The organism is Trebonia kvetii, from assembly GCF_007827045.1.
Lineage (GTDB): Bacteria > Actinomycetota > Actinomycetes > Streptosporangiales > Streptosporangiaceae > Trebonia > Trebonia kvetii.
This window is the reverse complement of sequence record NZ_RPFW01000001.1, coordinates 801533-855579: the sequence shown is the minus strand read 5'-3', so window position 1 is coordinate 855579 and position 54047 is coordinate 801533. Positions and strand designations below refer to the sequence as shown.

Genomic DNA, 54047 nt, shown 5'->3' with positions numbered 1-54047 from the left:
GCGGTCACCGGGCCGACCACCCCGTCGACCGTGAGTCCCTGGACTTCCTGGAATGCCCAGACTGCCTCTAGCGTGTACGCGCGGAACTTCCCGTCCGCCGCGCCCGGGTAGTACTTCAACGCGGCGAGCCGTTGCTGAAGCGCCTTGACGTCGCTGCCGCTCAAGCCGTATCTGAGGAGCCGCTTCGGTGCGGTGTAGGCGGGCGCGGCCGCCCGGGCTTGCCGGACAGCGCCTCCATGGCCGGCGGCTGTAACAGCGGCCACCGTGGTTGCGCTGGCCGGGGAGGCACCCGGCCCGGTCACCGCGACCACCCCGGCAAGCGTCAGGGCGGCTGCTACGGAACCAAGAACGGCCGAGATGATCTTTGGCTTCATGGGAAGACACCTTCTTCCTTCCTCTCACTCATAAGACGAGCCGGGAGAAGCCTCTGACCATGGACTTAAGGTCCTTAGCCGAGGAAATTGGTCGGGAAGTCAGTGCCCTCAGGGCCAGCCGGCGCCGGGCACGTCAACCGGTGTGCTGAGAACCTGCCCGCTGCCGGCGTGGACCATTTCTGGCTCGGTCATGCCCTGCCAGCGCGCGGCGGTGATGAACAGGGTCTGGTTCTGCGGGCCGCCGAGCGCGCAGGCGAAGCCCCCGCGGTCCAGCTCTACGGTCCGCAGCACCGGGCCGCCTTCGGCGACAAGCACGCAGCGCCGGTGGGGCACGTCGGCGTACCAGACGGCGTTCTCGGCGTCGGTGCAGATGCCGTCGGGAGTGCCTTCGCCGAGGTCGGCCCAGACGCGCCGGTCGGAGAGCCCGCCATCGGGGCCGATGGAGAAGGCCACCAGTTGGTGGCCGTAGGAGTCCGCGACGATCAGGGTGGAGTTGTCTGCGGTGACCGCCATCCCGTTGGGGAAGGCGATGTCACCGGCCACCTCCCGCACCGCACCGTCCGCGGCGACGTGGAACACGAACCCCGGTCGGAATGCCTCCCCGGCCACCGGATTGAAGCCGGCCCGGTTGACGTAGATGTTGCCGCGCCCGTCGGCGACGATGTCGTTCCAGCCCGGCTGCCCCAGATCGGCGTGGGTGACGAGGGATCCGTCGGGCTTGCGGCGCAGGAGCCGCCCTTCGGGCGAGGAGACGATTACCAGCTGCCCGCCGGGCAGGAAGGCGGTGCACAGCGGCAGCGAGTCCACCCGCGCGATGACCTCACTGCGGCCGGAAAGGTCGACGGCGATCACCTCGCCCGCTGACCAGTCGGAGAAATAGAGCCGCCCGTCGTGCCAGCGCGGCGACTCCACCAGGCCCCGCCCGGTGAGCAGCGTCCGCACGTCGTTCACTCGCTCACATCCTTTCCTGGTTGACGGGCATGTCTCACCCGGCGGTCAACGCCTCCATGCGCCGCTCCAGCTCGGCGCGCTCCACCGAGTTCGCCGACAGCGCGATCGCGCGCTCGTAAGCATTCCGGGCACCCGCCGGGTCGTCGGCACGCCTGAGCAACTCGGCGTGCGCGGCTTGCAGCGGCTGGTACCGGTCAAGCGCCGGGTCGCCAAGCAGCGGCTCAAGCAGTCTCAGCCCAGCGTCGGAGCCGAAGGCGAACCCGGCCGCGGCCGCGTGATTGACCGCGACCACTGGCGAAGGGCTGAGCGTGCCGAGCGCGTCATACAGGCGGGCGATCTGTGCCCACGTCGCCGTGTCGTCGGCATGCGCCTGCAGGTGCAAGGCAGTGATCGCCGCCTGGATCTGGTAGGGGCCCGGACTGCCGGAGCGTGCCGCGCGTTCCAGCGCGCCGGTCCCCTCACGGATTCGGTCCAGGTCCCACAAGGAACGGTCTTGTTCTTGCAGGGCCACGTAGCCGCCGCGGCCATCGACGCGTGCGGCGGCGCGGGCGTGGTGCAGCAACATCAGCGCCAGCAGCCCCCATGCCTCGGCGTCGCCGGGCAGCTGCTCACAGACCAGCCGTCCCAGGCGGATCGCCTCGGCGCACAGCTCATCCCGGACCAGGCGGTCGCCCTCGGTGGCCGCGTAGCCCTCGTTGAAGATCAGGTAGACGACGCGGAGCACCCCGGCCAGGCGCCCCGGGAGCTCGGCGCCGTCGGGCACCCGGTAGGGGATGTGCGCATCCGCGATCTTGCGCCTGGCGCGGACGATCCGCTTGCCCATCGTCGGCTCGGCGACCACGAACGCGCGCGCGATCTCGCCGGTGGTCAGGCCGCCGAGCGTGCGCAGCGTGAGCGCCACCCGGGCCGGCATATCCAGGGCCGGATGGCAGCAGGTAAAGATCAGCCGCAGCCGGTCATCGGCGATCACCGTGGGTTCGTTCATCAAGGGGTGCTCTTGTTCGTCCAGGCGCAGCAGCGCGGCCAGACGCGCGGCGCGATTGTTGACCGACCGGTCACGGCGCAGCAGGTCGATCGCCCGCCGCCGCGCCGCCACCGTGATCCACGCCCCCGGGTTGTCCGGGACGCCATCGCGGCGCCACGCCTGCAGCGCCGACGCGAACGCGTCTTGCACGGCGTCCTCCGCGAGCTGGAAATCGCCGGCATACCGGATCAAGGTCGCTAGCACGGCCGCCCGCTCGTCGCGGAACACCCGCGCCACCGCCGTAGCGGCCAGGTCAGCCATGCCAGGACCCGGGTCGGCGATGGTCCTGGTGGTCATGAGCCTGGGGGCGCCTGGCCGGGGACCGGGATCTCGGCCGCGTCCATGACCGGCCGCACCTCGACCGAGCCGTAGCGCGCCGTCGGCAGCCGCGCCGCATGCCGCAGCGCCTCATCGAGGTCTGCGCACCGCAGCACGTAATACCCGGCGAGAGTCTCTTTGGTCACCGCGAACGGCCCGTCGGTCAGGTCGGCTTCGCCGCGGCGCACCCGGACGGTGGTCGCGGCGGCGACCGAATGCAGCGGCGCGTTCGCCACGAGCAGCCCCGCCTTCCGCAGGCTTTCTGTCACCTCCAGCCACTCCGGCATCTCGGCCCACCTGGCCCTCTCCTGCTCTGCATCCTCGCTGGTGTCGGGCGCGTAGAGCAGCAACATGTACTCCGGCATCACTAACTCCCCTCTGTGTGTATGACGACGACCGCAACGGAAACTCGTCACCCCGCGGCCAGCCAATTTCCACGGCCAGGTCCAGGCGGCGGCCCGTGTGCGGCCGCTGCCTGGACCGGCTCGTGTCAGACAGGCTCGGCGATGCCGAGCCTGGGGCGTGCCCAGGCGGCGAAGCGGTTGATCGCGTCGTCTGCCTCGGGTGCGAGTCCCGCGGCCATCTGGAAGGAGTGCTGCTGGTCGGCGAACTCGTCGAGCTGGACGCCGACGCCGGCCTGCTTGGCGTGCTCGGCGAGCATGCGGCTGTCGTCGAGCAGCAGCTCGGCATCGCCGACCTGGATGTAGATGGGTCCGAAGCCGCTGAGATCGGCGTGCAGCGGCGCCGCATCGGGGGAGCGGGGATCGTGGCCGTTGAGGAACGCGGCGGCCATGTCGAGGATCCACTGCTTGTTGAAGATCGCGTCCTTGCCCGCGTTGTAGTCCAGTGACTCGCCGCTCCCCGCCATGTCGATCCAGGGCGAGATCAGCATCGTTGCCGCCGGCAGCGGCAGGTCCTCGCCGCGCGCCCGCAGCTGGACGGTCATCGCCAGGTGACCACCCGCTGAATCTCCCGCGATCGCGACCCGCCCGGCCGGGATGCCCTGGTCAAGCAGCCACCGGTAGGCGGTAACGCCCTCAGCGACCGGACGGGGAAAGACGCCGCCCTGGGGAAGCAGGGTGTAGTCGATGCTCAGCGCGCGAGCGCCGATCGCCTTCGCGAGGTGCGCGAACATCTTCCGGTGGGTGAACATCGACCCGCCGATGTACCCGCCACCGTGGAAGCAGAGCAGCACCGGGCCGTCCTTGGCAGTTCCGTGCGGCACCGCCCACAGCGCCGGAACCCCGTCAGCGTCAACTTCGACATAGTCGACCCCGCGTGGCTCGCCAGTGAGGACGTCCCACTGGGCGTTGGTCACCAGCTCGTCGGGCTGAGAAACTCCTGCAGACGACCGAACCGTCTCCCAGTAGCGGTTCACCCGCCGCGATTCCTTACTCGCCATCGTCGTATCTGCCCTTCCGTGGTCACGGTCGGCGACATGTGCCGCCAACGCCCTTTCACTCAGTCGTCGCAGCATGATCCGCGATTTGGACAGCGGTCACGGTCCAATTTCCGCCTGGCAGTTGCGTCGATCAGGCAGGAGCCAACCTTGACGGAGGGATGACATGAGTTCTGAGCTAGAGCACGCCGTGCTCGCCACCTTCACGACGATGTCCGACGCATGGGCGCGGATGGACGCTGTGCGATTCGCCGCCTGCTATGCCGATGACGCGACCGTGATCGGCCCCGGAATCTACCTGCGAGGTAAGGACGACATCGATCGGAGCATGGCTGCCGGCTTCGCCGGCCCGCTCAAGGGCTCCCTGCGGCCGCATTCCGCGCGGAGCGTGCGTTTCCTGTCCGCCGATACCGCGGTCGTCGTGACCGAGAGCGCCACCATATTTCCCGGCGAGGCCGAACCTTTGCCCGACCGGCAGCATCTGGTGACGTGGGTACTCACCCGCCACGACGACCGGTGGCTGGTCGAGGCCAACCACATGTGCCAGGCATGACCCGCGGACGACACCTGTTCGACGTCACATAGAAGTGCGGGTGGCCGCTAAAACGGCAGGTCATCAGCGATCCAGGTGGCACCGAGAGGTGGGAGCAGCGGGTCAATCCCAAGCGACCGGGTCTTCATGTTCTTGTCCGACCCGCGGATCGTGCTGGAGACGACACGGTGCATTCAGTGTGCGAGTCGACTTGCCTTCCGGCTAGGAGGCGGATGACCGAGATTCCTGTGTAGGACGCAGTGCGCCCGGCGCCCCGGGTGCCTGGCTCTGTGGTCGTCGTCTGCCAGCACGTCACGACCCGGTCGTCTTCGGCGATCTGGTCCATGATCTTGACGTAGAGGCCGGGATCGGCGCGGCGATGGTCGGACACGAGCCGGCTTACGCCTTCCGGTCCGGCCACTGCCGTTTCCGAGCATGGGAAGTGACCGATGTAGTCGGCGGCTACCAGCTCGTCTATGAGGTCCAGCCGTCCTTCGTTCCACACCGCCTCGACGAACAGCCGGACCTTCAGCTTGTTGAGCTCGCTGACGTTCTTCACCTGCGTCATACTCCGGGGGGCGCAGGCGCCGCAACAAGGGAGGATCCCCGAGTGTTTCCCCTCGGGTTTTTACCGCCGGCGCCCCGTGTATCGTCACATTCATGCCGTTCAATACGGCCAGAGTTCTACTTGAGCGCGAACGTGAGCTTGAGACGCTGCGTGAAGGGCTGGATGGCGCACGCGCCGGGGAAGGAACGCTGCTCCTTATCGAGGGGCCCGCCGGGATGGGCAAGACAGCGCTGGCCCGGGCGGGGCGTGCGGCGGCCGGGCAGGCGGGAATGATGCCGCTCGAGGCGAGGGCTTCAGAACTGGAGCAGCCGTTTGCCTTCGGCGTTGTGCGGCAGCTGCTGGAGCCGGTGGTCAACCAGGACTCTGGGCACGCCGACTTGTTCGCAGGCGCTGCCGGCCCCGCGACGCGGCTGTTCGAGCCCGATGAGCGGCGGCCGCTGGGCGCGAATGTCGGTTTTGAGGCTTTGCACAGCCTGTACTGGCTGGTGGTGAACATCACCGATCAGGCCCCGGTGCTCGTCCTGGTGGACGATTGCCAGTGGGTTGACCGGGAATCGCTGCGGTTCCTGGACTACCTGGCCCAGCGCATCGAGGGACTCCCGGTAGCGATGCTGCTCACCGGGCGGTCCCCGGATGCAGCCGCGGAGAAGACGGAGTCGCTGTGGGCGCACATGGCCTCGCGGCCTTCCGCGGTGGCGCTGTATCCGCGGCCGCTGAGCCAGTCGGCGGCGGTGGCTTTGGCCAGGGAGCGCATGGGCGCGGAGGCGGCCGAGGAGTTCTGCCGCGCGTGCCATACGGCCACCGGCGGTAACCCGCTGTTCCTGCGCGAGCTGCTGCGGGCTCTCGACGCCGCCGGGGTGGTGCCGTCGGCGGCCGCGGCGGACGAGGTGCAGGCGGTGGGACCGGCTGCAGTGAGCCGTTTTGTCTTGCACCGGCTGGCCACGCTCGGCCCCGCGGCGACCGAACTGGCCCGGGCGGTCGCCGTCATGGGCGACGACAGCGAGCTGCCGCTGGCCGGCCGCCTGGCGGGACTGAGCGAAGACGTAGCAGGGGAGGCGGCCGACGACCTCGTCCGGGCTGACATCTTCGTCCATGCCGAGCGTCTGGGGTTTGTCCATCCGATCGTGCGTGCGGCGTTGTATGAGGACCTGGCGCCGGGCGAACGGCAGGCGCGGCACGCCGCGGCTGCCGAAGCACTGGCGGCAGAGGGTGCTCCGGCCGAGCGTGTCACCGCGCACCTGCTGCTGACCACGCCAACCGGGGACCAGCGCCGGGTCGCCACGCTCAGGTCGGCCGCGGCCGACGCAGCGCACCGCGGCGGTATGCGGGCGGCCGCCGAGTACCTGCGGCGAGCGCTGGCCGAATCTCCCGCCGCGCAGGAGCGAGCGGAGACCCTGGCTGAACTGGGCCGCTGCGAGGTGGCCATAATGCAATTCGAGGCGGCCGAGGAGCACCTGCGCACGGCGCTGACGTTGGACGCCGCGCTGACAACCCGGGCCGTCGCGGCGTTCTGGCTGGGGCGGTGCGCCATCGTATCGGGCGGCCGCTCAGCGCGGGCTGCGGCCGACGCGCTGGCATCGCTGGCCGGGGAGTTGCAAACCGCCGATCCCGAGCGCTCGCTCGAGCTCGGCTCCGAGCTGCTGTCGGTCACAACGGCTTTCACGCAACTGCGTGGCGGCCTCGCCGTGCAGTTGCAGCGCTTTCGGGACCAAGCACGAGGCCACCCGGGGTTCGAGGCCGTGGCGAGAATCCATAGCGCCTACGAGCAGATTTTGCGGGGGGAGCCCGCTACGGCCGCGATGGAAGAAGTAGAGCAGGCGCTCGCGACTGGCCTGCCGCGCAGCGCGCAGTCCAACGCCGCGCTGCTGGCACTGCTGGCGCTACGGCTCGGCGAGCGTTATGAGCTGGCTGTCCAGCTGGTGGACGCCGCGCTGGTGCGTGCCCGCCAGGAAGGTCATGCGACCAGGCAGGGGATCCTGCACGCGCAACGTGCCGCGATCACCCTCGCCCAGGGTTCGCTTCACGATGCGCAGGCCGAGGCCGATACCGGGCTGCTGCTGGTGGAGGAGTCGCATTTCGTCGTGCCGCTGCTCGTCGCGGTGGCGATCACCGTGCAGGTCGAGCGCGGAGAGCTGGATGCCGCCGACCGGCTGGCACAAACCGGCGAGGCGTTTGGGATTGCCAATCGCGCCCACATCAGCGACTTCCTGACAGCCCGCGGAAGGTTGCGGATCGCCCAGGGCCGCCTCGAAGAAGGCGTTGCGGACCTGCTGTGGTGTGGCGAGCGGCGCGAGGCACGAGGGCAGTGCTGGCCAAGCGACTGGAGGGCGCACGCGGCCCCGGCGGTGGCTGCGCTGGGCGAGAGACAGCTGGCCGTCAAGCTCGCGCGCGAGCAACTGGCGGCGGCCCGGCGGGTCGGCGCACCCGGGGCGCTGGGAATGTCGCTGCGCACCGCTGCGCTGGCGATCGGCGAGGACGAGCGGCTAGCGCTGCTCCGCGAGGCGGTCTCAGTCCTGGAGCGCAGTTCGGCGCGGCTGGAGCTCGCTCACGCGCTCGCTGACCTAGCCGCGGAACTAAGCCGGGCCGGCGGGCGGCGGGAGGGCCGGGACGCCGCGCGGCGGGCGGCGAAGCTGGCCGGCCAGTGCGGTGCCACCGCGATGGCCGAAAGCGCGATGGCCGAACTGCACGCCGGGCCCGGGCGCCGCGCGCGGATGGAACTGACCGGGCCGGATGCGCTGACCGCGGCGGAGTGGCGGGTGTGCCGTCAAGCGGCCGAGGGGCGCACCAACCGTGAGGTCGCACAGGCGCTGTTCCTGACCGAGAAGACGATCGAGCGCCACCTCAGCAGCGCCTACACCAAGCTTGGCATCCGGTCCCGCTTCCAGCTGCCGGCGGCCATCGGCGAGTAGGGCTGCGGGTGCAGAGCCGCTCAGGCCGTCGGCGGCGGGTCCCGCTGCCCGCAAAACCGTAGGGATAACACACGGGGTCCCCCGCTTGTGACCGACCGTCGCTGTCCGGCACGTTGGCGTCAAGCCCACGCAAACGCGGTGGCAACGGCTGACGAACAGGAAAGAGCCGGTCATGACAGGTGCACTTTACGGGCTGGCGCGGTTTTGCGCCCGGCATCGCTTCTGGATCCTCACCGTCTGGCTGCTGGCGGCGGTGGCGCTGGTGGGGGTGTCTCACAGCCTCGGCGACAACACCAACGACAACCTGACGCTGCCCGGAACCGGCAGCCAGAACGCCACCGACGCGCTCAGCAAGTCATTTCCCGATCAGGCCAACGGGACCAGCCCGATCGTGCTGCACGTCAGCAACGGGAAGCTGACCGACTCCAAGTACGCCGGCGCCGTCAACCAGGCAGCCGCCGACGTAGCCAAGGCGCCGGACGTGGCCTCGGTGGTCAATCCGCTCACGTCGCAGGGTGCCTCCGCGCTGAGCAAGGACCAGGCCACCGGGTACCTGTCGGTGACCTTGACGGTCAGTCCGGGGCAGCTGTCGGTCGATGATGCCCAGACCATCATCAACGCCGCGGCCAAGCCAGCCCAGGCAGCCGGGATTCAGGTCGAAACCGGCGGCCAGCTCGGCCAGAAGGTCTCCACGCCGTCCACCGAGACCAGCGAGCTGATCGGGATCATCGCGGCGATGGTAATCCTCACGCTCACCTTCGGGACGGTGGTGGCGATGCTGCTGCCGATCGTGACCGCGATCCTTGCCCTGGCCTCCACGCTGTCGATTATCACCATCCTCAGCCACGCGATCACCGTGTCAACGGTGGCGCCGACGCTGGCTACCATGATCGGGCTCGGCGTCGGGATCGACTACGCGCTGTTCATCGTGACGCGGCACTTCCGCGGCCTCAAAGACGGCCTGGACATGCGCGAGTCGATCGCCCGAGCGGTGGCGACCTCCGGCGGAGCTGTGCTATTCGCCGGCAGTACAGTGACCATCGCGCTGGTGTCGCTGGCGGTGGCCAACATCCCGCTGGTGACCACCATGGGCCTGATGGCCGCGATCGCGGTCATCGTCGCGGTCCTGGCCGCGCTGACCCTGCTGCCCGCCATGCTGTCGCTCACCGGCCCGCACATCAACTCGCTCCGGGTCCGCGGCCGCCACCCCGACCGCCGTGACCCGGCGCATCCGCACAAGGGCCTATGGGCCCGGTGGGCCGAAGGAGTCGCCCGGCACCCAGTGATCGCGATGCTCGCAGCCCTGGCCATCTTGATCCCGCTGGCAGTCCCGCTGCTGTCGCTGAACCTGGGGCAAAAGGATGTCGCCGCGCTGTCCACCTCAACGACCGAACGCAGGGCGTATGACCTGATCTCGCAGAACTTCGGGCCAGGGGTGAACGGGCCGCTGATCGTATCGGTTTCGCTGGGCTCGCCCGCGCAAGCCTCCACCAGTAGCAGCTCGGGCAGTTCGTCGGGGTCGTCCAGTTCGGCCGGCAGCGACCCCAGGGCCACCGACCCGCGGCTGCAGACGCTGGAGAAAGACGTCTCGACCACCCACGGGGTCGCGGCGGTCACCCCGATCCAGATTGACAAGGCCGGTACCACCGCCTACTTCAACGCGATCGCCACCACCGGCCCGGCTGACCAGGCCACCGCCGACCTGGTCAGCACGCTGCGCTCGAGCGTGATACCGACTGCCGAGAAGGGCACGAACATGACCGCCTACGTCGGCGGCACCACCGCCGGGTACGTGGATCTGGCCTCGGTCATCGCCAGCAAGCTCCTACTGCAGATTCTGGTCGTGGTCGCCCTCAGCTTCGTGCTGCTGCTGCTCGCCTTCCGCACGGTGGTGGTTCCCGTCCAGGCGGCCGTGATGAACCTGTTGTCCATCGGCGCCGCCTACGGCGTGCTGACCGCCTTGTTCCAGTGGGGTTGGCTGCACAGCCTGATCGGCTTGGACGGCGCGGTGCCGGTCGTGTCCTACGTGCCGCTGTTCATGTTCGCGGTCTTGTTCGGGCTGTCGATGGACTATGAGGTGTTCCTCGTCAGCCAGATCAAAGAGCACGTCGACGAAGGCCAGGACTACAACCGGTCGGTCGTGTCCGGGCTGGTGACCAGTGCCGTGGTGATCACCGCCGCCGCTTCGATCATGGTGTTCGTGTTCGGCGGCTTCGTCCTCAACGGCGACCCGACCGTCAAGCAGTTCGGCATCGGCCTGGCCGTCGCCGTCATCCTGGACGCCACCGTCGTCCGCTGCCTGCTGGTGCCCGCACGGATGATCATGCTGGGCAAGTACACCTGGTACCTGCCCCGCTGGCTCGGCCGGATCCTTCCCCGCATCAGCATCGAAGGCGCCGACTACTTCGAGGCCCGCGACCAGATCCCGGCAGCGCCTGCCGTCACCACCATCCATCAGCGGTTAGAAAAAAGGCGGGTGACCTGTCACTTGGCCCGGTCCGGGGTCTGGTGGTTCGCCAGGGAAGATCCCCTCAAGCCTGGCCAGCGCCCAGTTGAAGTGCCATCAGCTCGACCAGCTTTTGCAGCCCGCGCAGCGGGCGCACCATGACCGTGAAGCTGACCAGCTGCCCCTCGGCATTCCAGCGCAAGATGTCCACGCCCTGGACGTAGACGCAGTCAAGGTCGGCCTCGAACTCCAGCACCGCGCTGGCATCGTCATGCCACTGGCTGACATAGCGCAAGGACGGGCCCAGAACCTTCAGCGCCGCGCTGAGGTAACTGGCCGTGAGCGCCTTGCCCTCCTGCGCGGCGAACACCGCCGGGGACCGGAATACCACGTCGTCAGCCAGCAGATCACCCAGGAGATCGGGATTCTTCGACGTGACCACGGCATGCCAGTGGCGCAGCGCTGCAGGCTGATCAGACATGGACGTACTCAAGCCCATCCCGGCCGGGGCCGTCAAGGCCAGGCTGGGGCTCCGGCTGGCACAATGACGACGCGCCCGGCAGGACAGCCGTCAACTGCATGCTCAAGACCGGCAGCGTGCCGGCCCCAGTCCCGGCTGGCGGGCGGGCACGACTCCTGCCGCCCGGGCGAAGTCACTTGCAGTGCCCCGGGGCGCTGACGGGAACCAGAGCCAGTCCCGCAGAATGCGGATCTGCGCCCACGAACCGCCGATATGGCGTCGTCCCAGTGCACCGGGGGTGGCCATTCCTGCAGCGCGGAATAGTTGTTCTGGCACGCTCCTCGTCCGTCGGCGGCCCACTTGACCTAGCCTTCCACGACACCGCCGTCATCCCGCCTGGCGGCCAGTAGCCCGCTGCAGACCTCAAGGCGGAGGTTCGCGTCAGTGCCGGGCACGATCACGCTCAGCTTCCGGCGCCTCGGCACGCCGACTGTGCGCAGAGTCTGTAACCTCCGCCATTAATTTAAAGATCGTTAAGCGCGGTTCACCGCATCCAGCCGGCCTCTTACTTGACGGCTAGAAGGTTGACGGGCTGGATGTCCGGTGCGCGGGCCAGCAGGTCGGCCGACGCTTCGGCTAGCGCGGCCGGTATCTGGCCGTTAATGTGCGCGGTGCGGGCGTCGGCGGTGGCGAAGGTGTCGAAGATGCCGTAGCTGGTGTCGCTGATCTTGAACGCGTACCAGGTAACGGTGCCTTCCTCGGCGACGGCCAGGTCCCGGCCGGCCTCGAGGAATGCCGCTAGCTCGTCGCCCTTACCGGCCTTGGCTTCCAGCAGCGCTAGTATGCCCAGCGTAACGATCATGGGAACGGTGTCCTTTCTGCGATACATCATTCGCGAGCCGTTCAGCCCGCTTACACGTTGTTAGCGTCGTCAGCGGCCAGGTTTCTTACCGCTGGCCCGCCGGCTTGGACCAGAGGGGCACGCGCTTCGTCCCCCCGGATTGAACGGTGAAGTGTCCGGCAGGCCGCCGTGAGCAGCTGCGGGGACGCGTTCTCGCTCCGCACGACGGCGGGCCCGGCCGGGCCCGCCGTCGTGCCTGGTGGCTGTGGTTAGCGTGGCGGGAACTGTGAGTTGGGAGCAGGGGGGGCGAGGTTGGCGGTCGGCGCGGTGGCGGTGTAGCCGATCACCGCGCAGTTGATGTCCACGCCGACCGAGCCGTAGGGGGCGGGCTGGCCGGTGGCCGGGTTGACGCCGGTCAGCAGGTCGGGCCGGGTGGCGGCCAGGTTGAAGACCTGGTTCTCGTCGATCTGGCGGGTGTTCAGCCCTGCCTTGACCGCCTTGGGGGTCCACAGTCCGAGCTGGGCGTCCCACAGCGGGCTGTAGGCATCGGCGTGCCTGGGGTCGGCCAGGGTGGGGAAGTCGCCGAACACGTTCAGCAGGTCCCCGCCGTTGCGCAGGGCATTGATCATCGCGGTGTTGCCGGCGGAGGCGTCCGATGAGGCGAATCCGTCCTTGACCAGGTGCACGAACCCCTGCGCGTTCGGGTTGGCGGCGCCGGTCTGGCCATTGATGAAGCCGAACAGCCGCTCGCGGGCCGAGCCGAGGAAGTCATCGCCGCCGTTGAACGAGGCGTTGTTCAGCGCGGGCACGTAGGTGGAGCGCTCCAGTACCGCGGTCAGCGGCTGGCCGGCGTCGGTGCTGAGGTACACGATCGGCTGGCCGGCGTCGAATCCCTTGACGAACAGCAGGTCGACCCACGACTCGGCGAACTGGCCGGGCTTGGACGGCCTCGCGATGTGGATGCCCAGTACGCGGTCCTCGGTGTTGGTGTGGTGCACCACGTCGAAGGGGCCGTCGCCGGTGGCCACGATCGGCGCGTTGTAGACCACGTCGGAGCCGGCGATCTTGATGAACGGGCTGTATCCCGGGCCGGCCACGGAACCGGGCTGGAACTTGGCCAGCGGGAATCCGTCCGGCCCGGGCGTCGCGATCCGGGTGGGGCTGAAGTCCGGCGCGCCGGCGAAGTGCACGGCCGCGGGCCCGAACGGGTTCTGCTGCGGCGTCGGCGAGCCGAGGGTCACCGTCTGCACCGCGGCCGGGTCGCTGATCGCGATGTTGGCGAGCTTGGGCGCGTAGTTCACGCCCAGGTCGTGCGCCAGGCCGGCGTCGGAGGCGTCCAGCAGGGTGTACCACACCTTCTTCCCGTTTGCGGTGCCCGGGTACAGCGGCAGCCGCACCGTCTCCTTGCTGAGGTCAACCTGGAGCGCGCTTTCTTCGGTCAGCTTGTTCCGGGGCAGCAGGCCCGTCAGCTGGCCCAGCCCCCCGGCCTTGGCCGCCGTGGCCCTGACTGGCACGGCGTTCGCCCCGCCGGACCCCATCGTGGTGAGCACCGCCGAGACGGCGACCAGCACGGCCGCGGCGGCCGCCAGCCACCATCTGCGATTCGAGATCTTCATTTGCTGTCCTTCTCCTCCGGCAGGGCCGGAAACCAAGGGCGGCGAACTGTCACCGCTGTCTGCCTTACCCCTGGTTGGTGTGCGCGACGGGCCGGGTTCTTACTGCCCGCTGGCGCGGAAAAGGATTACGGAAAAATGACGCGGCCTTTCGATGCGGCCGCCGGAAGCCACGTGCCGGTCAGTCCGTCTCGCCGCGCACCGCGGCCAGCAGTCCCTCGAAGTCCTCGCCGCACGGGCCGCATGCGCGCAGGTGCGCCGCGATGCCCGGGTACCGCTGCTCCGCCGGGGCGCCCGCCGCCACCAGCTCAACGTAGACGTGCAGCATCTCCATGGCACGGTCGCATCCCACGTCCTGCGGATCGGTCCGCAGGAAGTCATCCAGTGTCGGCCAGTCGTTCATGAGTCCCTCGGAGAGTCATCGCGTAGATACCCGTCAGCAACAAGAACAGACCGCAGCTTACGCCGGGCGTCGAACAACGCCTTGTAGATCGCGTTGCGGTTGGTGCCGAGCTCGAGGACCAGGGCATCCAGCGGGACACCGTTGAGCACGATCGCGACGAAGACATGCCGCTGCCGCGGGGTCAGCTTGTCATCCACGGCGCGGCGCAGCGCCGCGGCCAGGTCCCGCCACTCGGCCTCCTGCGCGGGGTCGAAACCGAACCGGTCCGGCAGCCGGTCCCAGTCCTCGGCGTCCAGCGGCACGGCCGGATGACGCCAGAAGTGCCGTCCGATCTTGGCCGACACCTCGAAGATGGCGAACTTGCACGCCCAGGTCGTGAACCGGCTCTCCCCGCGGAACTGCCCCAGCTTGCCGGTAACGGCCATCAGCGCGTCGGCCGCGGCCTGGCAGGCCACGTCGTCAAGCTCGGGCCCGGTGATCCGCACCCGGGGCCCGCGCCGGGCCACCTCCGCCCGCGCGACGCGCACCAGCAGCTCATGCAGCCGCCGCAGTGCCGCTTCCCGCTGCGGACCCGTCTCGGCAAGCACTCCAAGCCACCAGGCCGACTCAGCGTCGAGCCCGGGAGCGGTGACAGGAGTCTCATCCACCATGCGGTTAACCGGCATCATCGCCATGCTAAGCAAAGACACAGGCTACCTGATCCCTGGCCGGATCGCCCTCGGGCCGCATCACCACCGGCCGCAGCCGCGGTCCCGGCCCCCGCATACCGGCTGACCAGGCACCGTAAGCCAGGTGGACGCCGCAGACACTAACAGTGCATGACCCAGATGACAGTGCTGCAGCAGGGGACCGCCTGCCTGACGCCCTGGCGGCCGCTTCGGCGTCGTCCTGTACTACCGGGGATCGTGATGCCCCTACTGCAACGCCCAGCTCAGCGCGTTCCAGCGGTCGCTGGACAGGCCCGCCGCCGGCGATATCACCGTCGTCGCCCTGTCGGTGGACGACGAGGCCACCACGGTGGACCTGATCGCCAGGCACGGCCTGCGGTTCCCGGTCGGTCATAGCGCCGACGCCGCCGCCATCGCGCACGCGACCGGCGCCTTCGTCAGCCCCGGCCTGCCCGACCTGCAGTCCACCGGTTTCGTGCTCGACCCCGGCGGCCGGGGATCCGGCACCTCGTCCCCGCGGAGCACCTGCTCCGCCCGGCCGGCGGGGAGCGCAGTGGTGTCCGGACGGGCTGCGCGGGACCCTATCCCGGCGGGAATGACCAGCTCGGCTTTTTAGATTTGACATTCCACTTTCGGGTTGGAGACGCGACCTGAGCGATCCACGGCAGAAGAGACAGGGAAGCGCCCTCGGCACGACGCCGGGGTGTGTTCCCGGTTCAGAGCAAAGCCCTTTGGGCATTGGTGGACGCCGTCTCCCGCTGAACCACAGTGACACCAATGGCCCTTGCAGTGCCGGGGGTCGGCGCTGTTCAGTGCCCGTGGTGGTCGAGGGCGTCGATGACTTGCCGGGGTTCGGTGCGGGTGCTGTAGTCGGGGTGGACGTCGATCCACCGAACGGTGCGGCTGGCGTCGAGGATGACGGTGGCGGGCATCGGCAGAGTGTCGGTGCCGTCGGCGTTGACGCTGGTCAGGTCGAGTCCGTGGTGCAGTTGGGCGGCGCGGGCCTCCTGCGAGGGACGGGTGAGGATGCCGAGCCGCCCGGCGATGAGGTTGCCGGGGTCGGAGACAACGGTGAAGGTGAGGCTCTGTTTCTGCTGCATGGTCAGCGACCCGTCCGGTTTCTGCGGGCTGATCGCGACGAGACGGATGCCGCGCTCGGTCAGTTGCGGGAGAAGCTGCTCCTGGTATGCGGACAAGGCGATATTGCAGTAGGGGCACCAGGCACCCCGGTAGAAGACCAGGACCGACATGCCGTCACCAGCGGCGGCGGACAAGGTGGTGGCCGCGCCGTGCACGTCGAGCAGTTCCACGTCAGGAAGGACGGTCCCGGTCGGCGCGATGCCGGCCGGCTCGCTAGCCGCCAGCTCAGCCTGTTCGCGGGCGAAGGCGCCCGTACCCTCAGCGGGCGGTTCGGGAGCCCTCGCGGCGTGCATCACGGCGACGCGCTCGGCGATTGTGGACGGGCTGTTCATTCCTGGGTTCCTGCCACCAGCGGAGGTCGGGTCGTGAAGCGTCCTCGGGCTGACGCCTTTCAGTGCGTGAGCGTCAAGCCGGGGCGACGTCTTACCTGCCGGAGCCTGAACCTGATGGGGCACAGGCGCCGGCCGTTCCAGAGGACCAGGAGTCACGGGCGAAGGCGGACCGGCGGCTCCCCGGCCGGAGACAGGCCCTTTCGGTGTGCCGCGGCCGCCGGCGCGCAGTCGTAGTGCGAGGGCGGTGGCGGACAGCAGGAACAGGGCTCCGGTCACGCCGAGCCAGTGCCACAGGTAGGGGTTTAGCGACAGGGTTGTCGCGGCCTGGAAACCGGTGGGCAGCCGGAAGATCAGCGGGAACCAGATGAGGAGCAGGAGACCGGATAGCACCACCGGGACACGCAGGTAGTTGATCCACTGCACCGTGGGCAGTTTCGGCGGGACGTGCCTGAAGACCGCTGCCGCGGACCTGTCGGCGAGCGTGTACAGCGGCATTAGTAGCAGGTCGTGGCCGATGACCGCGCCGGCGAACCAGACGGCGATGCCGAAGACGTCCAGTGGCAGCAGCTGGGCGGCGGCGTAACCGGCGAGCGCGAAGCTGCCGAGCATGGTGACCAAGTGCAGCGGGTTGGCGCCGTACCAGCGCAGTAGCCGGCGCATGTCAGGCCTGGAAGGTCAGGCTGGCGACCCACTTGGTGTTGTGCACGCCCGGGATGGCGGGCACGATCACCCGGGCCGGGTATCCGTGGTCGGGCGTTAGATCCGCGCCGTTGACGCGCAGTGCAAGCAGCGAGTCCGGGTCCATGATCTGCCCGGCCGACAGCACCGTCTGGCCGAACGCACCGCCGTTCTGCAGGGATTGCACCAGGACGCTGGCCGGGCGGGTGACGCCTGCCATCAGGGCCAGGTCGCGCAGCCGGACCCCGGTCCAGGCCTGGTTTTCTGTGGACCAGCCTTCGACGCACGCGATAGGCAGGCTGGCGGTGTGCTGTTCCATGCGGAGCAGGTCGGCGCGGCTCAGCACAACCGGGGCGCGGGCGGCCTGGCCGGCCTTCCCGACCGTGAGCCGCCAGCTGGCGCCGGTCTGCGACGTGGTGATTCCGACCTCGGCCGCGGTCTTGTTGACCTGGAAATCGCGACGTCCGCCAGTGACGTCCTGTCCGTGCGGCGCCAGCAGCGCGGTGCGTCGCAGCGGCCCGCCAGCGGACTGGCCCACGGTCAGCAGCCCGATGAGCAAAGAGCCCGCACCGGCGAACGCCAGCACACCGCGCCGGGAGATCGTCGGGGCGGCGGGCGCGGGGCTGGCCAGGTACCCGGCGTCGGGCGGCTCCGGGCGTGTCCGGGCGAGGCCGGTCCGCAGCTCCCCGATCAGGCTGCGGCTGCGCAGCGCCCTGATCATGGTCGGCAGCTTGAGGCTCACGTGGACGACGAAGCCAGCGGTGAACACCCAGGCTCCGTAGAAATGCAGCGGGTAAAAAGAGCCGGGGAACTTGTACCACGTCTGGATGTTCAAGATCCCGGTTACGAACTCGAACCCCGCGCCGCCGACAAGCAGGAACAGCGATACCCGCTCCAGCATGTGGGCGGGTGAGCGCAGCGGCGGCCATTCGAATAGCTTCGGCAGCACCGACCAGAGCTTGAACAGCAGGATCGGCACCAGCATCAGCCCTAGGGTGACGTGGACGCCCTGGTTGAGCCGGTAGAGCCAGACCGGATGGGTGGGCCAGGAGAAGAGGTAGAACCCGAGCAGCCCCTTGCCGGGAGTCGTGTCATTGACCGGGCTGAGATCGGGATTGTAGGCGGCATAGGACAGCAAGCCGGTCACGAACATCACCGGGATGGCTGCCAGCAGCATCAGGCCGAACACTGACGTCAGCCACGGGCCGCGGATCGGGCTGCGCCAGAATGACCGGCGGAAGGGGCCTGGGGGAGGGCCTGCCATGCGCGATTTCGACATCAGGGCAGACACCGAAGCTAGCCGCGGGCCGCGGATCAGGCCATGCGAGAACGGCCAGCGCAACGGCCAGGGAAGAGCGGGCCTACGCCATCTCACTACGGAGCCTCCTTACCGGATCCGTCGAGGATCTTTACAGTGGCCGGGCAGGAGCCCCGCCCCTTGGGCAGCCATACCGAGAATGGGCGGGACGTGATGACGCCCGCGAGCGGACGGAACTCGGCGGCCGGGACGCCGGCGAGCAGCGGCTGCGGGCACTCGCGGTAGTACAGGGACAGCCAGGGCTCGTACCCCTGCGGCGGGGTCTGGCTGTCGAGGATGATCGCGCTGTACTGGTAGGTGGCGATCGCGTGCTCGGCGCTGCGCGTGAAACCCGTGATCGCGCTCAGTCCCGACCCCCGCAGTACGTCGTACGCCGCGTCCTCGTGCGCGGCGGCCGGGGCCATCCCCGCCAGCAGGCTCAGTCCTGGGTCACCAGGAATCGCGACGGTACCGCCGAGTGCGCGCAGGCCTGCCGTGAACCGCTCGCCGGCCGCGCGGTCAGCACCGGTGGGGATCGCCTGGGCAGGATGAAAGCCGCTCAGCAGCCACGCCGACTGGGCGAGTACCAGCAGGCCGGACACCGCGGCCACCCACCAGGTCCGCTGGTCACCCATCGCCAAGCCCGCGAGCAGCGCCGCGGCGAGGTACGCGGGCAGCAGGTCGTTGACGTCCCCGCCGCTGTGCACCAAGGTGGCATAGCTCCCGATCGCCAGTGCGCCGCACCCGGCGAGCAGCACGAGCGGCGCCCGGCGCGCGCCGATCAGGGCAGCGCATGCGGCAATGCCCATCGCGGCCAGGATGTGCGTCCAGAACCCGCCGAAGCCACTGTGGTTCAGCGGGTGCTGGCTCATCAGCTCGAAGACGTAGTAGACGTACCAGCCGCCGCTGGAGAGCCCGAGAACGAGCGTGCTGATGCCGAGGACCGTGACTGCGGTCAGCGCGGCGACGCCGGTAAGCCTGCGCCGCGGGCCGGCCGCCAGCGCGGCGAGCACCAGCACTCCCTCGGCGATCCCGGTCTGCTTGGTGAGAGCCGCGGCAGCCAGCAGCGCCCCGGCCGCGATGGCGCCACTGGTGCGGCGCATCCACCGGGCGGCGTACAGGCCGCCAATGCTGAGCGTCAGGAACAGCGAGTCGACCCGGCCGACGTCGAACCAGGTGTAGGTGGCGAAGTAGAGCGCGGCGAACACGCCGGCGGCGGCGGTCCCGGCCGCTGCGCTGCCCGTCTCGCGCTGGACCAGCCGGCCAAGCAGCGCGAAACAGGCAAGCGACGACAGCAGGGACACCAGCCGCAGCGGCAGGTAGGAGACGCCGAGCACGCTAGCCGCCGCGGCCGACATGGCAAAGTAGAGCGGCGGGTAGCCGTCCGGGACGTACCCGGCGGTTGGCGCCGGGTACAGCGGCTGGCCGCTCAGGATGCGGTGTACTTCGACGAGAGAGTTGCTCTCCAGCCATTCGACGGTGAACGGATAGGTGAGCCGGCTGAGCGCGATGACCAGGTAGGTAATGATCACCGCGAGGCCGGCCAGCGCCGCTGCCAGGCGTACCGCGTGCTGCACGCTCCAGTACCAGGGATGCCGAATATGCGGGACCGGGCCCGGTTCACTGGCGTCCCATGAATTCAGCTGAGTGGCCGGCCTACTGCGAATGCTCACGCCGTGTATTACACGCATACGCACCGTGACACAGCAATGAGTTGCCCCCTTACAAACTGATGAGAGCGGGCGGAACGGCGAGACCCGGGGCGTAACTGCGCATAGCTTCAGACCATGCGAGTACTGGTGACCGGCGGCGCCGGCTTTATCGGGTCCCATGTCGTCCGAGTGCTCGTGAACGCTGGTCACGAGGTGAGAGTGCTTGACGCACTGCTGTCGTGCGCCCACCCCGGCGGCGTCCCGCCGTTCTCCCCCGATCCCGGCTTCGAGTTTGTGCATGGTGACGTCCGGGACGCGCAGACGGTGGACGGGGTGCTGCACGGCGTAGGCGCGGTCTGCCATCTCGCGGCCATGGTCGGGCTAGGCGTCGACTTCGACGACGCCCCGCTCTACGCCGGATGCAACGACCTGGGGACCGCGGTCCTGCTGGCAGCGATGGCCCGCGCGGGGGTTGCCCGACTGGTGCTCGCCTCGTCGATGGTCGTCTACGGCGAGGGCGCCTACTCGTGCGCCGAGCACGGGCCCGCCGCGACGCCGCCGCCGCGCCACGCCTCCGACCTCGACGCGGGCAGGTTCGAGCCGCGCTGCAGTCGCTGCGGCAAGCCGCTGGCAGCGGGGCTGGTGCTGGAGGAAGCCGCGCTTGGGCCGCGCAATGTCTACGCCGACTCCAAGGTCGCCCAGGAGCACCTGGCCGGATCGTGGGCAAGGGCGACCGAGGGGCTGGCGGTGGCGCTGCGCTATCACAACGTGTACGGCCCTGGAATGCCCCGCGACACGCCGTACGCCGGGGTGGCATCGTTTTTCCGCTCTGCCCTGGCGGCCGGCCGCGCGCCGCGGGTTTTCGAGGACGGTGCGCAGCGACGGGACTTCGTGCACGTCCGCGACGTCGCCGCCGCCACCTTCGCCGCAGTCGAGGCGCTCGCAGTGCCCGGTGCCCAGTCCGTGCTGGCCGAGCCAGGCACGCTGCGCGCCTACAACGTTGGCAGCGGCACGCCGCGCACCGTGGGCGAGCTGGCTTCGGCACTGGCCGACGCCTATGGCGGCCCCGGCCCCGACATCACCGGGGAGTACCGGCTCGGCGACGTCCGGCACATCACCGCATCCAGCGAGAGGATCCAGCGAGAGCTTGGGTGGAGGGCGACGGTCCCGTTTGCCGAGGGAGTCGCGGAGTTCGCCGCGGCACCGGCCGGCCGGGCACTGGCCAGCCGGGCGACGGCCTGACGGCAGGCGATTCAGGAACAGGCGGGCAGCCTCATCTCGAAGCAGCAGCCTTCCCCGGCATTCACGACGCGCACGCTGCCTTGGTGAGCTTCCGCGACGCCGCGCACGATAGCGAGACCGAGGCCGGCACCGCTGTCGGGCGCGGGGCTGCGCGCGTCGGTGCCGCGCCAGGCCAGGTCGAATACGCGCGGAAGGTCAGCTTCCGGGATGCCGCCGCAGCCATCGGCGACCGCCAGCAGGGCGTCGCCGTTCTCATGTCGCGCCTCGACGTGCACGCAGCCGCCAGGCGGAGTGTGCCGGATTGCGTTGGCCAGCAGGTTGGTGAGCGCACGTGACAGCTCGCGCGGATCGGCGCGGACGGTCAGCTGGCCGGCCGCCCTGCCGTCCAGACTTACACCGCGTTCCAGCGCCAGTGCCTCCGTGCTCGCAAGCACGTCACTGACCAGGTCATCCAGCGCGATCTGTTCCGAGGACAGCTGCAAGGCGCCCGAATGGATGCGGGACAGCTCAAACAGGTCATCGACCATGGACGCCAGCCGCTCGGCCTCGGCCCGGATCTGCTTGTGATAACGAGGCGGATCTGCCGCCAGCCCGTCCTCCAGCGCCTCAGCCATCGCCCGCAGTCCGGCCAGCGGGGTGCGCAGGTCATGGGACACCCAGGCCACCAGCTGCCGCCGGGACTGCTCGAGCGCGCGCTCACGCGCACGGGACTTGGCAAGCTTCGCGCTGGTGTGCGTCAGCTCCTGGGACAGAGCCGTGAACTCCGCCGCCAGCGGCTGTGCCGGGGGCCGGAACTGGCCCGCCTCGTCGCCGAGCGACCGCGCGGCCTGACGCAGTGCCGCACTGCCCGACTCGACCTGCCGCCCGAGCAGCCAGCTGAAGCCGGACGCCACGATGCCTGCGATGATGCAGACCATCACCACGACACCGAAATCGTGCTGGGACAGGAACATCGCCTCGGCGGTCCCCAGCGTGGCGGCCACGATCGCGAGCACGGGCACGGCACCGCTGGCCTGGATGGACAGGCGGAGCGAGGCCCGGCGCAGCAGCCGGACGACGCCCATGCCCGCCAGGCCGACGGCGCTCGTGCAGCCCGCAGCAATCAGGACAATCTGGACCTGAGGGCTCATGAGGGGTTTGCCTCCCAGCGGTAGCCGACGCCCCAGACCGTCTGGAGCTGGACAGGCGAGCCGGGCTCCCGCTCGACCTTGTCTCGCAGCCGGCGGACGTACACGGTGATGGTCGACAAGTCGCCGAAGGACCAGCCCCATACCTGCTCAAGCAGCTCAGCGCGGGTGAACGCCCGGCCAGGATGGAAGACGAAGAAGGCGAGCAGGTCAAACTCGCGCACCGTCAGGTCCAGTTCCCGGCCGTCGCTGCGGGCGCGCCGTGCAGCCACGTCGACTTCCAGCCTCCCCGAGCGCACGGGCTGTGGCGTGACTTCAGCAGCGCTCGCCGCGCGGGCCCGGCGCAGCACGGCCTGCACACGCAGGGTAAGTTCCCGTGGGCTGAACGGCTTGGTCACGTAGTCATCGGCACCGCTCTCCAGCCCCAGCACGCGGTCGCTCTCCTCGCCGAGTGCGGTCAGCATGATCACCGGCAGCGACGCCCGCGCGTCCTCCTTCTCACGCAAGCGCCGGCACACCTCCAGACCGCCGACTCCCGGCAGCATCAGGTCGAGCACTACCAGATCCGGCAGCCATGTCTCGGCGATCTCCAAGGCTGTCCGCCCGTCCACCGCGTGCCGGGGCTCCAAGCCGGCGTGTCGCAGGTAGCCCACGACAACCTCCGCCACGGTCAAGTCATCTTCGACAACGAGAATGCGCGCGTCCACGACTTGAGTCTAAGAACATCTCACAGTCGTCGGGAACAGTCGGTCGCTCATTCTGTTATTACCGGGGATATTTTTCTTCAGATTGTCATAAATATCTCCACCGGCACATGATGAATCGCACGCGGCCTCCAAGAGCTTGAGTTCTCTGCTTTGTAAGGCTGAGCCCCCGAATGCCTGCCCGCTATTGGTAATACGGTCTCAACCATGATGGTGGACGTGATCTTGCCGTGCCTGAACGAGGCGCCGGCATTGCCCTGGATTCTCGACAGGATGCCCGCCGGCTTCCGGCCGATTGTCGTCGACAACTGCTCCACTGACGGATCCGGCGAAGTCGCGAGGTCACTCGGTGCGACGGTCGTCCCCGAGCCGGCCAGGGGCTTCGGGGCAGCCGCCCATGCCGGCTTGCTGGCGGCGACAACCGACCTCGTGTGCTTCTGCGACTGTGACGGGAGCCTCGACCCGCGGCAGTTCCCCCTCCTCACCCGTCCACTGCGCGCTGGCCGGGCCGATCTGGTCCTCGGCCGGCGCCGCACCCTGCAGCGAGACGCCTGGCCGGTGGCGGCGCGGCTGGCCAACTGGGAACTGGCACGGCGAGTCCGCCGCCGTACGGGCCTGGCGATCCGGGACCTGGGACCGATGCGCGCCGCTAGCCGCGAGGCGCTGCTCGGACTCAACCTCGCCGACCGGCGCTTCGGGTACCCGCTGGAGATGGTCATGAACGCGGCGGCCGCCGGCTGGCGGGTGTGCGAGGTAGACGTGAGCTACCTCCCGCGTATCGGAAAGTCCAAGGTGACGGGCACCCTGGGAGGCTGCGTGCGCACCGTGCGGGACATGAGCCAGATACTCGCCCGGTGACCAGCCAGGCACCGGAGTCCGCCACGACCCTGCTCGTCATCGCCAAGCAGCCCGTCCCGGGCCGGGTCAAGACCCGGCTGGTGCCGCCGTGTACGCACGAGCAGGCCGCCGCGCTAGCCGAGGCCGCGCTCGCCGACACACTGCACACCGTGCTGTCGGTGCCCGCCTGCCGGCGGGTCCTGGTGCTCGACGGCAGCCCAGGCCCATGGCTGCCCCCCGGTTTCGACATCCTGCCGCAGCGCGGCGGCCCTCTCGATGAACGCCTCGCCGACGCGTTCGCCGCTGCCGGCGGCCCGGCCTTGCTGATCGGCATGGACACGCCGCAGGTCACCCGCGGCCTGCTCACCGTGGACTGGAGTACCGCCGACGCCGTCTTCGGTCCGGCCGACGACGGCGGGTTCTGGGCGCTCGGCCTGCACGTGCCCGATCCCGCCCTGCTGCGCGGCGTCCCCATGTCGACCGCGGGCACCGGGGCCATCCAGCGGGGCCGGCTGCTCGCCGCCGGGCTGCGCATTGCCGACCTGCCGCGACTGCGGGACGTCGACACCGCAGCGGATGCCGTGGCGGTGGCTCGCCAGGTGCCGCGGAGCCGCTTCGCGGCGCGGGCACGAGAGCTCGCCGCGGTGCTCGGCGAGGGCGACAGCATCCTCCGGGAAACAGCATGATCACAGGAGCGATCGCCCTGTACGAAGAGGCGCTGCGCGAGCAGGCCCCGGCGCTGGTTCTGCGGACGGCTGACGGCCGCGCGCTGCCGCTGCAGATGTCCCGGTTCTGCGGGCCGCCCGACACCGCGGACGAGGAGCTGCTCAGGCACTGTCGCGGTCCCGTCCTTGACGTGGGCTGCGGGCCCGGGCGGCTGACTGTGGCGCTGGCAGAGCTGGGAATTCCAGCGCTGGGCGTGGACATCTCGCGGACCGCGGTGGCTCAGGTGCACCAGGCAGGGGCACCCGCCCTGCACCGCTCGGTATTCGACCGGCTGCCCGGACACGGCCGTTGGGCTACCGTACTGCTCGCGGACGGCAACATCGGCATCGGCGGCCTGCCCGCCCGCCTGCTGGAACGCTGCGCCCAGTTGCTGGCGCCGGACGGCCGGATTCTGATCGAAGCAGAGCCCGGCAACGTCGACGAACAGCTGACCGCCTGGCTAGAGCACCCCGACGGCCGACGTGGCCCGGTTTTCCCCTGGGCCCGCATGGGCACGGCTGCCTTGCTGCGCGCCGCCGCGGACGCCGGCCTGCATGTCATTGGGCAGTGGCGGCACGAGGACCGCGCGTTCGTCTGCGCAGCGATACAGCGGCGCCCCCTACCTGAGGGAGGTGGACTACCCGCAACGCATGAGCCCCGTCCGTTCGGGACAAAACACCAAAGTCCTCCCGAGGAGGCCGACGCCTGTGCGGCTGCCGGGGAAGTGCCCTCTCGGCCACCCGGGGCCTGCTGGCCACCAGGCCTTACCGCGTGAGGGTACCGCCCGTGGATAACGCGGGGCCGAGCTGGATGTCGAGCCATACGCGGTCCCGCAGGGGGATGCCGGCGACCTGGCTGCCGGGCGGGTAGCCGGATGACTCGGTGAAGGCGTCGCGCTCGATCGAGTGGATGCGGGAAGTTATCCGGAGCCAGGCCCGGGGCCCGCGCGTGGTCCAGCCGGCTCCGGCTAGCCTTCGTGGCGTGGACATCCGGCGCGTGGCGCGCGATGAGCGGGCCGACTTCGCGGCGTTCCTCGCGACGCTGCCGCCGCCGCAGTGGCAGGCGGCGACGCTGTGCGCGGGATGGCGCGTGCGGGACGTTGCCGCCCATGTCATCAGCTACGACGAACTCGGCCTGCGGGAACTGCTGGGCTACGCCGCCCGGGGCCGGTTCTGGTCCAGCCGGATCAACGCAATCGCCCTGGCCAGGTTCCAGGCACTGACCCCGGAGGAACTGCTGGCGCTGCTGATGGCCCGCCTGGAGCCGCGCGGGCTCCCCGCGGCACTGGGCTGCCGGGTTGCGCTGGTCGAGTGCGTCATCCACCACCAGGATGTCCGGCGCGCGCTCGGCCAGCCCAGGACCGTCCCGCCCGAGCGGCTGGTGACCGCGCTGCGCTGGGCCATGATCGGCCCGGATATCGGCGGGCTGTGGCGCACCCGCGGGGTACGGGTGGTCGCCACCGACGTCGGCTTCGCCGCCGGAGCAGGGCCGGTAGTCCACGGCCCGGCCGAGGCGCTGCTGATGACTATCGCCGGCCGGCGCGGCGTGGCCCGCGAGCTTTCCGGCCCAGGCCAGCAAAAGCTCGCCAGCCGCGTCGACCTCGGCTAGGCCGGGCAGCGGGCCAGTTCGAGAGGGCCGGCGGGCGCCGGGCGCACGGGCTTCGGGGCGCGGCAAGAACCCGCGGTCACGGTAAGGCGGTGACGTTCGGCGCCCCTTACTTGCAAGCGGCCCTATCGGGCACCCGCGCAGCACTACACCGCGAATCCGTGAGGCGGGGCCGGGCCGGGGGACGAGCGCGGTGTCCTCACTCGGCCCGGGCGCTTGGGTGTCATCCTGGTGCGGCTGGCGGTCGCCGGCGGGCGGGTTAGCGGTAGTCGGGGTTGTCGAAGTCGTAGCGGCAGCCGGCGTCCCAGCCGGAGCGCTGGTTGCCGTGGGCGGGTATGCCGCCGGCGTCCTTGAGCAGCCGGGCCAGGTGCAGCAGGTTCCAGGTCATGAACGTGGTGTTGCGGTTGGTGAAGTCGTTGTCCGGGCCGCCGGAGCCGGGGTCGAGGTAGGACGGCCCGGGCCCGGCCTCGCCGATCCACCCGGCGTCGGCCTGCGGCGGTATGGTGTACCCGAGGTGCTGCAGGCTGTAAAGGACGTTCATCGCGCAGTGCTTGATGCCGTCCTCGTTGCCGGTGATCAGGCAGCCGGCGACGCGGCCGTAGTAGGCGTACTGGCCGGCTTCGTTGAGCAGGTGCGAGCAGCCGTAAAGCCGCTCGATGACCCGCTTGGTGACCGAGCTGTTGTCGCCGAGCCAGATCGGGCCGGCGATCACCAGGATGTCGGCGGCCAGGACCTTCGGGTACAGCTGGGGCCAGGCGTCGCTGGCGGCGCCGTGCTCGGTCATGTCCGGCCACACCCCGGTCGCGATGTCGTGGTCGACGGCGCGGATCGTCTCGGTGCGCACGCCCTGCCTGGCCATGATCGCGGCGCTGCGGTCGATTAGCCCCTGGGTGTGGCTGAGCTCAGGCGACGGCTTCAGCGTGCAGTTGAAGAACAGCGCGGTCAGGTCGTCATACCGCGGGTCCGTGCTCGTCATCTTGGTCCCCTCCCGGGACGGGACTCTTCGTCCCGTCCTATCGTCCCCGGATGCCAGCGGGAGGTTACAAGATCATTCCCGCCCTGGCTGTGTCAGTCGCGTGTGCGGGGCAGGCCGAACCTCTCGAACAGGTCAGGACTGGGGAAGCCGGTAATGGTGGTGATGCCGTCATCGGCGAATGTGAAGACCATGATCCCGTACCCGTGGCAGCGGGCCGACTGGTCCGGCAGGTAGGCGGCCAGCGCCGGGTGGCCGTTGGCGGCGGTGGCGACCAGGCGGATCGTGTCCAGGCGGCCGCCGGCCGGGACGGTGGCGAAGAAGCGGGTGACCTCGGTGCGTCCGGAGATCGTGGCCAGCTCGGGCGGCATGGACAGGACCACGTCCTCGCGCAGCAGCGCAGCCAGGGCCTCGATGTCGCAGCGCTGCCACGCGTCGGTGAACCGGTCCAGGACCTGCCGCTGGCGGGCATCCAGCCGCGGGCGGGCGGTGACGCTGTCCGCGGGCCGTGTGCCGGACAGGGTGACCCGGGCGCGCTGCAGGGCGCTGTTAACGGCGGGGACGCTGATCTCCAGCAGGGCGGCCACCTCGGCGGCGTTCCAGGCCAGCACGTCGCGCAGGATGAGGGCGGCGCGCTGCCTGGCGGGCAGCCGCTGCAGCGCGGTGATGAACGCCAGCGCGACGCTCTCGCGCCGTTCGGCGATCGCGGCGGGGTCGGCACCGGGGCCGGTGAGCTGGTCCAGGAGGCGGTCGGGGTAGGGCTGCAGGTGGCCGATCTCCCCGGCCGGGACCGGACGGCGGCTTTTGGCGCGGATGACCTTCAGGCTGCTGGTAGTGGTGATCCGGTACAGCCAGTGGCTCAGCGGCGCCTGGCCCTGATAGGTACCCAGCGCCCGCCAGGCACTGAGCAGCGCGTCCTGGACGGCCTCGTCCGCGTCGTCCAGGGAGCCCAGCATCCGGTACGCGTGCACGTGCAGGGCGCGCAGGTGCGGGCCGGTCAGGAGCTTGAATGCCTCGCCGTCGCCTGCCCGGGCAGCGGCGAGCAGGTCCGCGGCAACCGGGCTGTCCTCGGTCTGGAACGTGCTCACCGGCTCAGGGTAGCGCCGGGTCATGACAGGCCGATTAGTTCCGGGCGCGGCCGGGATCAGACATGGCGGCCGAGGTACATCCAGGCCGTCGGCGAACCGATGGAAGGGACATGAGATGCCAGGACAGTTCATGTGGTTCGACCTGAGCGCTGCCGACGCCGGCCAGGCGCGCGAGTTCTACAGCGCCATGTTCGGCTGGGCGGTCGCCCCGGCCGAGAGCGCCGGGCCGTACCATGCGTGGATCACCGACGGGCAGCAGCCATGGGCAGGCATCACGCAGGCAACCACGGCAGACGGCGCCGGCTGGCTGCCCTACGTGCTGGTGGAGGACCTGGACGAGGCGGCCAAGCGGGCGGTATCGCTGGGCGCTACCGTGATCGCCGGCCCGGCGGACGGGCCGGCCGGCGCGTCGGTGACGATAGCCGACCCGGGCGGGGCCCGCCTCGCATTGTTCAAGCCGCACGCCGGCCAAGGCTGACGGCGCCTCCCGGCGGCCGGAAACCGTCCTGGACGCGACCCGGCCGCCGGCCGGCCCGTTCATAAAAGAAGGAACCTGGAGGGTAGCCGTGGCTTACGACGAGGACCTGGCCGACCGGGTCAGGGCAGTGCTCCCGCCCAGCGCGGCGGTGACCGAGCGGCAGATGTTCGGCGGCCTGGCGTTCCTGCTCGGCGGCCACATGTTCTGCGGCATCGTCAAAGACGCCCTCATGGTCCGCCTCGGCCCCGAGGGCGCAAGCCGGGCCCTGGGACAGCCGCACGTCCGGCCGATGGACTTCACCGGCCGGCCCATGAAGGGCATGATCTTCGTCGACCCCGAGGGCCTGCGCGGTGACGCGCTGCGCCAGTGGGTCGACGCCGCCGCCGGCTACGCCGGCGACCTGCCGCCCAAGCCGGCCGCGCCCGCCCGCAAGCGCCGGTGACGCCGAGAGTCGCCACCCTCCGTTCGGGAAGGGACAGCAGATCCATCCGGAACGAAAGCGGGTGACTGCCTCGCCAGCCGACCCCGCTGACGGCCCTGATGTGCCCTGCCGGCAGGAGCATGCGCTGCGGCTAGCGCGCCCGCACTGCTGGTCGGCGCAGCCGGAGACGACCAGGGGATCAGCCCGCAGCCGCGTGCCGACGTCACAAGCGGGCGCGGCTGTCCTCTTCTGCGTTACTGCCGGCCCATGGCGCGCTGGAGCCGGTCCCCGCTCAGGAAGGTCGCGGGGCAAGCAGGGCGCGGAGCGCGCTAAGGGCGGCGGGCACGTCGAGGCCGGGGTCGAGCCGCGCATGCAGCAGCAGCCCGTCGCCGACCGCGCCGAGCAGGGTGGCGATCGCGTCGGCCGGGGCGCCGTCGAAGACGGCGCCGCGCTGCTGCTCGGCACGGACCGCGGCGATCATCAGCTCGCGGTACCGGGCGAGCATCGCGCCCATCCGCTCCCGCAGTGCCGGGTCGCGCTCGGCCTCGCCCATCGCCTCGAACATCAGCCGGGACAGCACCGGGTCGATCGCGTCTGGGTCGGCCACCTCGGCTGCGATAAACCCGATCAGGTCCTCCACGCCGGCCAGCGCCGCGAACTCGTCCTCCGGGACGGCCCGCGCGAACGCGAACATCGCCGCCTCGGTCAGCAGTTCCTGCTTGCCGCGGAAGTGGTAGCTGACCGCGCCGTGCGGCAGGCCCGCGCGCTCGGCGACCGCCCGGGTAGTCACCCGCCCCCAGCCGAGTTCGGCGATCAGCTCCGCGGCCGCCGCCATCAGCTTCTCCCGGGTCGGCGCGGACGCAGCTGTCCGCCCGGCCTGTCCATCTGAATTGTCCATATGGCCCAATCGTATTAGCCTGATCGCGTGAACTCTAGAACACCCAAAATTACCGGCGACCTCGCCATCGAGACGGACGGCCTGGTCAAGACCTTCGGCGCGACCCGCGCAGTCGACGGCGTGAGCCTCACCGTTCCTCGCGGCTGCGTCTACGGCGTCCTCGGCCCCAACGGGGCCGGCAAGACGACCACGATCCGCATCCTTGCCACGCTGCTGCGCCCCGACGGCGGCAGCGCCCGCGTGCTGGGCCGCGACGTCGTCCGCGAGGCCGCCGCCGTGCGCAGGCTGGTCAGCCTCACCGGGCAGTTCGCGTCCGTCGACGCCGACCTGACCGCCGAGGAGAACCTGGTCCTGCTCGGCCGCCTGCTCGGCTACTCCCGGCGCCGGGCCAGGCGGCGGGCAGGCGAGCTCCTGGCGGCGTTCGACCTGACCGGCGCCGCGCGGCACCAGGCCAGCCGGCTGTCGGGAGGCATGCGCCGCAAGCTGGACCTCGCCGCCAGCATCATCGTCGCTCCCGACCTGTTGTTCCTCGACGAGCCGACCATCGGCCTTGACCCGCGCAGCCGCAGCGCGCTGTGGGAGATCGTCCGCGGCATCGTGGCGGACGGGACGACGGTGCTGCTCACCACGCAGTACCTCGACGAGGCCGACAAGCTCGCCGACCGGATCGGGGTTATCGACCACGGCCGGGTGATCGCCGCGGGCACCCGCGGCGAGCTGAAAGCCTCCGTGGGCAGCGCGGGCATCCGGATCCGGCTGCTCGACCCGGCCCAGCGGGACCGCGCCCGCGACCTGATCGCCGACCACCAGATCACCGTCCGCGACGAGCCCGACCCGGCCGTCTTCTCCGCCCGGATCCCGGCCCAGCAGCGCGCCGAGGCCGCCGGCGAGCTCGCCGCGCACGCGCTCGGCCGGCTTGCCGGCGCCGGGATCGGGGTGAGCGACTTCGCGCTCGGCCAGCCCAGCCTCGACGAGGTCTTCCTCGCGCTCACGGGCACCCACGCCGCGCCGGCGCGGCCGGAACAGCCGCAGCCGGGACCGGCCGGAGCGGAGGCCGTCCGATGACCGCGATCTCATGGCACGAGCGTCCGGCCCCGGCCGGCCCGGCGGCGGCGTCGCTCGCGTTCGCGTGGCGGTCCCTGCTCAAGATCAAGCACGTACCGGAACAGCTGGGCGACGTCATCGGCATCCCGATACTGTTCACGCTGCTGTTCACCTACCTGTTCGGCGGCGCGCTGGCCGGTTCCACGCACGGCTACCTGCAGTTCCTGCTGCCCGGCACGCTCGCGCTTGCCGTCATGTTCGTCACCGTCTACAGCGGCGTCACCCTCAACGCCGACCTCGCCACCGGGGCATTCGACCGGTTCCGGTCCATGCCCATCTGGCGGCCCGCGCCGATCGTCGGCGCGCTGCTCGGAGACATCGGACGGTACCTGCTGGCCGCAGCGATCGTCATCGGGCTCGGCCTCGCGATGGGCTACCGGCCGGCCGGGGGCGCCGCCGGGGTCCTCGCCGCCACCGCGCTCGTCGTGGCGTTCGCCTCGGCCCTGTCGTGGGCCTGGATCACGCTGGGACTGGTCCTGCGCTCGCCGAACGCCGTGATGAGCATCGGCTTCGTCATCCTGTTCCCCGTCACCTTCATGAGCAGCATCTTCGTCGACCCCGCCACCATGCCTGGCTGGCTGCACGCCGTGAGCAACGCCAACCCGGTCAGCCACCTCGTCACCGCCACCCGGACACTGACGGCCGGCACCGCCACCACAGCGCAGGTGCTCTGGCCGGTGGCCGCGGCCGGGGTACTGATCGCGGCCTTCGCGCCGCTCGCCGCCCTGCTGTACCAGCGCAAGTGAAACCCAGCGGCATCGCCCCGCGCTCCGGTAAACGGCGATTCCCTCCGCGGACGGCCGCCTGCCATTCCGATGACCGCGAACTGTCTGACGTTCACGTGGCGACATCCGGCTGCCTCGCGGCCGGCTGCTGGGTCAGCGAAGACGGACAGCCCGTCGTGACGACGGACCAGCGGGAGCCTGAAGCAGGCCGGTGGCAGGGTTCGCCGCCGCGTGCATGCCGGCGTGGACATCGGGTACGCCGAGCGCGAATTGCGGTCTCGCGATCTCGCGAGGTATGCAGGCTCGTCCCCGCCACGGCCGTCCAGTGACGTTCATGAAGCGGACGGCGCCGACGCGGCGGCCGGCCTGGCGCTCGGCACGAGGCCGCGCGCAACGCAGGTCTTCGCCGACAGACTGACCTTTGCGGATTCCTGTCTTCGGTGCCTTCGTTGCCATGCGCAGCCCCATGCCGTAATGAGCGCCTGCCGCTGCCTCTGGGGCTATCTGGGATGCGCTAGCCGACTTCGATGAGGTGGCCGTCTGGATCGCGCATGTAGCAGCGCAGTTCCGGGCCGCGGTCGGATGGCGGTGTCAGGAACTGAGCCCCGCGGTTACGCCACTGCTGGTAGACGGCGTGGATGTCGGCGACGCGGATGTTGAGGAAGCTGCTGACGTGATCGAGGTCGTGCGGCGGCTCCAGCGTCACCGTCGGCTTGTCATCGGTGGGCGGCCCGCCTGCGTTGATGATGATCCAGCCGTTGGCGAGGGCGACGATCGACGGCTCCCCGTCCCGCAGCACCTCGCCGCCGAGCACCTCGGCGTAGAAGCGCTGCGACCGGCCGATGTCGGAGGCGACGATGAAGTGCGCGAGGACGATTCCCTCTGCGGGCGCCGGGAACTTGGCCATCGCTAGCGCTCCAGCATCGGGCGGACCTCGACGGTCCCGCCGAAGCGGGTGACCGGAATCCGGGCCGCGAACGCGGTCGCCGCGTCGAGGCCGGGCGCGTCGTAAACGTAGTAGCCGTCCAGCTCGTTTCCCGCCTCGACGGCGGGGCCGGCGGTCACCTGCGTCGTCCCGTCCTTCACGCCGACCGTCGCCGCCTCGCTCGCGGCCTGGAGCTGGTTGCCGTCGAGCACGCCCGGTGAGCGGCGGATCCCTTCGAATTCGGCGGTCATTTTCTTTTGCTCCTCGGCGGGGAGCGCGCCGATCACCTTGTCAGCGCCGTTGAAGCGGACCTGGAGCAGGAATTTCATCTGATCTCCTTATTTCCCTTGACTAGAGGACTTCGGCTGCCGGTTCGCTGCCGGTCAGCGTGCGTTCCGCGGACGAGGGCTAATCGGCCGGTTCCGGCGCGGGGACCTGGCCGGGGGAGGCGTAGGTGTCGGCTGGGGAGGCGGCGGGCTCGCCGCGGGTGTTGGTGGCGCGAAGCGCGATGACGGCGGCGGCGAGCAGGAAGATCGCGCAGGCGAGCAGGGCGCGGTGGAAGCCTTGCGTGAGCGCGGCGTCCCTGGGGGCGTGCGCGGTGAGCAGCGTGCTGGTGCGGGCGGTGGCGAAGGCGGAGAAGATCGCCAGGCCGAGGGCGGTGCCGAGCTGCTGGGAGGCGCTCAGCATGCCGGCGGCGAGCCCGGCCTTGTCGGCCGGGACGCCGGCGTTGGCGGCGGTGGTGACGGAGACCAGGACGGCGCCGATCCCGATCGCCATGATCACCAGCCCGGGGAGCAGGTTTTCTGGGTATGTGCCGTGGACCGGGATGCGGGACAGGTACCAGACCCCGGCGGCGGCGATCAGCGCCCCGGCGACGATCACCGGCCGGGTGCCGATGCGGGCGAACAACTGTGCGGAGATCCCGGCGGCGACCACGATGCCGGCGGTGACAGGAAGGTAGGCCGAGCCGCTGCGGATAGGGCTGAAGCCGACGACGTTCTGCATGTAGAGGGTGAGGAAGTAAAACACCGACACGAACGCGGCGAACGCGATCATCTGCACAGCATCCGAGGCCGCGAGGCCCTGGACGCGGAAGATGGAGAACGGGAACAGCGGGTCGTGGCGCCGCAGTTCGGCGATGGCGAAAGCGACGAGCAGGACGGCCGCGGTGGCGAGCTCCCCGATCGTGCGGGCACTGCCCCAGCCCTGCTCCGGTGCCCGGACGAGGGCGTAGACCACCAGCAGCATGCCGCCGGTGGCCAGGACCGCGCCGGGGATGTCGAAGCCCGCGGGCCGGGCGGCGGGCCGCCCGCCGGGGACCAGCCGGTAGGCGCCGAAGAGGATCAGCGCGCAGACCGGCAGGTTGACGAACAGCACCCACCGCCATCCCGGTCCCTGGGACAGCACCCCGCCGAGGAACACCCCGGCCGCGGCGGCCAGGCCTGAGATCGCGCCCCAGACGCCGAGCGCCCGGTTACGGTCGTCGCCGGAGTTGAAGCTCGTCGTCAGGATCGACAGGCCAGCCGGCGCCATCAGCGCCGCGCCGGCGCCCTGCCCGAGCCGGGCGCCGACCAGCATGCCCGCGCCGGTGGCCAGGCCGCCCGCCAGCGAGCAGGCGGCGAACACTGCGGTGCCCGTCACGAGCATCGGCGGCGCCCGAGCAGGTCCCCGGCCCGGCCGCCGAGCAGCAGCAGCCCGCCGTAGGTGACCAGGTAGCCCGACAGCACCCACTGCAGGCCCTGCGCCGAGAAGCCCAGGTCACGGCGGATCGATGGCAGGGCGACGTTCATGATCGACGAATCGACGACATCGAGGAACTGCGCCGCGCACAGCAGCAGCAGGAGCAGCCTGCCGCGGCGGGTAGCCAGGAACGAGGCGGGCGGGGCGGTCACGAGGGTCAGCCTCCACGACTGGACGGATTAGTACAGTCCGAGGCTAACAGTAAGTGGACGATTTAGTACAGAGTCAGGCGAGGTGCGCTCGCACCTGCCCGAGCCCCGCGTCTACCGCGATCCGCAGCGGCGCCATGTCCTTGCGGACCTGGCTGAGCACCATCCCGCCCTCGATGCTGGCCAGCAGCCCCGTGGCCAGCACGGCGGGCGCGGTGTCCGCCCGCAGCTCGCCCCGCTGGCGCATCCGCTCGAGCGCGCCGGCCAGCAGCCGTTCCCAGGCGTCGAACCCGGCGGCGGCCTGCAGCCGCGCGTCCTCGTTGCGGCCGGCGACCTCGGTCGCCAGCGTCCCGATCGGACAGCCAGGGATGCCCGACTGCTCGAACCCGGTCATGAACCCGGCCAGCGCCTGCTCCAGCCCGGCCAGCGACGACACCCCGCCCAGGGCCTCTGTCAGCCCGGCCACCACCTGCCCGCAGCGGAACCCGACCGCCGCCGCCGCCAGCTCATCCCGGCCGCGGAAGTAGTGGTAGAACTGGCCCTTTCCCGCACCCGCCGCCGCCAGCACCTCATCCACGCTGACGGACGCGATCCCGCGCTCGGCGAACAGCTCCGCGGCCCGCTCCACGATCCGCTCACGGCTGGCGCGCCCGCGCCTGGTCATCGGCTCACCCGGCATGCAGCCCATGCTAGCGCCGGAATGTACCAGGCAGTCCAGTGCGTCACGTCCCGCCACGAGCTGAGGGCCGTCCATCGCATGGGGCCGGGCCTGCCGGACCTTTAGCCGGGGGGGATCGAGCAGGCAGTCAGCTCGCGCGGCCGGATTCGAGGGCGACCACGGGCAGCCGGGGACTGGCAGCGCCGCTGCCGCCGAGGATGTCCCGCAGGACAGGTTCCATGGCTGCCCACGCACGCGGGTGGGTGGCCGCGTAATCGGCCAGCACAGCAACCACCTCCGCTGGCGGAAGGACGCGGGCCACAGCGGCGGCCGGCTTATGGCTTAGCGCGCAGACCCGCACCCACGGCTCGGCGCGGGATCCGGCCGCCGTTGTCGGCGACCGCGATCATCACCTCCGGTACCCCGTGGCCGCGGGCTTCGCGGGCGAACAGGTAGATCAGCGGCCTGTAGAGCAGGCCGCCGGTCGCGCGGATCAGCACGAAGAACGCCGGTCCCAGCCAGGAGAGGTGCCCGCTTGGGACGCGCCCGGCCTGACCGAACTCGGCGTGTCCGGTGGCCAGCCAGGTGAAGAAGCTGATCAGGTACCGGAACGCCACTGCGCCGAGCCCCGACCCGGCCCCGTCAGCAGCGCGAGCAGGAACAGGCCGCCGGGGCCCGCCCGCAGCCACGCGGCTGCCTGCGCTGGCTTGTCCCGCCAGTCGCACCTCCGCCAGGGTAAGCCGCGCGGGGCTATGCCGGGCGCTCGGCCCGGACCAGGGTGTCGATCGCGGTGCGCTCGCCCTCGGGCGTCCGCACGGGCCGCATGACCTGTTCTGCCCGGCGGATGGCCAGGCTGTCCAGTTCCGCGGTGACCGCCGCGGGGGTGTAGAGCCGGCCGGGGTCCTGCGGGCCGCCGTGGCCGCGGGTGATGTTGTCGCGGTGGTGGCCGATCACCAGCAGGTGCCGCCCGGCGCGACCGCCGCGGCCGCAGTGCGGAAGACGCGCGCGAGGCTGGCGGACGGCAGGTGAATGTACGCGATGAGTACCAGGTCGTAGCCGCCGGGCGCGGGCTTGTAGTCCAGCAGGTCGGCCTGCACCCAGTCCACGCTTACCCCGCGTTCGGCGGCCAGCCGGCTTGCCCGGGCCAGGCCGGCGGCGGAGAAGTCCACGGCCGTAACCTGCCAGCCGCGTTCCGCGAGCCAGATCGCGTTGCGTCCTTCGCCGGTCCCCAGGTCGATCGCCCGCCCGGCTGCCAGTGCGGTTACTTCCGCGGTGACGAAGCGGTTCGGGCCGGCGCCCCAGACCAGGTCCGTCCCGAGTAGCGCTGGTCCCACGCTGCCTGTTCTGTGGTCTCCGCTGTCCCTCCCGGTTCGCGCTCAGGCGAGCGACAGGAATAGCCTCTGGAGTTGCGCGCGATCGGCGTCACTTGCCTCGTCGCCGTTGAGCGCGCACTGCTGCAGGCCGGTCGCGATGATCTGGAAGCCGGCGCGGTCGAGGGCCCGGGACGCCGCCGCGAGCTGCGTCACCACGTCTGCGCAGTCGCGTCCCTCCTCGATCATCTTGATGACCCCGCCGACCTGGCCTTGCGCCCGCTTGAGCCGCCTGAGCACGCTGGCCATCGTCTCGCTGTCCACGTCCATGCCGGCTCCCTCGGGGGTGGCGCACCCGGCGCGCGGATCCGGGTGCCTAACTCGATTATCCAGGGTTCACTATACCCGACGGGGTATCGGTCGGGCGCGGGACCAATGGCGGGCAGGGGTGACCTGTGGCCGCCGCGCGGCCCGGGCGCCCCGGTCGATGCTGTAGTCACAGGGCTGTCAACGGAAGGAGCAGGCGATGGGTTACGGCAAGGATGTCCTGGAGGAGCTTCGGGTGCCGTCCCGCGAGCTGCGGCACGCGATCCCGCAGGTGTACGCGGGCTACAAGCAGCTCTATGACTCGGCGCTGGCCGCGGGCGCGCTGGACGTGCGCACCAAGGAGCTCATCGCGCTGGCGATCGCGGTCAGCAAGGAGTGCGACGGGTGCATCGCCGCGCACGCCCACGCTGCGGTCCTGCACGGCGCGACCCCGGCGCAGGCGGCGGAGGCGATCGGTGTCACCTTCCTGATGAACGGCGGCCCGGCCACCGTGTACGGCGCGCGGGCGTTCGCCGCGTTCCGGGAGTTCTACGCCGAGCACGCCGCTCAGCATGACGGGCAGCAGCCTGTCGCCAGCTGACGTATACCCCCTGGGGTTCGCAGTACCGCGCCTGCCGCTGGTGACGTCCGGCGAACGCACCGGGTTCTGGTGTTCACCACCCCGGCAGCGCCCAACCGGGGGAGCGCCGCCACGTTCCCGTTCGGCTAGGCCGGATTCCGCGCGCCAGCCACCGTCGGCCGTCTTCTCCCGGGCGTTCCCCGGGGCCGCCCGGATGGCGCCCCGGTCGGCCCCGTCACGGGGTGAGTTCGGCGAGCGCGCTCGCGAGCCGCCGCCCGACCTCGTCGGCCACGGGCTTGAGCTCGGGCCGGCCGGTCAGCGTGACCATGACCTGCGGGTCCAGGGCCTCTACGACGGTCTCGTCACCGGTGGCGCGGACGACGACGTTGCAGGGCAGCAGTAGCCCGATGCTGCGGTCGATGCCGAGTGCCTGGTGCGCGAACGGCGGGTTGCAGGCGCCGAGGATGATGTAGTCCTCCATCTGCTCGCCGAGCTTTGCCCGCAGGGTGGCGGTGACGTCGATCTCGGTTAGCACGCCGAATCCCTGCCCGGCGAGGGCTTCGCGGACCCGGGCGACCGTGTCCGCGAACGGCGCCCGTACTGTGATGTTGGTGCCGTAGCTCACCGGCTCGCCCCTTCCTGCGCGGCGAGCTTGGTGCGGATGTCGTCCATGTCCAGGTCCCGGACGGCCTGGATGACCTTCTCCAATGCGGCCGCGGGCAGCGCGCCGGGCTGGGAGAAGACCAGGATGCCGTCCCGGAAGGCCATCAGCGTCGGGATCGAGGTGATCCGCGCTGCCCCGGCCAGCGCGGGCTGGGCCTCGGTATCGACCTTGCCGAACGTGATGTCCGGGTGCTTGCCGCTGGCGGCCTGGAAGACGGGCGCGAACATCCGGCACGGACCGCACCAGGACGCCCACCAGTCAACGAGCGTGATCCCTGGCTTGGTGACGGTCTCTTCGAACGTGTCCTCGGTCAGCGCGACGGTACTCATCCTTCACTCCTTTGGTTCCCGTGGCATCCAGTGATACCCCCCTGGGTATAACGCAAGGCGGGCCGAGGCATTCCCGGGCCTGCGGCCGGCCGAGGGCAGAGACGGCGCGGAGCGCCTGGTGCAGGTTCACGCCCGGACCGGGATCCAGGCCAGCCGCGGCTGGCGCTCTCCGCGGTGACGGTCAGCTCCCTGAGCACCCCGGAGACCGGCGGTCGCGCCGGTCACCGAGGAGTCAGGCCGGTTCAGCGCGCGCCGGCAGCACAGGACGGAATAATCACGGCCTGTATTTGCCTATACCCGTTGGGGTATATGTGATCACTATCGGTGGTCACGCGATAGCCAGGAGGCGCGTGATGAGGCCAGATGCAGTCGCAGGGACCGGCTCTGACGGGCACCACGAGTACCTGCGCACCAGTTGCGGGCGGGATCTCACGGTAGGCAGGCTCGCCCTGGGCGGCGCCCGTCATCCCGCCGCGCGGGTCTTCGTTGACCTGGGGCAGTGCCCCGGCTGCGAGGGAACCGGGTGGGCGGGTCTCACCGTAGCGGAGGCCCGGCAGTTCGCCCGGGCGGTACTGGCGCAGGCGGCCGCTGCCGAACGGGAATGCCGGGCGCGTGCGGCAGCGGGTGCAGTCCGGTGGCCGGCAGCGTCCTCGTAGCCGAGGACGGGGAGATCCGGGAACTGCCGCGCCGGGGACAGGACTGACGCGGCGCCTGCGAACGCCGCCAGGAACAAGCCCACCGGGAGGCCGAACGAGCCGAAGCCGACCGCTACTGGCGCCACACCTGGAAACGCACCGAAGGCCCCGCCCGCAGCCGACCAGCTCGAGACGAATGACCGGCAATAAAGGCAGCCGCCCGAGTCATCACCTGTCTATCGGACCATGACCTCTTCCGTGTCAGGGAAGGAAGACATCCAAGTCGATAACACAGAAGGCAGTCTGACCAGTGGTTTTATCCTCCCCTAACCTCCAGCATCCCCCACTAGGTAAAGGGCTCCTGGCGCACGGATGGCGCACCAACGGGAACGCAGGAAGCGGGCTCGACCTGCGTGATGCATGGTGCCCGCCTGCGGCGAGTGGGTCGCGAAACATGGAACCGGATCTCCACGCGCACGTCGCCGCGTGCGCTGCCGCTGGTTTCATGCTGTGGCTAACGCATCAGGTGCACCAAGTCGCGATGGCGGTCGGTTTGGGCCGGCAGTGGCCTCGGCAGGAGGCAGCGGAACCGACCATGATCATCAGATGATGCGCGCGTGTGATGCTTTGGAAATTCATGCATCAAGAGTGACCGATGAGTCGATCAAGATCATTTAGCGCAAAGGGGTTAGAGCTCCCGCATAGCGGGAGCTCTACCGGACTAGGATCATCATCACCCACCTTCCGGTTGAGCCGGGCGAGGCCGACCAGGTATTGCGGCTAGGACAGAAGGTATCCAGCCGAGCGGCGGCCTAAGTGTCTGCCCGCCTCGGCCGGGGTGCGCGAGTCGGGAGCCGTACTGCACAAGGAGGTGGGTTGTGCGTCCATTGATCGTCCGAGCTCTGACGCTGTCGGCTGCCACCGCGGCCGGGCTGGCCCTGGCGGTGGTCGCCACCGGTCCGCGCGCAGGTGCCGCGACGGCCCGGCCAGCCGTCGTCACGCCCGCCGTGCTCGGGCCCGTGCTCGGCTACGTGGCCAACAGCGGCTCGGATAGCGTCACCCCGTTCATCCCCTCGCTGAACCAGCCCGGCCCGCCGATTCCCATCGACGGCAGCCCGACGGCCATGATCGCCCCGCCGAACGGGCAGTACGTCTGGGTGGCGAGCTCCCGCGGGTTCACGGCGATCGGGACCCACTCCAACCAGGCCAGCGGCCTGATCCCGGTCCCGGGCGGGGTAGGCAGCATGGCTTACCACAACTCCGTCTGGGTGACCGCCGGCCACCCGCTGGCGAACCGCACCGAGGTCATCCCGGTCTCCGAGACCGGGATGACGGCGGGCTCGCCGGTCACGTTCGCGCCGGGCCCCGGCGCGGGCCCGGCCCCGTTGGTGTACGGGCGGTACACCATGAACTTCTACGCGGGCAGCGCCCTGGGCGTGGTGACCGAGATCCTCCCGCACAGCGGCAGGATCGGCCGGGTCATCCCGTTCGGCGTCAAGGACCCGCACGGGACCGCCCACCTCGCCGTCAGCCCGGACGGCCTCATAATGTACGCCTGGATCACTGACCCGGCCCGGACCTCGACCACGGTGACCCCGATCAGACTGGACACCGGCAAGGCAGGCAAGCCGGTCACCGTCGGCCAGGGCCCGCAGGCGATCCTGTTCTCGGCGGACAGCCACACGGCGTGGGTGCTGAGCAGCGGCGCGGGCCCGGTGACGTCCGTGCACGCCAAGGTAACGCCGGTCAGCGCCTTCACCGGGAAAACCGCCCCGCCGATCAGCCTGGGCCCCACTGCGTCCGATGCCTGGATGTCGATGACGCTGGACGGCAGGAAGCTCTACGTCAGCGTCCGCTGGGCCGGGAAGCACGCCAACTCGCTGTTCTCGATCAGCACCGCGACGCACACGATCTTCAAGGAGATCCGGACGAGCTACCCCGGCCCCGTCGCGTTCACCCCGGACGGCAAGACGGCCTTCGTCATTGACGGCGGACCCGGCCTCGGCCAGGGCGCCGTGGTATCGGTGACCACCGCGACCGATGCCTACCACCCGGGATTCGTGGTCGGCGAGGGCCCGGTCGCGATCGTGGTCCTCCGCCAGGGGAAGGCACAAACCGGGTGAGTGACCACCCGGGGCTGCGCTCGTTCGGGCGGCCGAACGCGGTCATCCGCCAGTTCGACTTCCGGGCGGCCCGGAACGACGTTCGGGGCGATCGGGTGGGAGTCGCTCTGCCGGTCGGCGGCCGGGCGGCGCCGCCGAGCGCGGCGGGCCGCGCGGCCTTCTCTTCCTCGGTGTCCTTGGGCAGCCCTTAGGCGGACTGCAAAAGCTGACTCGACTTCACCTAAAACTACCTTCCGCACGCTTGATCCGGCTCAATCCCCTGGCGAACATAACTGGTGCCGGGGCTCTGGCCGCAATCGAAGCACTGGCCGTCCTGCAAGGTGGCGATGCCGTCCCGCAGTGCCTTCGGCGGGGTGACGGGGCGGGATAACAGCTTGGGTCACTAGCTGCCGAAGCTCATGGTTAGCGGCCTGGCAGCGTTGAGCGCACCAGAGCCCCGCCGCACCAGCCTAGCCTCGAAGCAGAAGTTGCCTTTTGCGTTGGGGGCGTGAACGCGCTAAAACTGCTGGTCAGCGGCCATTGGCGAGTTTTGGCACAGCAAGGCGTTTCGCGGATGGGTCCCTACCTCACCACTGCCCGGCACGGCGCACGTGGATCCGGGCTAAGTGTGCAAATCGCCGCATCCAAGCGGGATCTCGGTCACGCACCGCCACGAGATCTGAATCCTCAGGCCGGCTGGGCGCCGGCGCTCATCTGTTGGGTGAGCTTGAGCATTTCTTCGACGTGGCGGATCTCGGCGATCTTTCCGTCGGCAACGCGCATGATGTCGATGCCCTCGATGGAGACTTCATTGCCGCTGGCGTCGAACCCGAAAGCTTCTCCGCTGTGAGTCGCGGTCATCTGCCAGTGAAGGACCACCCAGCCGCCAGAAAGCTCAAGGTGAAACAGGACCCGGTGCTGCGTACCGGTGAATCCGTCGCGCACCGCGGCTATCAGCGTTCGCATGCCGTCGATGCCCGAGGCAGTGCCAGGAGCGGTGTTGTGGTCGATGAGATCGGGCGCGAACACCTCGTCGGCCCCGGCGACGTCGCCGGTGTCGTAGAGTTCCAACTCCCGAAAGGCGACTCGCAAGGCGGCGGAGGTGGTCGAGCGCACCATCTCGCTTGCGGTGTTCGCGGAACCGATCGTGGTCATGGGGTCCTCCGTGGGGTGTCGTGGGCTGTAAATTCATGCGGCTTTCCGGCGCGTCGGCGCGTCGGCGCGCCTGGACCGGGTCGTGGCCGGCGTGGGAGGCGATCCGGGCGCTGCCGGAGACCGGCGTCAACCCGGAGAGCACCTCGGGTTCCAGGCCTGCCAGAAAAGGCAGCGGGTCAGCGCACGCCTGCCGTATCGAGCAGGGCAGCCACGGTGGGCGCGATGAGCCCGGTGAGGGTGTCGGCTCCGATCCCCGCGCGGGCACTGGCGCCGTCGAAGACCACGCTGAGCTGCCGGGCCAGCAGGCCCGGATCGCTCGCGCCGCCCTGTTCGGCCTCGGAGCGGAAAAAGCCTGTCAGGTTTTCCTTGACCTGGCGTGCCACCCGGCTCGCGGGGTGGCTCTGGTCTTTGAGTTCGATCTGCACCGCCAGGTACCGGCAGCCCCGGAACTCGGGTGCGCCCGCCTGCAACTCCACCTGTTTGAAGACGTGCAGGATCCGCTCGCGGGGGGAACGGCCATCGCCAGCCGCAGGCAGGAGCGTCGCCACGTAGGCGGAGGCGCTCCGCTCCAGGCTTGCCGCCAGCAGTTCGTCCTTGCTGTCGAACAACTGGTACATGGAGCGCTTCGACACCCCCGCCGCCTTGCACAGCGCCTCGATGCCGATACCGACACCGTCTCGGTAGGTGAGCGTGGCCGCTGCCTCCAGCAGCCGCTCTCGGGGACTCGGCTTCGCCTCGGTGGTCATGCTGCGAGGATAACCCGGTTCCGGCGAAATGAAAACCGATCGGTTTTCAGTTGCCGGAGCCCTCCATCACCGTGGGGCGAACCGATCGCAGCACAGGAGCCTTCGAGGCCCCGGACCGGGTAAGTGGCTGCGCTGAGACGCTCCGCACGGACCTCCCTGGTTGATGTGCTGGTCCACGGTCGCGATGAGCCGCATAGTCCCGGTGGAGCCGAAGCATGTCCGCCGACGGAAGGGCACTCTTTCGTCATCCCGAACGGACCGGGGTGACTGCGGTCGGCCGACAGGTTCCGGATCGGGTGAGACGGCGGAGTTGGGTGGCGGTCTCCAGGCCGTGGTTGCTCACGCTGTCTCGCGGCTGGCCAGTCGTCGCCCCGTTGCGTGGCCGGCCTGGACCGGCTCGGCCAGGCCTGCCGCGGTTGAGGTCCTCGAGCGCCAAGCTGACGTTCTCGCGGGTTCCGGGCAAGTGCGCCCGATCCGCCGGGAGGCTCAGCGGACGGATGCCTGCCCGGTGCTGTCGCTGTCGTCGATGCCGTTGTCCCTGCCGTTCGGCGGTACGGCGACGAGGCGGTCGCGGGTCACCGGCCCTTCGCAGTGCTGGCAGGTGAGGTCGACTTTCAGGGGCTGCCCGCAGCCGTGCAGGAACTCGACCGCGGGCTGGCCCACGGCCCATTTGTCGCCCCATTGCCGCAGTGCGAGCAGCACAGGGAACAGTTCGCGGCCCGCCTCGGTCAGGTGGTACTCGAAACGCGGGGGATGCTCGCTGTACCGCCGTCGTTCGATGATGCCGGCGCTTTCCAGCTTGCGCAGCCGGTCGGCGAGCATGTCCCGGGACGCGCCGGTGTAGGCGGCGATCCGGGCGAACCGGTGCACACCGTAGCCGATCTCCCTGATGGCCAGCAGCGACCACCGCTCGCCAAGGATGTCGAGGGCCGCCGCGACCGAGCACGGCCTGACACCGAGGGGCTGGTCGGCCATGACGACCTGTCCGCTGTGTTCGCTCATCAGGCACGCCTCCAGTTGAGTCAGTTGCCTTTTCCAACAGACTACCGCTAGCATCGGCAACTAGTTGGTTGGAAATCACAACATACTGGAGAGCTGTGCGATGACTACCCAGGAACCCGCCCCGCCCAGGGCGCGTCCAGCACCGGCCGCGGATCCGTCGCCGCCCGCCCGGCCAGGGGAACCCGCGGCGGGAAAGCGGGCGGCCCGGGTGCTCGCCCTCGGCAGCCTCAGCGTCTTCGTGGTGTTCCTGGACACCACGGTCGTGAACGTGGCCTTCGAGACGATCAGCCGGAGCTTCGGCACCACGGCGGGGCACCTGTCCTGGGTCCTGAACGCCTACAACCTGGTGTTCGCCGCGGTGCTCATCCCAGCGGGACGACTGGCCGACCGGTACGGCCGCAAGCGGCTGTTCCTGGCCGGGCTGGGCGGCTTCGCCGTGTTCAGCGCGCTGTGCGGCGCCGCCCCGGACGCCGGGGTGCTGACCGCGGCCCGCGCGCTGCAGGGTGCCTTCGCCGCGCTGGTGGTACCGAGTTCGCTGGCCCTGGTGCTGCCCGAGTTCCCCGCGGCCCGGCGGCATGTCGCCATCGGCACCTGGGGCGCGATGGGAGCCGCAGCCGCCGCCCTCGGCCCCACCCTGGGCGCGCTGCTCACCGAGTACGCGTCATGGCGCTGGGTATTCCTGATCAACGTCCCGATCTGCGCCCTGATCATCTTCTTCGGACGGCGCGTGCTGCACGAGTCCCGGGAGCCGCGGTCCGCCGGCATCCCCGACCCGGCCGGGACGCTGCTGATGGCGGCCATCCCGGCGCTGCTGAGCTTCGCCATCATCGAAGGACCCTCCTGGGGCTGGTCAACCCCCTGGGTGGTCAGCGGGTTCGCGGCCGCCGCCGGGCTGCTGCCCGTCTTCTTGTGGCGCTCGGCGACCGCGGCGCGGCCGGCGATGGACCTCGCGCTGTTCAAAGTCCGCCAGTTCCGCCTGGTCAACGCGGCCACGCTGCTGTTCGCCGCCGCCTTCTACGGCATGCTGCTCAGCAACACCCTCTTCCTGCAGACCGTCTGGCACTATTCCGTCCTGCGGGCCGCGCTCGGCGCCACCCCCGCCCCGCTGGTGGTGGTCGCGATAGCCCGGCCGGCCAGCAAGCTGGCCGCCAGGATCGGGCACCGTCCCGTGCTCCTGGCCGGCGCCCTCGCCTGGGCCGCCGGAGCGGTCCTGTTCGCGCTGTTCATCGGCCGCTCGCCGGACTGGGCCAGCCGCTGGCTGACCATCAGCCTGCTCACCGGGGCCGGCATCGGCCTGACGCTGCCCGTCCAGTCGGGCGCCGCCGTCGCGTCGCTGCTCCCCGCCCGCCTGGCGCTCGGCTCGGCGGTCGCCTCCAGCTTCCGGCAGCTAGGCGCAGTGCTCGGTGTCAGCATCTTCGTCGCGATCTTGGCCACCTCAGCCCCGGCGCAAGCGCTCACGGCCTACCACCGGGCCTGGTGGGTGTTCGCCGCCCTGAGCGTCGCCAGCGGCGCCGCGGTGATCGTCCCGCGGCTGCGCCGGATCACCTGACAAGCACTCGTTCCGATCCGCAGTACGCGGCTGCGAGTTTGAAAACTAGACTCACTAGGAGCATCGGATGGCTACCGCGCGACGCCGAGGGGCGACCGTCAGATTCCAGGCTTACGGCGAAGCTGGCTGCGCACCCGTCGGTGCAGGCCGTACTCGCCCGGCGCAGGGCCGGTGACGCCGCGGGCCAGCCGGCGGTGATCGACGCGGCCGGGCTGCGCGAACTGTGCCTTGCGGCCGGTGCGGACGACGCGGCCGCGGTCAGCCTGGACCACCCCGGCCTGGCCGGCGAGCGCGAGCACGTACAGTCCGCACTGCCCGGCGCCCGTACCCTGATCGCCATGGCGGTCCGGATGAACCGCGACAACTGCCGCTCCCCGGCCCGCAGCGTGGCCAACCAGGAGTTCCACCAGGCCGACGAGCAGGCCAACCGCGCCGCCCGGGCACTGCAGGACGCCGGCTACCGCGCGCTCAACCCGTCGGTTGGCTTCCCCCAGGAGATGGACCGCTTCCCCCGGGAGCGGACCTGGGCAGTGGCGCACAAGACGGTCGCGGTGGCCGCGGGGCTCGGCTTGATGGGCCTGCACCGCAACGTCATCCACCCGAAGTTCGGCAGCTTCGTGCTGCTGGCCACCGTCGTGGTGGACGCCGAGGTGGGCGAGTACGGGCAGGCGCTGGAACAGCCCCTGCATCGACTGCAAGTTGTGCGTCGCCGCCTGCCCGGTCGGCGCCATCGGCAAGGACGGGGAGTTCGACGGGCTCGCTTGTACCATGCACAACTACCGTGAGTTCATGAGCGGGCACCGACCGGGCGCAGACCGTGGCCGGCAGCCAGGACGCCGCCGACTACCGCTCCCGGGTCACCGATTCTGAAAACGCCTCCATGTGGCAGAGCCTGACCTCTTCCCCCGGCTACAAGTCCGGCTACTGCCTGGCCGTCTGCCCCGCCGGCGAGGACGTCCTCGGCCCGTACCTGGAAGACCGCAAGACCTTCATGGACACCGTGCTGCGACCGCTCCAGGACAAGAAGGAGACCCTCTACGTCCTGCCGGGCTCACATGCGCAGGAATACGCCCGGCGCCGCTTCCCCACAAGCCCGTCAAGGAAGTCACCGGCGGCTGGCAGCCCCCGGCGAAACGCCCCGCATCCGCCTGACCCGGTGCACTCTGTTACGCGGGCGGATGCCCTGGAGAGCGCGGTCCCGGTTCAGTGCCAGGCCAGCCCGTCTGGGTCTCCGGGCGTGCGATGATCTTCGGCTTGCGGGCCCAAGCTGCTCTTCTTGACCGTATCGAGTGCCGTGTCGCAGCGAAGTGAGCCGGTTGCGTGCCCGGCTTAAGGGCACGCTCACGCGGCGCCTGAGGCGAACCCAGGCGCTTGCCATTTGAAAACCGATCGGTGTACTCTGCTAGAAACCGATCGGTTTCCAAGGTCCATCGCCCACGGGCACCGGCGCAGCGTCAGCCGGCCGGTGTCGTTGATCGCCAGGCTGATGCGCAGATCAGTCCCGAACGCGCCCGCGTCCATCGCGTACCTACTCAACCTCTGGAGTCAAAGCGATGCCTTCTCATGCCACCTCCACCATCTTCGTCATAGGCGGCACAGGGGCTCAAGGGATACCCGTCATCCGCGATCTCGTCGCCGACAAGAAGTACTCCGTGCGGGTCCTCACCCGGGATCCTGCCTCCCCCCGAGCCCAGGCCCTCCTCGCGCTCGGCAACGTCTCCATCCTCGAAGGATCGTTCGCCGACGAGGACGTGCTGCGCGAAGGATTTCGCGGCTGCGACGGGGCATTCATCAACATCGACGGGTTCAACACCGGCGAGAAAACCGAGACCTACTGGGCCATCCGCAGTTACGAGATAGCGATTGAGGAAGGAATCAAGTTCTTCGTCTACGGAAACCTCGACTACGTCCTCAAGAAATCGGGCTACGATTCCAGATTCCGCACCGGTCACTAAGCGGTCTTCACTTCAGGTCCCTATATTGAGATGGCGATCTCGCCGCTCACGCCCATGACTCCCAGCATCGAGGACGGTGTCGTCACGTGGCGGGTCCCGCTCGGCGAGGGAGCCGTTCCCCACGTGGCTCTCGATGATTGCGGATTCTACGTTCGCTGGCTCTTCGACCATCCAGAGCTGGCTAATGGCATGGACCTCGAAGTCGCTATCGAACATGACCTATGCCGATATGGCTGCGGCATTCGAGAAGGTCACCGGGCATCCGGCACGGTACGTCGACACTGACCTGGACACGTACTGGAACAGTCCGGACCTGAAGGGGCTTGCTGATCACCCTGCCGGATACAACGCCGATCCCAATGACAAGAGCACCATGAGCTTCCGCGACAATTTCACGGGCTTCTGGAATATGTGGAAACACGGAATCATCACCAGGGATTACGCCCTGCTCGACGAAATTCACCCCAACAGGATCAGAAGTGCCGAGCAGTGGTTCCGCCGGGAAGACCGGCTCGGAAGGGAACTAGGCAAGGGTAGTCTCTGGGAGAGGGTCCAGCCGGAGAACTGGAGCGTAGACTCTGCGATTCTTAAGAGCAGTGCTGATTTCAGGACGGGCAGGTTGTAAACGGGTGAGCGGCATGGCGGCTCAGTGTCAATACCCGAAGGCCGTGAGCTGGCCGTGCCCGGGACGACGGTCGCTGGTGCGCGGCGGTGCCCGGCCAAATTACCACCCCCACAGCCGGCCGCCGGCGACGACCGGGCTGCCGGTGACCGCCCGCATGCCGGCGCGCCGCAGCAAGTCCGTCATCGACCCAGGCGCACCGGCGAACCGCGTGTCCCGCGCTGGCCGGCCGGCGCGCAGCACCGACTCGGCGATGCCCTCCCCTTCCACCGCCAGCCGCCTGCCGGTGACTGCGGGCATCCCGGTGCCGCTCCAGCCGCCGAGCACGGTCGCGGTGCCGTCGGTCTCGTATCGCAGAACCACCGCGATGCCCGCCGCCGACAGCCGTGCCAGTTCCTCGGCCACCGCACGGTAGATCTCCTCCGGGGCGGCGGCCCTGGCCACCAGCGCGGCGACCCGCTGCAGCGCGGCCTGCTCGCCGGCCAGCCGTCCGGTTTCTTCGCACCCGGCGCGCTCCCGGTGCGAGGGCGCTGAACAGTCGCCTCAGCGGCGGGTCATCAGAGTCATCTTCCTCGCGGGATGTCACCGGGGTTTCTTGACGGCTGAGTTCCAGCGGCCGAGGTGAGGAGCTGCTGTCGCTCTGCGGTGGCGGCGGCGCCCGGGCGGGCGGGGTTGGGGAACTGAGTGCGGACGAAGGCGTCGAAGGCGGGTGCGGGCAGCCATCGGCGGAGGGCGAACAGCGCGCGGGCGAGGGTTCCGACCTGGTAGCGGGCGCGGGGGTGGCGGGCGGTGGCGGCGCGGGCGATCGCAGCGGCGACGTCGTCGGCGCTGACCGCGAGGCGTCCGGCCATATTGCGGGGCGGCCCGGTGTAGGTGCGCGCATACCAGTCAGCTAGATCCGCGTAGAAGCCGGCGTAGGATTCGCCTCCTTGGTTCTCGGCCCACGCGATGTTGGCATGGAGGCTGGTGCGGGCGGCGGTGGACTCGATGAGGACGGCGCGGATGCCGAAGCCGGCCAGTTCCAGCCGCAGCGCGTCGGTGAATGCGGCGACGGCGTGCTTGCTGGCGGCGTAGTAGGCGTTGCCGGGGATGGCGAAGCGGCCGAACACCGAGGACAGGTTGATGATCGTCCCGGCGCCGCGCTCGCGCATGCCGGGGATGACGAGCTGGGTGAGCCGGGCCAGGCCGAAGAAGTTGACCTCGAACTGGCGGCGGGCCTCAGCCGGCGGCACCTCCTCGACCGGTCCGGCGAGCTCGAACCCGGCGTTGTTGACCAGGACCGCGACCCCGCCGTGCGCGGCGGTAATCCGGTCGGCCACGGCGGTCATCGACGCCTCGTCGGTAACGTCCAGCCGCAGGGTCGTGATCCCGGCGGCGGCCAGTCCGGCTAGCGATTCGGGCTGCCGGGCCGTCGCGTACACGTGAAGCCCGCGACGTGCAGGCGCAGCGCGGTGGCTGCCCGATCCCGCTGGAGCAGCCGGTGATGAGGGCCGCGGGTGCTGCCGGCCTGGCTGCATGGCCGGCCGGCGGGGCCGGTGGGGTGTCGCTGCTCATGCGACCGAGTTCAGCAGGTTGGCCGGCACGTCAGGCCGTTCCAGGGCGATGAAGTGGCTGGCGTCCGGGACCTGGGTGAACTCGGCGCGGGGAAGCAACTGCTTGTTGGCCTGCCGGTCTGACGGGCGGGACCAGTCCTTCTCCCCGTAGATGAGGTGGATCGGTGCGGTGACCTCGGCGTAGCGGCCGCGGGCCGCGATGAGGCTGGGAAGGTTGCGGTACACGCCGCGGGCGACCGCCGGGTAGCCCGGGTGGCGGCCGACGCTGAGGAGCTCGTTCAGGTAGTCCTCGCGCAGTGCGGTCCGGTCGGCGAGGCCGCCGGACAGGATGGCGCGCATGACGGGCTTTGGTTCCAGTCCGGCGAGCAGCGGGCCCGCCCCGGGCGCGATGACGCCGGTAATGATCAGCCGGGCCAGGAGACTGGACCTGGCGATTCCGCCGGGGTAGTCGTAGGCGTTGACCGCCACCACGCGGCGGACCCGGTCGCGCAGGTCGGCCGCCGCGGTGAGGGCGAGCACGGCCCCCATCGATTCTCCGAGCAGGGTCACGTCACGCAGGTCGAGCTGGGTGAGCAGCCGCCTGACGGCGTCCCGCATGGCGGGCTCGTCGTAGGAGGCGCCGGGCACGATCTGCGAGTAGCCCATTCCCGGCAGGTCGAGCGCGTACACGGTGTACCTCTGCTGGACCAGCGGGATGACGTTGCGGAAGTGCTCGGCCTGTGTGCGCACGGTGTGCAGCAGGACCAGCGGCGCGCCGCTGCCGCCGGTGAGGTAGCGCAGCCGGCCTTGCCCTTGGTCGCGTGACCCGGTCGGGTCGAGGAAGTGGCTAGTGGTTCCGGGGATTCTGATTCCGGGCTCGGTGCTGGTGGTCAACGGCATGTTCGTCTCCTCGCTGCAAAGCCGTAACCCGTCGGTGCCGTCCATCGGAAACCGATCGGTTCTCCACAGTGTAAACCGATCGGTTTCCGATGGGCAAATAACCGGGTGCCTGGAATCGCCGGCCGGAGACGGTTGCGCCCCTGATCGGCGCGAACAGATCAGGGGCGCGGACCGCGAACCGTCAGAGGCGCTCGGTGACTGTAGTGTTGGCCGTACTGCCTGCCGTGCACATCGTCTGCAACCCGAACGGTCCGCCATGCTGCTCTAGGGCCGACAGCAGCGTCGGCATGAGGCGTGCCCCGCTCGCGCCGAGCAGATGACCGATCCGGCGCCACCATGGACGTTCACGTCGTAAGCCCCGGCGATGACTCCCCGGGCGGCGAAGGTCAAGCCTCATTATTCAACTCGGCAGGTGAGAACCATGATGCTCGGGTGCTCCTCGGGCTGGCCGCAGACCGGTGGCCATCCGCTGCCCGGGGCTTGGTGGCCGGTGCTTGCCGAAGCCGGAATTATAGGACACCGTAACATAATTATGTTACGGTGTCCTATAATTGCAGGAGGCCTAGAAGGCGGGTCCTGGAGACGATTTCCATGAGCAAGGCGGGTGCGGCGCTGGCGCGGCGCAGTCGGACGCCCAGCGCCGAGGTCGAGCGGGAACTGCTGGCGGCGGCCGAGGCGGTCCTGGTCAGGGACGGCCCCGGCGGGCTGACCGTCCGCGCGGTTGCGGCGGAGGCGGGCGTCGCCCCGATGGGCCTCTACAGCAGGCTCGGCGGCAAGGACGGCCTGGTCGACGCCCTGCTGATCGAGGGCTTCGACCGGCTGCGCGCCGCCATCGATGCCGGCGACGAGCCGGACCTGGCCGCCCGGCTGTACAACTGCGGCCTGCGGTACCGAATCTTCGCGCTCGGCAACAGGCACCTCCACGCGATCATGTTCCAGGATGCCATCCCGCGCGGCCGCGAGTCGGCCAAGGTCGGGGAACACGCGATCGCGGCTTTCGGGGCGCTGGTCCGCACCGTGGAACTGGCGGCCGCGGCCGGAGTGCTCGCCGCCCCGGACGCGGTCGAGGCCGCCCGGCAGATCTGGAGCGCGGTGCACGGCGCGGTCGCGTCCGAGCTCAGGGGCCTCGTGCCCACCCCCGACCCCGAGGCCACCTACCACTCGATTATCAAGACCATCATCAGCGGCCTGGCGCCCGGACCCGTCGCGTTACCGCGCTGGAACTGGCGATGTGACGAGCCGTCGGGTCGAATCCGGTCGCGGTCAGGGTGACATCACAACGTCGCACGTGGGGCCGGTGGCCTCCGCGTAGCTGACCGGGACGGGATCGACAGTTCACCGACGAAGCCGGTGGCGGGGCCGGCGACAAAACCGATGAGGTGCCAGCCGCCAGCAGCGCCGCGAACCAGGCGGGGAGCGTAGAGGCCGGGACAGCGGACCGAGCGGGCCAGCGTGATGTCCCAGGGGCCGGTGAGGGACGAACCCGAGACGATCCAGGTGGGATCGTCAGCCGGATTTGTGCAGAACCGCACCGGCCCTCGTGGCCTTGCTGTACCTGGTCACCGCGATACAGCCGACATTCGACGCGGCCCGGGCCGCCGTGACCCGGGACGTAGGTGACCTGCTAAAACTGCAGGTCACCCGCCTTGCAACATGGGGTGAGTGACGGGACTTGAACCCGCGACATCCAGGACCACAACCTGGCGCTCTACCAGCTGAGCTACACCCACCATGCGCCGTCCGCAGAAGGCTGTCACGAGTATAGCGAACCGCGGCAGTGCGAACGAACGCTAAGCGCCGGCGCCCTCAGGGCCGCTCCCGGTACCGGCCGGCTTGCTGGCGTACCGGGCGGCGATCTCCCGCGCCGTCGCCGAGTCGGGCCCCGGCTGCGGGACGAACAGTGCGTCCCTGTAGTACCGCATCTCCCGCACCGACTCGATGATGTCGGCAAGCGCCCGGTGCCCGCCGTGCTTCTCCGGCGAGGCGAAGTACACCCGCGGGTACCACCGCCGCGCCAGCTCCTTCACCGACGAGACGTCGATCATCCGGTAGTGCAGCCAGTTATCAAGCTCAGGCATGTCCCGCGCGATGAACCACCGGTCGGTGGCGATCGAGTTGCCGCACAGCGGTACTTTCCGCGCCTCGCGCACGTGGTGTTTCACATACGCGAGCACCGCGTCAGACGCCTCCGCGAGCGTCATCCCCTCACTGAGGTCAGCAAGCAGCCCGGAAGTGGTGTGCATCTCCCGCACCACGTCGCTCATCTGATCAAGCGCCTCGGCCGGCGGCTTGATGATCAGGTCGATCCCGCCGTCAAGCAGGTTCAGCTCGGAATCCGTTACCACGCACGCGATCTCAATCAACGCGTCCCGCTCGATGTCGAGCCCCGTCATCTCGCAGTCGATCCATACCAGCCGGTCGTTCATTCCACCAAGACTAGAGCCAAAAATCTAGCCGCCGAACGGTTGCGGCTCCCTCCCCGTCCGCCCCGCTTTCGTCAGCAAGCGCTACGCCGGAATCGCCAGCGCCGCGTCCGCCAGCGACGTCGGCAGCTCTCGAGTCCGCGCCGCAAGCCCGTGCCGCCCAGGAACCCCGGGAACCCCGGCAACCTCAGGAACCGCCCGAGCTCCAGCAACTTCAGGAACCTCAGGCACCCCGGCAACGCCAGGCACTCCGGTGACCCCGGTGACCCCGGTGACCCCGGTGACCCCGGTGACCCCGGTGATCCGGTCGATGTCGATGGCCCCGGGCCCGGCGTTGTTACACCCGGGCACCTGCGAAGCCCCGAAGTGCCCGCCGCGCGCCCACTGCGCTAGGTTCCGCCGCCCGGCCCGGCCATTGCTGCCGCGATAGGCCTCCGGCCGCCCCGAAGGCCACCGCCGGGTAACGCCCCAGGAGTCAAGCCAGTCCACGATGGCCTCAAGGCCGACAAGAGCAAGGGCGGTGAACGGCTCGGCGGGATGACCGAGCACGCCGATCTGCACGCACACCCGCCCCTCGGCGTTCACGTTGTCGGCCTGCGCCCCGATTCGCCCCGGCGACCAGTCGAGGTGGTCCGCCGCGCCGAGCGCGCACCCGGCCCGCAGCACGGAAATGAGCTGGGCGAGGTCGCCGCTGATCGGGTCCCAGATCAGGTGGCACGGCCTGCGCTCGCTGATCAGTCGCGACGCGGCCGACTGCACGGACACCGCGCCGGGCAGGGTCCCGAGGGTCAGCCAGACCGCGCGGGGCGCGCCGCCGAGCAGGGGGCCCCCGTCAGTCTCCGCCCGGATGCGCACCGCTTCCGGCATCCATGCGTGTGCCACGGCCCCGGCTCCCTCCCAGCTAAGGTCTAGACCCCCGCAACGAGCAGGGTCCTCTCCTTGCTTACGCCAGCGGCGCTGATTAGTCCAGAGGGGACAGAGAATCCTGCCCAAACGCTAAAAATTCGGGAGGAACCGACAAGCACTGAACAAAGCACGCGCCACCGCAGTCGCGAGAGCAACGCCAAGCGGTGCAACGTCAAGAGGCGCGACGCAAAAAGAAGGGGCCCGGCGCCCCGCCAACGCCAGGCCCCATAAAGATAGACGCGTCATCGGGAGACCTGGTTCACGAAATCCCCAATAAAACAGGACTTAACGCAACGCGGTGCGTTCCCGGAAGTAGATGCTGGACTCCGGCCGCCACAGCATGGCGA

Annotated in this window: 62 protein-coding genes, 1 tRNA gene and 2 pseudogenes (2 of these 65 running past the window's edge); 23 read left to right on the top strand and 42 right to left on the bottom strand. The window is 69.9% G+C overall.

Features of this window, described 5'->3' with window-relative positions:
- The 5 genes from EAS64_RS03765 to EAS64_RS03745 all read right to left on the bottom strand — a co-directional run.
- On the bottom strand, positions 1-374 hold the beginning of the coding sequence (locus EAS64_RS03765) for a L,D-transpeptidase family protein (RefSeq protein ID WP_145851287.1). The gene continues 430 nt to the left of window position 1, outside the view; 374 of the gene's 804 nt are visible here — the first part of the coding sequence; its start codon is at positions 372-374; its stop codon lies beyond the left edge, outside the window.
- A 108-nt stretch (positions 375-482) separates the two neighbouring features.
- Entirely contained in the window at positions 483-1325 is an 843-nt protein-coding gene (locus EAS64_RS03760; protein WP_145851286.1) for an SMP-30/gluconolactonase/LRE family protein, read from the bottom strand.
- A gap of 34 nt (positions 1326-1359) precedes the next feature.
- On the bottom strand, positions 1360-2646 hold the full coding sequence (locus tag EAS64_RS03755; protein WP_246115508.1) for an RNA polymerase sigma factor: 1287 nt from the start codon (positions 2644-2646) through the stop codon (positions 1360-1362).
- The gene (locus tag EAS64_RS03750) at positions 2643-3032 is read right to left on the bottom strand and encodes a YciI family protein (protein WP_222848959.1); all 390 of its coding nucleotides are present in this window, start codon (positions 3030-3032) and stop codon (positions 2643-2645) included. The genes EAS64_RS03755 and EAS64_RS03750 overlap by 4 nt, the downstream gene beginning before the upstream one ends.
- Before the next feature lie 125 nt (positions 3033-3157).
- Positions 3158-4069 carry an alpha/beta hydrolase gene (locus tag EAS64_RS03745; RefSeq protein ID WP_145851285.1) on the bottom strand — a complete coding sequence of 304 codons (912 nt, stop codon included), beginning with the start codon at positions 4067-4069 and terminating at the stop codon, positions 3158-3160.
- Between the two features lie 163 nt (positions 4070-4232).
- On the opposite strand from EAS64_RS03745, the gene EAS64_RS03740 reads away from it, so the two are divergent.
- Positions 4233-4619 (top strand): SgcJ/EcaC family oxidoreductase, encoded by a 387-nt coding sequence (locus EAS64_RS03740; protein ID WP_145851284.1) that lies wholly within the window; start codon positions 4233-4235, stop codon positions 4617-4619.
- Between the two features lie 124 nt (positions 4620-4743).
- Here the strand turns inward: EAS64_RS03740 and EAS64_RS03735 are convergent, their stop codons facing one another.
- Positions 4744-5157, bottom strand: a complete 414-nt coding sequence (locus tag EAS64_RS03735; protein WP_187365668.1) for an ester cyclase — start codon at positions 5155-5157, stop codon at positions 4744-4746.
- Between the two features lie 101 nt (positions 5158-5258).
- Between EAS64_RS03735 and EAS64_RS03730 the strand changes: the two genes are divergently transcribed.
- Positions 5259-8075 carry an ATP-binding protein gene (locus EAS64_RS03730; protein ID WP_145851282.1) on the top strand — a complete coding sequence of 939 codons (2817 nt, stop codon included), beginning with the start codon at positions 5259-5261 and terminating at the stop codon, positions 8073-8075.
- A 172-nt stretch (positions 8076-8247) separates the two neighbouring features.
- On the top strand, positions 8248-10683 hold the full coding sequence (locus EAS64_RS03725; RefSeq protein WP_145851281.1) for an MMPL family transporter: 2436 nt from the start codon (positions 8248-8250) through the stop codon (positions 10681-10683).
- Here the strand turns inward: EAS64_RS03725 and EAS64_RS03720 are convergent.
- The 5 genes from EAS64_RS03720 to EAS64_RS03700 form a co-directional block, all read right to left on the bottom strand.
- On the bottom strand, positions 10607-11002 hold the full coding sequence (locus EAS64_RS03720) for a nuclear transport factor 2 family protein (RefSeq protein ID WP_222848958.1): 396 nt from the start codon (positions 11000-11002) through the stop codon (positions 10607-10609). The two genes, EAS64_RS03725 and EAS64_RS03720, sit on opposite strands and share 77 nt — an antisense overlap.
- Positions 11003-11546: 544 nt before the next feature.
- Positions 11547-11843 (bottom strand): putative quinol monooxygenase, encoded by a 297-nt coding sequence (locus tag EAS64_RS03715; RefSeq protein WP_145851280.1) that lies wholly within the window; start codon positions 11841-11843, stop codon positions 11547-11549.
- Between the two features lie 248 nt (positions 11844-12091).
- A complete protein-coding gene (locus EAS64_RS03710; RefSeq protein WP_145851279.1) occupies positions 12092-13438 on the bottom strand; it encodes a hypothetical protein in 1347 nt (448 codons plus the stop codon).
- A 178-nt stretch (positions 13439-13616) separates the two neighbouring features.
- Positions 13617-13838 carry a hypothetical protein gene (locus tag EAS64_RS03705; protein WP_145851278.1) on the bottom strand — a complete coding sequence of 74 codons (222 nt, stop codon included), beginning with the start codon at positions 13836-13838 and terminating at the stop codon, positions 13617-13619.
- Entirely contained in the window at positions 13835-14488 is a 654-nt protein-coding gene (locus EAS64_RS03700; protein WP_145852322.1) for a sigma-70 family RNA polymerase sigma factor, read from the bottom strand. Before EAS64_RS03700 ends, EAS64_RS03705 begins: the two co-directional genes overlap by 4 nt.
- Before the next feature lie 271 nt (positions 14489-14759).
- Between EAS64_RS03700 and EAS64_RS03695 the strand changes: the two are divergent.
- Positions 14760-15122, top strand: a pseudogene (locus tag EAS64_RS03695) (hypothetical protein); the annotation flags it as partial.
- 193 nt (positions 15123-15315) lie between these two features.
- Here the strand turns inward: EAS64_RS03695 and EAS64_RS44470 are convergent.
- The 3 genes from EAS64_RS44470 to EAS64_RS03675 form a co-directional block, all read right to left on the bottom strand.
- A complete protein-coding gene (locus EAS64_RS44470) occupies positions 15316-16638 on the bottom strand; it encodes a peroxiredoxin-like family protein (protein WP_222848957.1) in 1323 nt (440 codons plus the stop codon).
- Position 16639: 1 nt separating this feature from the next.
- Entirely contained in the window at positions 16640-17920 is a 1281-nt protein-coding gene (locus EAS64_RS03680) for a molybdopterin-dependent oxidoreductase (RefSeq protein WP_246115507.1), read from the bottom strand.
- Between the two features lie 110 nt (positions 17921-18030).
- The gene (locus tag EAS64_RS03675) at positions 18031-19626 is read right to left on the bottom strand and encodes a glycosyltransferase family 39 protein (protein ID WP_187365667.1); all 1596 of its coding nucleotides are present in this window, start codon (positions 19624-19626) and stop codon (positions 18031-18033) included.
- Positions 19627-19740: 114 nt separating this feature from the next.
- On the opposite strand from EAS64_RS03675, the gene EAS64_RS03670 reads away from it, so the two are divergent.
- On the top strand, positions 19741-20847 hold the full coding sequence (locus EAS64_RS03670) for an NAD-dependent epimerase/dehydratase family protein (RefSeq protein WP_145851276.1): 1107 nt from the start codon (positions 19741-19743) through the stop codon (positions 20845-20847).
- An 11-nt stretch (positions 20848-20858) separates the two neighbouring features.
- On the opposite strand, the gene EAS64_RS03665 is transcribed toward EAS64_RS03670, so the two are convergent.
- Positions 20859-21977: a sensor histidine kinase gene (locus EAS64_RS03665; RefSeq protein WP_145851275.1), complete on the bottom strand. Its 1119-nt coding sequence runs from the start codon at positions 21975-21977 to the stop codon at positions 20859-20861.
- Positions 21974-22681, bottom strand: a complete 708-nt coding sequence (locus EAS64_RS03660) for a response regulator transcription factor (protein ID WP_222848956.1) — start codon at positions 22679-22681, stop codon at positions 21974-21976. Before EAS64_RS03660 ends, EAS64_RS03665 begins: the two co-directional genes overlap by 4 nt.
- A gap of 204 nt (positions 22682-22885) precedes the next feature.
- On the opposite strand from EAS64_RS03660, the gene EAS64_RS03655 reads away from it, so the two are divergent.
- From EAS64_RS03655 to EAS64_RS03645, 3 genes are read left to right on the top strand one after another with little or no spacing between them, the layout of a single operon-like run.
- The gene (locus tag EAS64_RS03655; RefSeq protein ID WP_145851274.1) at positions 22886-23536 is read left to right on the top strand and encodes a glycosyltransferase family 2 protein; all 651 of its coding nucleotides are present in this window, start codon (positions 22886-22888) and stop codon (positions 23534-23536) included.
- The gene (locus EAS64_RS03650) at positions 23533-24201 is read left to right on the top strand and encodes a TIGR04282 family arsenosugar biosynthesis glycosyltransferase (protein ID WP_145851273.1); all 669 of its coding nucleotides are present in this window, start codon (positions 23533-23535) and stop codon (positions 24199-24201) included. Before EAS64_RS03655 ends, EAS64_RS03650 begins: the two co-directional genes overlap by 4 nt.
- Positions 24198-24995, top strand: a complete 798-nt coding sequence (locus EAS64_RS03645; RefSeq protein ID WP_145851272.1) for a class I SAM-dependent methyltransferase — start codon at positions 24198-24200, stop codon at positions 24993-24995. Before EAS64_RS03650 ends, EAS64_RS03645 begins: the two co-directional genes overlap by 4 nt.
- On the opposite strand, the gene EAS64_RS43265 is transcribed toward EAS64_RS03645, so the two are convergent.
- Complete coding sequence (locus tag EAS64_RS43265; RefSeq protein WP_187365794.1) at positions 24985-25209, bottom strand: hypothetical protein; 225 nt, start codon at positions 25207-25209, stop codon at positions 24985-24987. The two genes, EAS64_RS03645 and EAS64_RS43265, sit on opposite strands and share 11 nt — an antisense overlap.
- On the opposite strand from EAS64_RS43265, the gene EAS64_RS03640 reads away from it, so the two are divergent.
- Positions 25202-25828, top strand: coding sequence for a maleylpyruvate isomerase family mycothiol-dependent enzyme (locus EAS64_RS03640; RefSeq protein WP_222848955.1), 627 nt, complete (start codon positions 25202-25204; stop codon positions 25826-25828). The two genes, EAS64_RS43265 and EAS64_RS03640, sit on opposite strands and share 8 nt — an antisense overlap.
- A 256-nt stretch (positions 25829-26084) precedes the next feature.
- Here the strand turns inward: EAS64_RS03640 and EAS64_RS03635 are convergent, their stop codons facing one another.
- Together EAS64_RS03635 and EAS64_RS03630 are read right to left on the bottom strand one after the other, a co-directional pair.
- Positions 26085-26801 (bottom strand): flavodoxin family protein, encoded by a 717-nt coding sequence (locus tag EAS64_RS03635; RefSeq protein WP_145851271.1) that lies wholly within the window; start codon positions 26799-26801, stop codon positions 26085-26087.
- Positions 26802-26893: 92 nt separating this feature from the next.
- A complete protein-coding gene (locus EAS64_RS03630; protein WP_222848954.1) occupies positions 26894-27886 on the bottom strand; it encodes an RNA polymerase subunit sigma-70 in 993 nt (330 codons plus the stop codon).
- A 115-nt stretch (positions 27887-28001) separates the two neighbouring features.
- Between EAS64_RS03630 and EAS64_RS03625 the strand changes: the two genes are divergently transcribed.
- Both EAS64_RS03625 and EAS64_RS03620 read left to right on the top strand, forming a co-directional pair.
- A complete protein-coding gene (locus EAS64_RS03625; RefSeq protein ID WP_145851269.1) occupies positions 28002-28364 on the top strand; it encodes a VOC family protein in 363 nt (120 codons plus the stop codon).
- Positions 28365-28452: 88 nt separating this feature from the next.
- Positions 28453-28806: a TfoX/Sxy family protein gene (locus EAS64_RS03620; RefSeq protein ID WP_145851268.1), complete on the top strand. Its 354-nt coding sequence runs from the start codon at positions 28453-28455 to the stop codon at positions 28804-28806.
- 271 nt (positions 28807-29077) lie between these two features.
- On the opposite strand, the gene EAS64_RS03615 is transcribed toward EAS64_RS03620, so the two are convergent.
- Complete coding sequence (locus EAS64_RS03615; protein ID WP_145851267.1) at positions 29078-29683, bottom strand: TetR/AcrR family transcriptional regulator; 606 nt, start codon at positions 29681-29683, stop codon at positions 29078-29080.
- A 27-nt stretch (positions 29684-29710) separates the two neighbouring features.
- Here EAS64_RS03615 and EAS64_RS03610 point away from each other — a divergent pair, with 27 nt between their 5' ends.
- Complete coding sequence (locus tag EAS64_RS03610) at positions 29711-30748, top strand: ATP-binding cassette domain-containing protein (RefSeq protein ID WP_246115506.1); 1038 nt, start codon at positions 29711-29713, stop codon at positions 30746-30748.
- The gene (locus EAS64_RS03605) at positions 30745-31533 is read left to right on the top strand and encodes an ABC transporter permease (RefSeq protein WP_145851266.1); all 789 of its coding nucleotides are present in this window, start codon (positions 30745-30747) and stop codon (positions 31531-31533) included. The genes EAS64_RS03610 and EAS64_RS03605 overlap by 4 nt, the downstream gene beginning before the upstream one ends.
- 493 nt (positions 31534-32026) lie before the next feature.
- Here EAS64_RS03605 and EAS64_RS03600 read toward each other — a convergent pair whose 3' ends face one another.
- The 9 genes and pseudogenes from EAS64_RS03600 to EAS64_RS03570 all read right to left on the bottom strand — a co-directional run bounded on the left by EAS64_RS03600 (position 32027) and on the right by EAS64_RS03570 (position 36624).
- Positions 32027-32419 (bottom strand): VOC family protein, encoded by a 393-nt coding sequence (locus EAS64_RS03600; protein ID WP_145851265.1) that lies wholly within the window; start codon positions 32417-32419, stop codon positions 32027-32029.
- Between the two features lie 2 nt (positions 32420-32421).
- Entirely contained in the window at positions 32422-32766 is a 345-nt protein-coding gene (locus EAS64_RS03595; RefSeq protein WP_145851264.1) for a YciI family protein, read from the bottom strand.
- A gap of 79 nt (positions 32767-32845) precedes the next feature.
- Positions 32846-34227, bottom strand: a pseudogene (locus EAS64_RS03590) (MFS transporter).
- 175 nt (positions 34228-34402) lie between these two features.
- Positions 34403-35005, bottom strand: a complete 603-nt coding sequence (locus tag EAS64_RS03585; protein ID WP_187365666.1) for a TetR/AcrR family transcriptional regulator — start codon at positions 35003-35005, stop codon at positions 34403-34405.
- Between the two features lie 127 nt (positions 35006-35132).
- Positions 35133-35270, bottom strand: a complete 138-nt coding sequence (locus EAS64_RS43260; RefSeq protein ID WP_187365665.1) for a hypothetical protein — start codon at positions 35268-35270, stop codon at positions 35133-35135.
- Between the two features lie 49 nt (positions 35271-35319).
- Positions 35320-35601 (bottom strand): hypothetical protein, encoded by a 282-nt coding sequence (locus tag EAS64_RS03580; protein ID WP_187365664.1) that lies wholly within the window; start codon positions 35599-35601, stop codon positions 35320-35322.
- Between the two features lie 133 nt (positions 35602-35734).
- Positions 35735-35938, bottom strand: a complete 204-nt coding sequence (locus EAS64_RS45505; protein ID WP_246115505.1) for a hypothetical protein — start codon at positions 35936-35938, stop codon at positions 35735-35737.
- Positions 35935-36318 carry a class I SAM-dependent methyltransferase gene (locus EAS64_RS45500; protein WP_246115504.1) on the bottom strand — a complete coding sequence of 128 codons (384 nt, stop codon included), beginning with the start codon at positions 36316-36318 and terminating at the stop codon, positions 35935-35937. The genes EAS64_RS45505 and EAS64_RS45500 overlap by 4 nt, the downstream gene beginning before the upstream one ends.
- Before the next feature lie 42 nt (positions 36319-36360).
- On the bottom strand, positions 36361-36624 hold the full coding sequence (locus tag EAS64_RS03570; protein WP_145851262.1) for a metal-sensitive transcriptional regulator: 264 nt from the start codon (positions 36622-36624) through the stop codon (positions 36361-36363).
- Between the two features lie 196 nt (positions 36625-36820).
- On the opposite strand from EAS64_RS03570, the gene EAS64_RS03565 reads away from it, so the two are divergent.
- Positions 36821-37201, top strand: a complete 381-nt coding sequence (locus EAS64_RS03565) for a carboxymuconolactone decarboxylase family protein (protein WP_145851261.1) — start codon at positions 36821-36823, stop codon at positions 37199-37201.
- 214 nt (positions 37202-37415) lie between these two features.
- Here EAS64_RS03565 and EAS64_RS03560 read toward each other — a convergent pair whose 3' ends face one another.
- Positions 37416-37805 (bottom strand): DUF302 domain-containing protein, encoded by a 390-nt coding sequence (locus EAS64_RS03560; protein WP_145851260.1) that lies wholly within the window; start codon positions 37803-37805, stop codon positions 37416-37418.
- Positions 37802-38173, bottom strand: coding sequence for a thioredoxin family protein (locus EAS64_RS03555; protein WP_145851259.1), 372 nt, complete (start codon positions 38171-38173; stop codon positions 37802-37804). Before EAS64_RS03555 ends, EAS64_RS03560 begins: the two co-directional genes overlap by 4 nt.
- Before the next feature lie 353 nt (positions 38174-38526).
- On the opposite strand from EAS64_RS03555, the gene EAS64_RS03550 reads away from it, so the two are divergent.
- From EAS64_RS03550 to EAS64_RS03540, 3 genes are all read left to right on the top strand, one after another.
- Positions 38527-38829: a hypothetical protein gene (locus EAS64_RS03550; protein WP_145851258.1), complete on the top strand. Its 303-nt coding sequence runs from the start codon at positions 38527-38529 to the stop codon at positions 38827-38829.
- Positions 38830-39686: 857 nt separating this feature from the next.
- The gene (locus EAS64_RS03545) at positions 39687-40931 is read left to right on the top strand and encodes a YncE family protein (protein WP_145851257.1); all 1245 of its coding nucleotides are present in this window, start codon (positions 39687-39689) and stop codon (positions 40929-40931) included.
- The gene (locus EAS64_RS03540) at positions 40928-41122 is read left to right on the top strand and encodes a hypothetical protein (RefSeq protein WP_145851256.1); all 195 of its coding nucleotides are present in this window, start codon (positions 40928-40930) and stop codon (positions 41120-41122) included. The genes EAS64_RS03545 and EAS64_RS03540 overlap by 4 nt, the downstream gene beginning before the upstream one ends.
- A 475-nt stretch (positions 41123-41597) precedes the next feature.
- Here EAS64_RS03540 and EAS64_RS03535 read toward each other — a convergent pair whose 3' ends face one another.
- The 3 genes from EAS64_RS03535 to EAS64_RS03525 form a co-directional block, all read right to left on the bottom strand.
- Complete coding sequence (locus EAS64_RS03535) at positions 41598-42065, bottom strand: ester cyclase (protein WP_145851255.1); 468 nt, start codon at positions 42063-42065, stop codon at positions 41598-41600.
- A 176-nt stretch (positions 42066-42241) separates the two neighbouring features.
- The gene (locus EAS64_RS03530; RefSeq protein ID WP_145851254.1) at positions 42242-42811 is read right to left on the bottom strand and encodes a TetR/AcrR family transcriptional regulator; all 570 of its coding nucleotides are present in this window, start codon (positions 42809-42811) and stop codon (positions 42242-42244) included.
- 486 nt (positions 42812-43297) lie between these two features.
- Positions 43298-43813 carry a winged helix-turn-helix transcriptional regulator gene (locus EAS64_RS03525; protein ID WP_145851253.1) on the bottom strand — a complete coding sequence of 172 codons (516 nt, stop codon included), beginning with the start codon at positions 43811-43813 and terminating at the stop codon, positions 43298-43300.
- A 100-nt stretch (positions 43814-43913) separates the two neighbouring features.
- Between EAS64_RS03525 and EAS64_RS03520 the strand changes: the two genes are divergently transcribed.
- The 5 genes from EAS64_RS03520 to EAS64_RS03505 all read left to right on the top strand — a co-directional run bounded on the left by EAS64_RS03520 (position 43914) and on the right by EAS64_RS03505 (position 47942).
- On the top strand, positions 43914-45362 hold the full coding sequence (locus tag EAS64_RS03520; RefSeq protein WP_145851252.1) for an MFS transporter: 1449 nt from the start codon (positions 43914-43916) through the stop codon (positions 45360-45362).
- A gap of 699 nt (positions 45363-46061) precedes the next feature.
- Entirely contained in the window at positions 46062-46232 is a 171-nt protein-coding gene (locus tag EAS64_RS47290; RefSeq protein ID WP_222848953.1) for a hypothetical protein, read from the top strand.
- Positions 46180-46608, top strand: coding sequence for a hypothetical protein (locus EAS64_RS44460; RefSeq protein WP_222849140.1), 429 nt, complete (start codon positions 46180-46182; stop codon positions 46606-46608). The genes EAS64_RS47290 and EAS64_RS44460 overlap by 53 nt, the downstream gene beginning before the upstream one ends.
- A 307-nt stretch (positions 46609-46915) precedes the next feature.
- Entirely contained in the window at positions 46916-47317 is a 402-nt protein-coding gene (locus tag EAS64_RS03510; RefSeq protein WP_145851251.1) for an NmrA family NAD(P)-binding protein, read from the top strand.
- A 214-nt stretch (positions 47318-47531) separates the two neighbouring features.
- On the top strand, positions 47532-47942 hold the full coding sequence (locus EAS64_RS03505) for a hypothetical protein (protein WP_145851250.1): 411 nt from the start codon (positions 47532-47534) through the stop codon (positions 47940-47942).
- Between the two features lie 99 nt (positions 47943-48041).
- Here the strand turns inward: EAS64_RS03505 and EAS64_RS03500 are convergent, their stop codons facing one another.
- The 4 genes from EAS64_RS03500 to EAS64_RS03485 all read right to left on the bottom strand — a co-directional run bounded on the left by EAS64_RS03500 (position 48042) and on the right by EAS64_RS03485 (position 50768).
- Positions 48042-48383: a GAF domain-containing protein gene (locus EAS64_RS03500; protein ID WP_187365663.1), complete on the bottom strand. Its 342-nt coding sequence runs from the start codon at positions 48381-48383 to the stop codon at positions 48042-48044.
- Between the two features lie 119 nt (positions 48384-48502).
- Positions 48503-49456 carry an SDR family NAD(P)-dependent oxidoreductase gene (locus EAS64_RS03495; RefSeq protein ID WP_281283181.1) on the bottom strand — a complete coding sequence of 318 codons (954 nt, stop codon included), beginning with the start codon at positions 49454-49456 and terminating at the stop codon, positions 48503-48505.
- A 33-nt stretch (positions 49457-49489) separates the two neighbouring features.
- The gene (locus tag EAS64_RS03490; protein ID WP_145851248.1) at positions 49490-50371 is read right to left on the bottom strand and encodes an alpha/beta fold hydrolase; all 882 of its coding nucleotides are present in this window, start codon (positions 50369-50371) and stop codon (positions 49490-49492) included.
- 181 nt (positions 50372-50552) lie between these two features.
- The gene (locus EAS64_RS03485) at positions 50553-50768 is read right to left on the bottom strand and encodes a hypothetical protein (protein ID WP_439333579.1); all 216 of its coding nucleotides are present in this window, start codon (positions 50766-50768) and stop codon (positions 50553-50555) included.
- Between the two features lie 194 nt (positions 50769-50962).
- Between EAS64_RS03485 and EAS64_RS03480 the strand changes: the two genes are divergently transcribed.
- Complete coding sequence (locus tag EAS64_RS03480) at positions 50963-51643, top strand: TetR/AcrR family transcriptional regulator (protein WP_145851247.1); 681 nt, start codon at positions 50963-50965, stop codon at positions 51641-51643.
- Between the two features lie 382 nt (positions 51644-52025).
- Here EAS64_RS03480 and EAS64_RS03475 read toward each other — a convergent pair.
- From EAS64_RS03475 to EAS64_RS03460, 4 genes are all read right to left on the bottom strand, one after another.
- Positions 52026-52101 (bottom strand) — tRNA-His (locus tag EAS64_RS03475).
- Between the two features lie 60 nt (positions 52102-52161).
- Entirely contained in the window at positions 52162-52797 is a 636-nt protein-coding gene (orn, locus tag EAS64_RS03470) for an oligoribonuclease (protein WP_145851246.1), read from the bottom strand.
- Between the two features lie 81 nt (positions 52798-52878).
- Complete coding sequence (locus EAS64_RS44455) at positions 52879-53676, bottom strand: hypothetical protein (RefSeq protein WP_222848951.1); 798 nt, start codon at positions 53674-53676, stop codon at positions 52879-52881.
- Positions 53677-53985: 309 nt separating this feature from the next.
- A protein-coding gene (locus tag EAS64_RS03460) for a hypothetical protein (protein ID WP_145851245.1) crosses the window boundary here: on the bottom strand, positions 53986-54047 show its 3' end. 478 nt of this gene lie beyond the right edge of the window; only the last 62 of its 540 coding nucleotides appear in the window; the start codon falls outside the window, past its right edge; it ends in the stop codon at positions 53986-53988.

Coding starts and splice junctions, on each gene's coding strand:
- EAS64_RS03755 (WP_246115508.1), bottom strand. CDS start 2,646: ATGACCACCAGGACCATCGCCGACCCGGGTCCTGGCATGGCTGACCTG.
- EAS64_RS03750 (WP_222848959.1), bottom strand. CDS start 3,032: ATGCCGGAGTACATGTTGCTGCTCTACGCGCCCGACACCAGCGAGGAT.
- EAS64_RS03745 (WP_145851285.1), bottom strand. CDS start 4,069: ATGGCGAGTAAGGAATCGCGGCGGGTGAACCGCTACTGGGAGACGGTT.
- EAS64_RS03740 (WP_145851284.1), top strand. CDS start 4,233: ATGAGTTCTGAGCTAGAGCACGCCGTGCTCGCCACCTTCACGACGATG.
- EAS64_RS03730 (WP_145851282.1), top strand. CDS start 5,259: ATGCCGTTCAATACGGCCAGAGTTCTACTTGAGCGCGAACGTGAGCTT.
- EAS64_RS03725 (WP_145851281.1), top strand. CDS start 8,248: ATGACAGGTGCACTTTACGGGCTGGCGCGGTTTTGCGCCCGGCATCGC.
- EAS64_RS03720 (WP_222848958.1), bottom strand. CDS start 11,002: ATGTCTGATCAGCCTGCAGCGCTGCGCCACTGGCATGCCGTGGTCACG.
- EAS64_RS03715 (WP_145851280.1), bottom strand. CDS start 11,843: ATGATCGTTACGCTGGGCATACTAGCGCTGCTGGAAGCCAAGGCCGGT.
- EAS64_RS03710 (WP_145851279.1), bottom strand. CDS start 13,438: ATGAAGATCTCGAATCGCAGATGGTGGCTGGCGGCCGCCGCGGCCGTG.
- EAS64_RS03705 (WP_145851278.1), bottom strand. CDS start 13,838: ATGAACGACTGGCCGACACTGGATGACTTCCTGCGGACCGATCCGCAG.
- EAS64_RS03700 (WP_145852322.1), bottom strand. CDS start 14,488: ATGGTGGATGAGACTCCTGTCACCGCTCCCGGGCTCGACGCTGAGTCG.
- EAS64_RS44470 (WP_222848957.1), bottom strand. CDS start 16,638: ATGCGCCGGCTACTGCGCTGGTACGGCGCCAACCCGCTGCACTTGGTC.
- EAS64_RS03680 (WP_246115507.1), bottom strand. CDS start 17,920: ATGGCAGGCCCTCCCCCAGGCCCCTTCCGCCGGTCATTCTGGCGCAGC.
- EAS64_RS03670 (WP_145851276.1), top strand. CDS start 19,741: ATGCGAGTACTGGTGACCGGCGGCGCCGGCTTTATCGGGTCCCATGTC.
- EAS64_RS03665 (WP_145851275.1), bottom strand. CDS start 21,977: ATGAGCCCTCAGGTCCAGATTGTCCTGATTGCTGCGGGCTGCACGAGC.
- EAS64_RS03655 (WP_145851274.1), top strand. CDS start 22,886: ATGATGGTGGACGTGATCTTGCCGTGCCTGAACGAGGCGCCGGCATTG.
- EAS64_RS03645 (WP_145851272.1), top strand. CDS start 24,198: ATGATCACAGGAGCGATCGCCCTGTACGAAGAGGCGCTGCGCGAGCAG.
- EAS64_RS43265 (WP_187365794.1), bottom strand. CDS start 25,209: ATGTCCACGCCACGAAGGCTAGCCGGAGCCGGCTGGACCACGCGCGGG.
- EAS64_RS03635 (WP_145851271.1), bottom strand. CDS start 26,801: ATGACGAGCACGGACCCGCGGTATGACGACCTGACCGCGCTGTTCTTC.
- EAS64_RS03625 (WP_145851269.1), top strand. CDS start 28,002: ATGCCAGGACAGTTCATGTGGTTCGACCTGAGCGCTGCCGACGCCGGC.
- EAS64_RS03615 (WP_145851267.1), bottom strand. CDS start 29,683: ATGGACAATTCAGATGGACAGGCCGGGCGGACAGCTGCGTCCGCGCCG.
- EAS64_RS03605 (WP_145851266.1), top strand. CDS start 30,745: ATGACCGCGATCTCATGGCACGAGCGTCCGGCCCCGGCCGGCCCGGCG.
- EAS64_RS03600 (WP_145851265.1), bottom strand. CDS start 32,419: ATGGCCAAGTTCCCGGCGCCCGCAGAGGGAATCGTCCTCGCGCACTTC.
- EAS64_RS03595 (WP_145851264.1), bottom strand. CDS start 32,766: ATGAAATTCCTGCTCCAGGTCCGCTTCAACGGCGCTGACAAGGTGATC.
- EAS64_RS03585 (WP_187365666.1), bottom strand. CDS start 35,005: ATGCCGGGTGAGCCGATGACCAGGCGCGGGCGCGCCAGCCGTGAGCGG.
- EAS64_RS03570 (WP_145851262.1), bottom strand. CDS start 36,624: ATGGACGTGGACAGCGAGACGATGGCCAGCGTGCTCAGGCGGCTCAAG.
- EAS64_RS03565 (WP_145851261.1), top strand. CDS start 36,821: ATGGGTTACGGCAAGGATGTCCTGGAGGAGCTTCGGGTGCCGTCCCGC.
- EAS64_RS03555 (WP_145851259.1), bottom strand. CDS start 38,173: ATGAGTACCGTCGCGCTGACCGAGGACACGTTCGAAGAGACCGTCACC.
- EAS64_RS03550 (WP_145851258.1), top strand. CDS start 38,527: ATGAGGCCAGATGCAGTCGCAGGGACCGGCTCTGACGGGCACCACGAG.
- EAS64_RS03535 (WP_145851255.1), bottom strand. CDS start 42,065: ATGACCACGATCGGTTCCGCGAACACCGCAAGCGAGATGGTGCGCTCG.
- EAS64_RS03530 (WP_145851254.1), bottom strand. CDS start 42,811: ATGACCACCGAGGCGAAGCCGAGTCCCCGAGAGCGGCTGCTGGAGGCA.
- EAS64_RS03525 (WP_145851253.1), bottom strand. CDS start 43,813: ATGAGCGAACACAGCGGACAGGTCGTCATGGCCGACCAGCCCCTCGGT.
- EAS64_RS03520 (WP_145851252.1), top strand. CDS start 43,914: ATGACTACCCAGGAACCCGCCCCGCCCAGGGCGCGTCCAGCACCGGCC.
- EAS64_RS03510 (WP_145851251.1), top strand. CDS start 46,916: ATGCCTTCTCATGCCACCTCCACCATCTTCGTCATAGGCGGCACAGGG.
- EAS64_RS03505 (WP_145851250.1), top strand. CDS start 47,532: ATGACCTATGCCGATATGGCTGCGGCATTCGAGAAGGTCACCGGGCAT.
- EAS64_RS03495 (WP_281283181.1), bottom strand. CDS start 49,456: ATGCAGCCAGGCCGGCAGCACCCGCGGCCCTCATCACCGGCTGCTCCA.
- EAS64_RS03490 (WP_145851248.1), bottom strand. CDS start 50,371: ATGCCGTTGACCACCAGCACCGAGCCCGGAATCAGAATCCCCGGAACC.
- EAS64_RS03485 (WP_439333579.1), bottom strand. CDS start 50,768: ATGAGGCTTGACCTTCGCCGCCCGGGGAGTCATCGCCGGGGCTTACGA.
- EAS64_RS03480 (WP_145851247.1), top strand. CDS start 50,963: ATGAGCAAGGCGGGTGCGGCGCTGGCGCGGCGCAGTCGGACGCCCAGC.
- orn (WP_145851246.1), bottom strand. CDS start 52,797: ATGAACGACCGGCTGGTATGGATCGACTGCGAGATGACGGGGCTCGAC.